This is a genomic window from Kitasatospora xanthocidica (assembly GCF_014656195.1).
Classification (GTDB): Bacteria; Actinomycetota; Actinomycetes; order Streptomycetales; family Streptomycetaceae; genus Kitasatospora; species Kitasatospora xanthocidica.
Genome location: NZ_BNBY01000036.1, coordinates 1 through 57,241, shown reverse-complemented (window position 1 = coordinate 57,241; position 57,241 = coordinate 1). Strand labels below are relative to the sequence as shown.

Genomic DNA, 57,241 nt, shown 5'->3' with positions numbered 1-57,241 from the left:
CGGCTTCACCCCAAGCCGTGGGGACGGCAACAAACCTGGGTCCCCCGCCCCTGCCCAGGGTTCTGGTCGGTTTCCCGTGACGCGGCGGGCAGGATTCGGCGTTCCGCGCACGAGGTCCGCAGCTGCGAACTCCAGGGAGAGTAGACAGATCCTCAGACCAATCACAAGCTCATATCACCGATATCACACAGAAATTACGGCGCGTGTCCGATCGCCTACCAACGGCGGCGTTATGTCCGGATTGATGGTCCTTCACACCCTGATTCAAAGGCTCCGGGCGACGCTCCGTCAGCGCGTCACCCGGCCCACCGTCACTTCGTGTCAATTTGTCAGGGGCGCGGAAGGAGCGTGCGCGGGGGCCTGGGGAAGCGTATGCGGGGAGCGGCTCTCCGGACTGAATTCGACCGGGAGTTCCCGCAGGCCACGCATGATGAGACCACCTCGCCAGCGCAGATTCTCCGGACTTTCCGCGAGCCGCAGATCCGGCAGCCGGGAAAGCAGCGTGGCCAGCGCCGCCCGCCCCTCCAGCCGGGCCAGCGGGGCTCCGATGCAGTAGTGGATGCCGTGCCCGAAGCCCAGGTGCGGATTGTCCGTTCTGGCCAGGTCCAGGGTGTTCTCGTCCGCGAACCGGGCCGGATCGCGGTCCGCCGCGGCGAGCACCACCAGCACCGGATCGCCCACCGGGATCTCCACCCCGCCGATGGTCAGCGGCTGCGTCGCGAACCGCCAGGTCGCCAGCTCCACCGGCCCGTCGTAGCGCAGGAGTTCCTCGATCCCCGTCTCCAGCAGCGCGCTCTCCCCGCGCGCCACCGACTCCTGCAGCAACCGGCGCTGCCCCGGATCGCGCAGCAGCGCGTACGTCCCGTTGCCGATGAGGTTCACCGTCGTCTCGAAACCGGCGAAGAGGAGGATGAAGGCCATCGCCGCGGCCTCGTTCTCGGTCAGGTGCTCGCCGTGGTCGCTCGCCCTGATCAGACCCGAGATCAGGTCGTCCCCGAGGTCCGCCCGCTTGCGGTGGATCAGCTCCAGCAGGTACGCCCGCATCCGCTTCACCGCCCGGCCCACGCCACCGCGTTGACCGCCGCCGTGCCGGATCATCATCCCCGCCCAGTCGCGGAAGTCGTCCTGGTCCTCGGCCGGCACGCCCAGCATGTCGCAGATCGCGTAGATGGGCAGCGGGAAGGCGAACTCGTGGATCAGGTCCGCCGAACCGCGCTGCGCGAAACCGTCGATCAGCCGGTCCGTGAGCTGCTGCACCCGCGGCTCGAACTCCGCCACCCGGCGCGGGGTGAACGCCTTCGACACCAGCCGGCGCAGCCGGGTGTGGTCCGGCGGGTCGATGTTCAACAGGTGGGTCATCAGATCCGCCTGCCGCTCCCCCGGGATGCCCACCCGGCCGGTGCGGTGCGCCTGCTCGCTGTGGTGCGCCGGGTTCTTCGACAGCCGGCTGTCCGCGAGCGCCTGCCGGGCGTCCGCGTACCTGGTCACCAGCCAGGCCTCGACACCGCTGGGCAGCTTGGTGCGGTGCACCGGGGCGTGCTCGCGCAGCCAGGCGTAGGCGGGGTACGGGTCGGCGGCGAACTCCCAGGTGAACAGCTGCGGCGCGGCGGGCGGCGAGGCGGGGGCCGCCGGCTCCGGGGCCGGGGCGTCGGGCTGCTGGGCGGCGGGCTCCGCGAAGGGGGCGTCGGGCTGAGCTGGCATGGGTCGACCGTATCCGGTGGGTGTCCGCACCCCCTCCCGCAGGACGCGCGCCACCCCGCGTCAACGGCGTGCGGCCTCCGCGCCGACGGCATGCGACCGGTGTGCCGACGACATGCGACCGGTGCGCCAACACTCCGTGGACGACCCGTGGACGGGCCGTGGACGGCTCTTGGACAGCTCTTGGCCGGACGGCAGGCGTGAGCCTGGTCACCTGAGGGGTAATCCCTGTTGCGGAGGATCAGGACCTGCCTACGATCCTCCGCAGTGCGCGTGGGCGCCGGTGCGGTGTCGCCCACAGGGAGGAGCAGACCATGCGGGTCAGCGGGTCAGTCGTCGTCATCGCAGTACTCGACGGCGGGTCGGGCTCCGGCCTCGCCCGCCGGTTCTCCGCCGCCGGCGCCGCCGGAATGCTGATCGCCGACCAGCACGTCGGCATCGCCGAGGACCTCGCCGCCGAACTCGACCGGCCGGGCTGCCCCGTCGTGGGCGTCTCCGGCGACATCCGCCGCCCCAGCGACGTCGCCGCCCTCGTCGACACCGCGGAGAAGCACCTCGGGCCGATCGACCTCTTCGCCGTCGCCGGCCCGGACGGCGAGCGGATCATCTCCCTCGCCGACCTGCCCGACCACCTCGACCTGGAACGCCTCGCCGAACTCGTCGTCCTCGTCGGCGAGGCCATCGGCGAACTCGTCCCGCCGCAGCGGCACCCCGTCCGGGCCACCGCCACGGCGGCCTGAGGCCCTACGCCTCGTCCGGCCTGAGTCCGTAACTCCTCCTCCGGCCTGAGGCCCTACTCCTCGTCCGGCTTAAGGCCCTCGGCCGCGCGCACCGCGTCCCGGTAACCGCGCGCGGCCGAGCGCAGCGCCGCGTCCACGTCCACCCCGGCGTCGTGCGCCCGCTGCGCCACCGCCAGCAGCAGCCGGCCCGCCGACTCCGCGGTCACCTCCGCCGGCAGCTCGTACGGCTCGTCCGGCACCCCCGTGAAGCCCGCCCGGCGCACCCGCGACACCAGCTTCGCCGCGTACGCCAACGCGGGCAGCCCGGCCGGCACACCGTCCAGCACCGACTCGCGGTCCGCCTTCTCCGTGGCCTTCAGCTGCTCCCAGTTCGCCTCCACCTCGGCGGCGCCCCCGGCCTCCACGTCCCCGAACACGTGCGGATGCCGGTACATCAGCTTCTCGACGATGTCACCGGCCACGTCGTCCACGGTGAACGGCTCGGTCGGGTGCTCCTCGGCGATCCGGGAGTGGAAGAACACCTGCAGCAGCACGTCGCCCAGCTCCTCGCGCAGCGTCTCCCGGTCCCCCTCCTCGATCGCCTCGACCAGCTCGTACGCCTCCTCGACCAGGTACTTCACCAGGCTCTCGTGCGTCTGCTCGGCGTCCCACGGGCAGCCGCCCGGCGAGCGCAGCCGGTCCATCACCGTCACCAGGTCCAGCAGCCGCGACCCCGGCAGGTCGTACGAGCCCGGCAGCACCTCGATCTCCGGCACCTCACCCGCCCGCTCCACCGCGAGCCGCGCCAGCGCGTCCGTCAGCCCCGGATCCCCGTCCGGACTGCCCAGCCACACCGTCGCCCCCTCCGCGGCGGGCCGCTCGGTCAGCAGGCGCGCCAGCCCGGGCACCGACCCGGCGGCCGCCACCTCCACCGCCACCCCGGCCTGCCGCACCGCGGCCACCTGCGGATGCCCCTCGTCCCCCACCAGCACCCGCCCCGCCGACCGCAACGCCTCCCACGCCGGCCACGCCAACAACCCGGGCGCGACCCGGTGGGTCGTGGTCAGCAGGATCAACTTGGCACCGGGAACATTCGTCGTCACACCCCCGAACCTACCCGCCCCACCCCACCCCCCGCCGACACACCGCCAACACCGAGACAGGTACATGCCACCACCCGGCCCGGGCCCCCACCCCGCCACACAGGAAGTCGACCCGCCCGACTTCCCGCGCAGGAAGTCGGGCCCTTCGACGAACCAGTGGGGGCCCTGTTCACAGCCGACGCCGCACAACCGCCACCGTCGGCACCCGGACACGGAAACGGCGGCCCCGGGCCGAAGCCCGAGACCGCCGTGAAACACCGCCGTGAACCGCCCCCGCGAACGACCGGCCGAGGGGTGCTACTTCTTCGAACCCGCCAGGTCGTCGAACATGGCCGACAGGAACTCGCTGCACCAGCCCAGCAGTTCCCGGCCGACCAGCGGCTTGCCGCCGATCCGCCCGGTGCTGGGACGCGGCACCAGGAGCTGCTGGGCGGCGGCCTTGACCTGGCTGCGCGGGTAGAGCCGGTTCAGCCGCAGCTGCTGCGACTCCCGCAGCTCCACCGGCCCGAAGCGGACGTTGGAGCCCTGCAGGGTGATGTCCGCGATGCCGCACCGCCGGGCGTACAGCCGCAGCGCGGCGACCATCAGCAGGTTCTCCACCGGCTCGGGCAGCTTGCCGTAGCGGTCCACGAGTTCGTCCCGGACCTGCGTGATGTCGTCCTCCGAGTTGACCGCCGCGATCGAGCGGTAGGCCTGCAGCCGCAGCCGCTCGCCGGGCGCGTAGTCGTGCGGCACGTGCGCGTCGACCGGCAGCTCGATCTTCACCTCCAGCGGCTCCTCCTCCGGTTCCCCGCCGCTCGCCAGCGACTCGCGGAACTCGGCCACCGCCTCGCCGACCATCCGCATGTAGAGGTCGAAGCCGACGCCCGCGATGTGCCCGGACTGCTCGCCGCCGAGCAGGTTGCCGGCGCCGCGGATCTCCAGGTCCTTCATCGCGACGTACATGCCGGCGCCCATCTCGGTGTGCTGGGCGATGGTGGCCAGGCGCTCGTGCGCGGTCTCGGTGAGCGGCTTCTCCGGCGGGTACAGCATGTACGCGTAGCCGCGCTCGCGGCCGCGCCCGACCCGGCCGCGCAGCTGGTGCAGCTGGGAGAGGCCGAAGGTGTCGCCGCGCTCGACGATCAGGGTGTTGGCGTTGGAGATGTCGATGCCGGACTCCACGATCGTGGTCGACACCAGGACGTCGAACTCCTTCTCCCAGAAGTCGACGACGACCTTCTCCAGCTGGGTCTCCCCCATCTGTCCGTGCGCGGTGGCGATCCGCGCCTCGGGCACCAGGTCCTTCAGCCGGGCGGCCGCCTTGTCGATCGACTCCACCCGGTTGTGGATGTAGAACACCTGGCCCTCGCGCAGGAGTTCACGCCGGATCGCGGCCGAGATCTGCTTCTCGTCGTACGGTCCGACGAAGGTCAGCACCGGGTGCCGCTCCTCCGGCGGGGTGGTGATGGTGGACATCTCGCGGATGCCGGTGACCGCCATCTCCAGGGTGCGCGGGATCGGGGTCGCGGACATGGTCAGCACGTCCACGTTGGCCCGCAGCTTCTTCAGCTGCTCCTTGTGCTCGACGCCGAACCGCTGCTCCTCGTCCACGATGACCAGGCCGAGGTCCTTGAACTTCGTCTCGGAGGAGAACAGCCGGTGGGTGCCGATGACGACGTCCACCGAGCCCTCGAACAGCCCCTCCAGCACGGCCTTGGCCTCGCTGTCGGTCTGGAACCGGGACAGCGCCTTCACCGTCACCGGGAAGTTGGCGTACCGCTCGGCGAAGGTCGAGAAGTGCTGCTGCACCAGCAGCGTGGTCGGCACCAGCACCGCCACCTGCTTGCCGTCCTGCACGGCCTTGAACGCGGCCCGCACCGCGATCTCGGTCTTGCCGTAACCGACGTCGCCGCAGATCAGCCGGTCCATCGGGACGGACTTCTCCATGTCGGACTTGACCTCGGCGATGGTGGTCAGCTGGTCCGGGGTCTCCGCGTACGGGAAGGCGTCCTCCAGCTCGCGCTGCCACGGGGTGTCCGGGCCGAAGGTGTGGCCGGGGGCGGCCATCCGCGCCGAGTACAGCTTGATCAGGTCGGCGGCGATCTCCTTGACCGCCTTCTTGGCCCGCTGCTTGGTCTTCGCCCAGTCCGCGCCGCCCAGCCGGTGCAGGGTCGGGGCCTCGCCGCCGACGTACTTGGTGACCTGGTCGAGCTGGTCGGTCGGCACGAACAGCCGGTCGCCGGGGTGGCCGCGCTTGGCCGGGGCGTACTCCAGCACCAGGTACTCGCGGGTGGCGCCCTGGACGGTGCGCTGCACCATCTCGACGTACTTGCCGACGCCGTGCGCCTCGTGGACGACGTAGTCGCCGGCGACGAGCGCCAGCGGGTCGATCGCGTTGCGGCGGCGCGACGGCATCCGGCGCATGTCCTTGGTGGAGGACTTCTGGCCGGACAGGTCGGTCTCGGTGATGACCGTGAGCTTCAGGGCCTCGTCCACGAAGCCGTGCTCGATCGAGCCGCAGGAGACGTAGACGACGTCCCGGGTGGGCGCCTCGGCGAGGTCGGCGACCAGACGGGCCGGGATGCCCTCGTTGCCCAGCACCTCGGCGAGCCGGGACGCCGGCCCGTGCCCCTCGGTCACCATGACGACCCGCCAGTCGGCGGCCAGCCGCTCCTTGGCGTCGGCGATCGCCCGGGCGGTGTCGCCGCGGTAGGCCTCGACGGCGTGCATGCCGAGGGTCAGGGTGTTGGTGTCGATCTCCAGGATGCCGTCGATGGTCGACTCGCTGGTCGCGAACGGACTGACGGACCACCAGGGCAGCCCGATCTCGGCGGCGTGCTCGCGCACCTCGGCGAGCGAGCGCAGCGAGGCGGCGGAGACGTCGATCGCCTCCAGGTCGATCGGCCGGTCCCCGCCGGACGCGGCCGCGACCCAGGAGGCGTGCAGGAACTCCTGACTGGTCGCCACCAGGTCGGCGGCCCGGGTGCGGACCCGCTCCGGGTCGCAGACCACCGCGACCGAGCCGAGCGGCAGCACGTCGACCAGCAGCTCCATGTCGTCCACCAGCACCGGCGCCAGCGACTCCATGCCCTCGACCGCGATGCCCTCGGCGATCTTGTCCAGGATCTCGGCCAGCCCCGGGTGCTCGGCGGCCAGCTCGGCGGCCCGCGCCCGCACCTCGTCGGTGAGCAGCAGCTCGCGACAGGGCGGCGCCCACAGGCCGTGCTCGGCGATCTCCAGCGAGCGCTGGTCGGCGACCTTGAAGTACCGGATCTCCTCGACCTCGTCGCCCCAGAACTCCACCCGCAGCGGGTGCTCCTCGGTCGGCGGGAAGACGTCCAGGATGCCGCCGCGGACGGCGAACTCACCGCGCTTCTCGACCAGTTCGACGCGCGCGTAGGCAGCCGCGGCGAGCCGGCGGGCCACCTCCTCCAGGTCGTGCGACTCCCCGCGCAGGACGGCCACCGGCTCCAGCTCGGCCAGCCCCTTGACCTGCGGCTGCAGCACCGAGCGGACCGGGGCGACGATCACCTGCACCGGCCCGGCCGCCGGGTCGTCCGCCCGCGGGTGCACGATCCGGCGCAGCACGGCGAGCCGGCGGCCGACGGTGTCCGAGCGGGGCGACAGTCGCTCGTGCGGCAGGGTCTCCCAGGCCGGGTACTCGGCGACGGCGTCGGGGGGCAGCAGCGAGCGCAGCGAGGCGGCCAGGTCCTCGGCCTCCCGGCCGGTCGCGGTGACGGCGAGCACCGGACGGCCGTGCTCCCCGGCGGACTGCCCGGCGAGCGCCCGGGCCAGTGCGGCGATGGCGAAGGGCCGGGCGGCGGGCGGTCCGACCAGGTCCAGGTGGCGGCGTCCGCCGGCCGCGGCGCCGGTGGCGGTGGCCGCCCCGATCGCCTCGGCGAGCGCCGCGTCCCGCGCGACGACATCGAGCAGTCCGGTCAGGCTCATCTGGGGTCTCTTCTTCGTCCCGTGGCGGAAGCTGCCCCCGGGCGACGAGGGCCCGCCAGGGCAACGCGAACGGCCCGGCACGCCGAGCGGCCGGGGGTCTCCAGCCTACGCCGCGGCACGGACACGCACGCGGCGTACGGCCCCGGCGAGGCCGCGCGGGAACGAACCACAGACCGACCGCAGGACGAACCGCAGGCCGGAACACCGGGCGGAGCACCGGACCGACGGGTGGACGAACCGAGCGGAAGCCGCGCCGAACAGGGCACGGTGATCCGCCACGAACTGGACATACTCCTGTCACTGGCCGTCCATGGAGATCGCGCACCATGGTGAACGTGCCCGCCGCACCCAACCGTGGGGGATGGCTGCGGCGGCACTGTCGCACCCCCGATGGGGGTCGGAGGTGCGAGGCCGGGCGACCCTGGGTGGGGGCGCCCGCCCAAGCGCCGGGAACCGTGGCGCCCTTTCCTGGAGGGCGCCACGGGTCTCGGCCTACTTCTTTTCCCGCCCCGTGCACCCGCACCCCGGCTCGCGCCCGCACCACGCCCGCGCCACGCCCGGACCCACGCCCCGGACGCGCCCGCACCCCGGACGCAAGAGTTCCGCTGAAACCGCGCCGGCCCGGCGCACCGGCCTACGAGGGGCCGGGGCCGGGCCGGGTCCGCCCTCAGCGGCGGCGGTAGCTGACCGTGTTGGGGGTCGCGTAGCCGGTGCCGTCGTCCACGATGATGATCTTCGGGATGATCCGGGTCTCGTCCTCCGGCTCCTGCTCGGCGCCGACGCCCGCACCCGCACCGGCACCGGCACCGGCCGCAGCGCCCCCGGCGTCCCCGTCGGGCACCGCAGGGGGCGGCGAGGCCGGCTTCGGCGGCACCGCCACCGGAACCACCGGCGCGACCGGGCCGGTCACCACGGACTCGGCGGTCGCCTTGCCGGCACTCCCGCCCACCACCGGCGCGCGCAGCACCGCCGTCGCCTTCTCCCGCGTCCCGGCCGAGCCGGAGGCCGGGGCGGCGTCCGCGACCGGCGTCCGCGCGGGGCCCGCGACCCGCGCCGAGGCCTTCCGCAGGTTGGTGACCGGGATCTCCCCGGTGTCCGCCTCCGAGTCCGCCGGGGCCACCGGGTCCGACGGGTCCACCGCGTCCACCGGCGCCGCGTCGGCCACCGCGTCCGCCGGGGCCGGAGCGGCCGCACCCGCCGCGGAAGCAGGAGCCGCGTCCGCCGGAGCGGAGGCCGCGACGGCCGCCGCCAGCCCCTGGGGCTCGATCTGGCCGACCGCCGCTCCGGTGAGCGAGGCCAGCGTGGCCTTGATGTGGTCAAGGTGCTGCTGCACCGTGTCCAGCCGGGTGTCGAACTCGCGCTGCTCGCGCTCGCTCGCCGCGTTGACCTTCTCGGCCTCCCGGCGGGCCTGCTCGATCAGCTGGTCGGCCTTGGCCTGGGCGTCGGTCTCCAGCTGCTTGATCCGGTTCAGCACGGTCTCCCGCTGCTGTTCCGCCTCCTTGACCCGGCGCTCGGCGGTCGCGGAGACCTCCGTCTCCTCGGCGTCGGCCGCGGCCTGGGCCTCGGCGAAGGTCTCGTCGGCCTTGCGGCGCCGGGTGGCCAGCTCGGCCTCGGCCTGCTCGCTGGCCTCGGCCGCGGCCACCCGCACCTTGGCGGCGTAGGCGGTGGCGGCGTCCCGGGCGGCGCGGCTGTCCCGGTCGGCGTCGGCGCGGATGCCCTCGGCCTCGGCGCGGGTGCGCTCCTCGGTGCGGCGGGCGGCCGCGTCGGCCTCGGCGCGGGTGGTGGTCGCGTACTCCTTGGCGGCCCGGTCGGCCGCCTGGCCTGCCTCGTAGACCTCGTCGCGGAGGTCCTCGGCGAAGCGCTCGGCCTTCTCCCGGACGGCGCGGCCCTCGTTCGCGGCCATCACGGCCAGTCCGGCGGCCTCTTCGCTGAGCACCTGGTAGTCGGGTTCCGGGGCCTCCTCGGCGGCCCTGCGGATGTCGGCCAGCCGGGCCTCCATCTGCCGGATCCCGGCACCCAGGACACTCAGCCGTTCCCACGCCTCGTCGCGCTGCGCGGTGAGCGCGGCGAGGGCTCGCTCGACCTGATCGGGCGCGTAGCCGCGCCGGGCCTGGGTGAAGCCGTTCTGGGGGACGGCGTCGCTCATGGGCTCTTCCCCTCGTTCGCGGGCTGCGGAGCCCATGATCGGACGGAACGCCCGGATCCGGAACCGGTTCGGACACCGGGGCCGGATTCGGTCGTCCTGCGGACCTGAATACGTCGAGGACCGGACGAGTAGACCCATCCTCTTGACCTATTTTGCGCAGATCCGGGCAAAACCCCAACGAGGCACAGCCACGGCGGCATGCCGGAGGGGCCGTCCCGGACACCGGAACGACCCCTCCCCACCTGCGAGGATCCGTAACGGTCCGCTACAGCAGACCGTCCCAGAACTGCTCCAGCAGCACGGCCCACCAGGTGTCCGCGTTCTGCAGGGCCGCCGGGTCGATCGCGGCGAGCTGGGCCTGGAAGTCGGTCGTCCAGCGACCGGCCTGGTCCGGCGTCAGCCCGTACCGGAGCCGCCACATCCGGCCCAGCAGGGCCAGCGCGCGGACGAACTCCGGTACACCGCTGTTGACGAACCGGGGCGGCTGGCCGGTTCCATCGACGTCCACGGCGACCACGTTCGCGGTGCCGTACTGGACGCACAGCTGGCGGCCGTAGTCGTTGCCGAGCACCAGGTAGCCGCCGAAGTCCGGGCCGGCGGGCAGGCCGCGCTCGGCGGCCAGCTCGGCGAGCGTCGGGATCGGACGGCCCTCCTGCGCCTGCGCCCAGAAGAACGGCCCGAAGTCGCGCGGCAGCCCGGCCCACATCAGGCTCTGGGACACCGGCTCGGGCACGCCCTGCCGGGAGACGGCCCGCTGCTCGTAGCGGAACACGTTCTGCCCGAAGGCGGTGCCGACCTCCTGGGCCAGCTGCTGCGGCGGGAGCGGCGGCAGCGCCTGGACCGTCCCCGGCGCGGGCAGCGGCACCCGGAACGGGCGGACCCGCTGGGCACCGGAGGCCAGCTGGTGCAGCTCGTCCAGGTGGTCGAGCAGCTCGGCCATCCCGGCCTGCCGGGACGCGTGGTCACGGCCGTACGGGGCGGTGTGGGTGAGCCGGACGTTCGGCCAGGACGCGGCGATCATGCGGTTGCAGTAGCCGCCCGGCAGGTCGCAGGACTCCAGCTCGGTGTAGAGCTCCAGCACCTGCTCCGGCGGCACGTTGAGCCGGCGCAGGTCCTGCAGGATCTTCCACTCCGGGTGCGGGGTGCCGGGCTCGCTGCGGTGCAGCAGCTTCTGCTCCGAGCCGTCCGGGCCCCGGTAGCTGAGCGCGGCGAAGTAGCCCGGACCCACCGCGGGCACCCCCGGGGGCACCGGCGCGGGCTGCGGCGAACCGGGCACCGCGGCCGGGGGCACGACCCCGGCCGCGCCGCCCGCGTTCGGATAGCCGTAGCCGGCCACGGGCGCGGCCGGGGCCGCCGGACCGCCGGGCGGCGGCGGGACGGCGGGGCCGCCCGACGGCGGGGTGCCCGGGTCCGCCGGGCCACCCAGCAGCGCCGGGTCGATCGCGCCGGCCAGCTGGGTCGCCTCGTACGCCACCCCGGCCGAGAACGTGCCGCCGGCCGGAGTGCCCTGCGGGGCCGGGGCGTCACCGGCCCGCAGGCCCGCCGGGGGCGGGGGCGGCGGGGTCGAACCGGCCGACCGGCCGCCGGGGGCGCCGCCCGGCGTGCCGGAACCCGGGGTGTGCTTCAGCCCTGCGGGCGGGGGCGGCGGCGGGGCCGAGCCGGAGTTGCGGCCCAGCCCGCCGGCGGCGGCACCCGCGCCGGGCGAACCGGCGGAACCGCGCAGCCCGGCCGGCGCGGGCGGCGGCGGGGCCGAGCCCGGGGCCCGGCCGGGCCCGCCCTGCGGCGCCCCGCCGGAGGGCGCCCCGGCGGCCGGGGCGCCGGGCAGACCGGCCAGCCCGGGGGCACCGCCGGGCGGGGCCAGCATGGTCGGTGCGTGCTCCACCGGGGCGCCGGGCGGCGGCGGACCGGCCGGAGCACCGGGCAGACCGCCGAGGCCGGGCACGCCACCGGGCGGGGCGAGCATCGTCGGTGCCTGCTCCACCGGGGCACCGGGCGGGGTGGCCGGGGCCCCCGGCAGACCCATCAGCCCGGGCATCGAGTCCGGCGGGGCGAGCAGCGTCGGCGCCGGCTCGGCGGCCGGGGCGGGCGCGGGGGGCCCGACCGGCGGCGCGGCCGGGGGCTGCTCGGCGGACGGCGGGACCGGCGGCATGCCGTAGCCCCCGCTCGCCGGCGGCATCAGCATGGTCGCGGCCTCGGCGCCGGCCGGAGCGGGCGCGTCGGGCAGGTCCGAGCCGGTGGTGCGCAGCCCGTCGGGCATCAGGACGGTCGCCGCCTCGGCACCGACCGGCGGCGCGGCGGTCGGCGGCACCGGCGAGGCGGCCTGCGGGTGCGGGTGCGGCTGCGGCTGCGGCTGCGGCTGCGGCTGCGGCTGCGGCTGCGGCTGCGGTACGACGAACGGCTCGTCGTGGCCGGGCGGCGGGGCGAGCATGGTCGGCGCGTCGCCGGCGGGCCGGTCGGAGACCGGCGGCTCGGTCAGCACGGCGGGCGCGTGCGGCGCCATCGGAGCGAACGGCTCCTCGACCGGCGCGGGCGCAGGCGTCGGCGCCGGAGCAGGAACCGGTGCAGGCGCAGGAGCCGGCGCGGCCGCACCGCCCCCCAGCCGCTCCGCCTCCGCCGCGATCGCCGCGGCCCCGGCCTCCTGCAGCCACTGCGGCGGGCTGAGCAGGAAGGAGGTCGCCTCCACCGGTCCGGGCGCGGGCTTCGCCGCCCCGGCCGGGTTGGCCGCGACCGGCCGCCCGTAGATCTCCTCGTACTGCCGGACCACCTCGTTGACGGGCAGGGCCGGCCAGAGCGTGCTGGCACCCGAGTCCCGGGCGATCACCAGCCGCGCCTCACCCGAACCCGAGCCCGAAGCCGAGCCAGAGCCAGAGCCAGAGCCCGAGCCCGGACCACCGGAGCCCGACCCCGGGCCGTCCGGACCGGCGTCCCCGCCCCCGGGCGGCATCGCCCAGCAGACGAAGCCCAGGTCGAACTCCCGGACCCGCACCTCGCGCTGCTGCGAGCGCGGCACCCCGCCGTTGATCCACTCCTCGGCGAGCTCCTGCGCCTGCGCGTACGTCACCACGCCCGGTTCACCCCTGTCCGCATCCTCGTCGTCCCCCGCTCCACCAGCACCACCGCGTTCCCCGCGGCCACCGCGGCCCCGCGCATCAGCCCACCGGGACGGCCCGGGCGAACCCGCCGTCCACCATCAGCTCCGCGACCGTCTCCAGCTCCGGCGGGCTGCCGGCCAGCCGCAGCAGGAAGTCGTCGAAGTCCTCGCCGCAGGGCAGCAGCAGCCGGGCGCAGCGGTCCTCCGGGGCCTCGGAGGCGCCGGAGTCGCGGGCGTCGTCGTACAGGTGGAACCAGACCGAGCCGGTCCGCTCGCCGCGGACCTTGAGCGCGACGAGCCCGCCCTGCGCGTAGGCGATGCCCAGGTAGTCCTTGGTGAGGTGGTCGCGCAGGCACTTGTTGGCGTACACGACGTCCTCGGTGCCGTACTCCTCGGTGAGGGTCAGGAACGGCTGGTCGAGCAGCAGCCCGAGCTCGGTGTCCAGCGCGACCCCGACCGGGCCGCGGCCGCCGCCCAGCTTGAGGAAGGTGCGGTAGGCGCCCGGCAGCCGGTAGCCGAGGCGCTCCTCGGCGCGCTGCACCAGGTCCTCGGGGACGCCAATCGGGTCGCCGCCGTCCAGGGCCAGCGCGAAGTGGACGGGCCGGCGCTCCTGCAGCGGGCGGGTGCCGCGGCGGGTGTGGTCGGCGGAGGAGGTGGCCAGGCCGCCGTGGTGCCGCAGCAGCGCCTTGACCTCGACCGGGACGAGCTCCATCCGGCGCCAGCCGGGGGCGGCCCGGCCGACGGCGTGGTGCCAGGTCCAGCCGGGCGGGGTGGCCACGGCGGTCTCCAGGTCGGCCCAGAGCGGGTGGCCCTGGGTGTACAGCGCGGCATTGGCCGAGACGTAGTCGGTCAGCCGCAGTTCGTCCACGCCGAAGCCCTCCGGCGGGTCGGCGACCTCGGCCGCGGCGGCCGCGTACGGGCCGAAGTCCGGGTAGCCGTACTCGTCCATGCTGACCCCGGCGGGGTGCCGCTCCGCGCGGACCGGATCCGGGAACTGCACCACCTGACCTGCGTACGCCGCGTTCGGTGCGGCGGCGACGCCGGGCCGACCTGTCGTCATCTGGGAGCCCCCACTGGCTGCTGCAATTACTCGGTGCTTGCTGGGCACCAGCCTAGAGCCTGTCCTCAACCCCCGGCCCGGCGGACCGCCCCGGCGGACCGGGGCACCGCCGGGTCACCACCGGGTCACCGCCGGGCGTGCAGGGCCCGCGCCAGCACCCGTGCCACCCGCTCCTGCTGCGCGCCGGTGAGGTGCGGGTGCAGCGGCAGGCTGAGCAGTTCGCGGGCGGCCCGTTCGGCGACCGGGAACGACCCGGCGCGGTGGCCGAGGTGACGGAACGCGGGCTGCAGGTGGACCGGCACGGGGTAGTGCACCCCGGCGCCGATCCCGGCGGCGTGCAGTGCGGCCAGCACCGCGTCGCGGTCCCGGCCCGGGCCGATCCGCACCGCGTACAGGTGCCAGACGTGCTCGTTGCCGGGCGCGGTCCGCGGCAGGGTGAGCCCGTCCAGCCCGCCCAGCAGCGTGTCGTAGCGGGCGGCGGCGGCCCGGCGGGCGGCGTTCCAGGCGGGCAGCCGGCGCAGCTTGGCGCGCAGCACGACGGCTTGCAGGGCGTCCATCCGGGAGTTGCAGCCGAACCGTTCGTGCCGGTACTTGTCGCGCGCGCCGTGGTCCCCGGTCAGCCGTACGGCGTCGGCGAGTTCGTCGTCGTCGGTCAGCACCGCGCCGGCGTCGCCGTAGGCGCCGAGGTTCTTGCCCGGGTAGAAGCTGGTGGCCGCGATCCGGCCGTACCCGGTGCGCCCGTGCTGCCGGGCGCCCTGGGACTGCGCGGCGTCCTCCACCACCGGCCGCCCGTCGGCCGCCTCCAGCAGCGGCCCCATCGGGGCGAGTTGGCCGAAGAGGTGGACGGGCAGCAGCGCGACCGCGCCGCCCAGCGCGGCGGCGGCCCGCTCCGGGTCCATCAGGAGGTGCGCCGGGTCGGCGTCCACCAGCACCGGCCGGAGCCCGGCCCGCAGCACCGCCTCGGCGGTGGCGACGAAGGTGTTGGCGGGCAGCACCACCCCGCCGCCGGGCGGCAGGTCCAGGGCGCGCAGGGCCAGTTCGAGCGCATCGGTGCCGTTGCCGGCGCCCACGCAGTGCCGGGCGCCGGCGAAGGCCGCGTACTCCCGCTCGAACCCGGCCACCTCGGGCCCCTTGACGAAGCCGCCGGAGGCGAGCACCCGGTCGAAGCCGGCCCGGACCTCGGCCTCGACCTCGGCGTGCGCCGCCGCCAGGTCGACCAGCGGTACGCCTTCCGCCGCCTCGCCCCCCTTCACCCCGTCGCCGCTCACCGGGCCTCCGCCCCGGCCCGGGCCGCCGTGCCCACCGGGACGGTCGCGCCGCCGAGTTCCAGGCTGAGCGAGGCGGCCTCCAGCAGCTGGAGCACCCGCACCCCGGCCCGGCCGTCGGTCAGCGGGGCCCGGCCCTCGGTGATGGCGGCGGCGAACTCGGTCATGACGTTGCGCAGCGCCTCCTGCTCGACCAGGGCCGGCGCGACCATCTCGCCGACCCGGTAGGAGATCAGCGCCCGGTGCCGGATCGCGTCGGTGAGCTGGTCGGGCGGGGTGAGGTCCACCCCGCGGTCGTGCACCGCCAGCCGGGCCTGCGGGTTGAGGTCGTCCCAGACCAGGGTGCGCCGCGAGCCGCCGATCAGCGTGGTGCGGACCTTGGTCGGGGAGAGCCAGTTGACGTGGCAGTGCGCCAGCGCGCCGTTGCTGAGCCGGACCGTCAGGTAGGCGACGCAGGCGCGGCCGGCGCCGATCGGGTCGGCGCCCTGGGCGGACACCCCGACCGGTTCGACCCCGGGCGGCAGGACGAAGTCCAGGATCGACAGGTCGTGCGGGGCGAGGTCCCACAGCACGTCCACGTCCGGCTGCACCAGGCCGAGGTTGATCCGCACCGAGTCGAAGAACTGGACGTCCCCGATCTCCCCGCCGTGCACCAGCTCGCGGATCCGGCGCACCACCGGGGTGTAGCAGAAGGTGTGGTCGCACATCAGCGCCAGTCCGCGCCGCTCGGCCAGGTCGACCAGTTCCTCGGCCTCGGCGGAGGAGGTGGTGATCGGCTTCTCCACCAGCACGTGCTTGCCGGCCTCCAGCGCCGCCCGGACCAGCGCGTAGTGCGCCCCCGCCGGCGTGGCCACCGCGACCGCCCCGACCCGCTCGTCCGCCAGCACCCGCCGGAAGCTGCCGGTCACCCCGACGGTGCTGTACTCCCCCAGCACCGCGCGGGCCTTGGCCTCGTCCAGGTCGCAGAGCCAGTGCAGCCGCAGCGCCGGGGTGTGCTGCGCGTTGCGGACCAGCTTCGGGCCCCAGTAGCCGGCCCCGACCACGGCCAGCCCGACCGGGTGCTCCGGCACCGGCCCGGGCGGCTCCCCCGGGGTGGGGACGTGGCCGCCGGGCGCCTGGTTGGCGGCCTGTTCGGCCCCGGTCCGCCAGGGCTCGGCCCCGGCCCGCCCGGCCGGGACCCTCCCGGCGCGCCCGTGCCCGGCCTGTGGTGTCGACGTCATCGCGCGAGCCCCCCGGGGGGTGTCTCCCTGATGGGGCCGGGCGACCGCCGCCGGGGCACGCCCCTAGGCGCCTTCTCGTCAGTCGCCGATGCTCCGCATGGACTCCATCCTCGGCGGCGCCGATGCACGCACCCCGACGACGCCCGCTGATCCGACCCCACCAAGGAGACACCCCCTTGCTCCGCGCCGGGCGGGCACGGGCCCTCCCCGGCGGCCTCAACGTCCGGCGCGGGCACCGGAGTCGGCCCCGCCGGCGGCCGCCCGGACGGCCGGCCTCGCCCCGGCCCGCTGCCGGAACGGTACCGGCCGCCGCCCGGGCCCCGGGGCGTTTTCGGTAAATCGGTGGACAAGTCATGACGAGGGGGTGTGCATTCGGCCAGCATCGGGTGACCACCCGTCCGGTCCGACCGGTATCCGTCACCCCCGCACCCCGGTTGTACGGATGTCGGTGTCGTTTGACAGGCTTGCCCACGACCGGCCGGGCCACTCCGGCCGACGCCGGGTAACGAGGAGGAGGACGACGGATGACCACCGGTGAGCCGGCGGACCCGCCCGTGCTGCGCCACCACCGCGACAGCCTGCTGCCCGCCGTCGCCGCCGCGCTGTCCCTCAAGGGCGGCGAGGTGCACACCCTGGCGGGTGACAAGGCCGACCGGCGCCCGGTCCTGCACCACCTGGTCACCGGCTTCCTGGACACCCTGCCGCTGGAGGACCGCGAGCGGTTCACCGGCCGCTGCCCGGAGGCCGTCCTGCTCTCCCAGTACCTGGCGGCGGTCGACGGCCGGCGCTCCAAGCGCGCCGCCCGCAAGCCGATGACCCTGCACGAGGCCCGCAAGGCACTCAAGGGCGCCCGGATGACGACCGTCCGGATCCGCGAGGAGGGCGACCCGGCGCACGGCACCCACGCCCCGCCGTGCCGCTCCTGCGTCCCGATGCTGGAGCACTTCACCGTGCAGAGCGTCGCCGTCGGGCCGCCCGCGCGCTGACCGGCCGAATGCCCGCCCGGTCCGTCCCCCCGTCCCCGAGCCCTGGAGTCCGTCCTGAATCCGCCCAGCCCGCCCCCGCCCCCGCCGGCCACCCTGTCCGCCACCGGCAGCGCCGCCGCCGGCACCCTCGCGCGGACCCGCCCCCGTTTCCCCGCCGACGTCGCCGCCGAGCTCAAGGCGGCCGGCTGGCACCCCGGCCGCTGGCAGATCCGGCAGGCCGAGGAGTGGGCCGACACCCTGGTCGGGCACGGCGAGCCCACCGGCGCCCGGCACGCGGTGTTCCCGGCGGCGGTGGAGGCCTGGGCCGAGTTCGGCGGCCTCGCCTTCGACCTGTCCGGCCCGGGCCGCCAGCTGGCCCGCACCCCGTTCCTGATCGACCCGCTGTGCGGCCTGCACCAGCCGCGCACCCTGCTCGACCTCGGCCGGGCCCTGGGCACCCAGGTCGCCCCGCTCGGCGAGGAGGCGTACGGGCAGGCGCTGCTGGCGGTCGACGAGGAGGGCCGGGTCTACAGCCTCGACCACACCGGCGAGTGGTTCCTCGGCCACGGCATCGACCAGGCGATCACCGCCCTGGTCCTGGGCACCGCCCCGGAACGGCTGCGCACCGCGGACGACCGCTGACGGACGGGCGGGTGGCAGCACCCGCACAGCGCGGCGACGGCCGGCGGCTACCGCAGCCGCTCGGCCCGGACCGCCAGCCGGGACGGCAGCACCGCCTCGACCCGGAACCCGCCGTCCGCCTCCGGCCCGGAGGAGAAGGTGCCGCCCAGCGCGATCACCCGCTCCCGCATCCCGACCAGCCCGTTGCCCCCGCTGGGCAGCTGCGCCGCGCCGCGCTCCCCGCCCGGGCAGGCGTTCACCACGCTCACCCGCACCCCGTTCGGCGCGTACGCCAGCAGGACGGACACCTGTGCGCCGCCCGCGTGCTTGTGCGCGTTGGTCAGCCCCTCCTGGACGACCCGGTAGGCGGTCTGCTCGGCCTCGCCGGTGAACTCCTGCCGGCTGCCGCTGACCGTCAGGGTCACCGCCATCCCGGCCGCCCGGGACTGGTCCACCAGCCGGGGCAGCCCGGCCAGCGAGTCCGGCTCCGGCTGCCGCTCGTCGTCCATCCGCAGCACGCCGAGGATCTCGCGCAGCTCGTTCAGCGCCTGCCGGCCCACCTCGCCCATCAGCTTGGCGCTCTGCGCGGCCTTCTCCGGGTCCTTGGCGGCGATCCGCTCCAGCGCCCCGGCGTGCACCACCATCAGCGACACCCGGTGCGCCACCACGTCGTGCATCTCCCGGGCGATCCGGGTGCGCTCCTCCAGCCGGGCGCGGCGGGCGCGCTCCTGCGCCTGTTCGGCCAGCAGGTCCAGTTCGGTCTCCAGGCCGTGCGCGCGGTCCTTGAGCGACTCGATCAGCCGTCGCCGCGCGCCCACGTACAGGCCGGTCACCACCGGGGGGACGGTCAGTCCGACCGCCACCAGCACCGAGATCAGGACCTGGCCCCACAGCGGCGGCTGCTCCACCGTCGGGTCGCCGGGGGTCAGCATCGACACCATCATCACGGCGACCGCCTCGGCGAGGGCCAGCGCGGACAGCGCCACCACCCGCCAGCGCCGGGTGGGCCACTCCCAGGTCTCCGCCAGCGTGTACAGCGCGACCACCAGCAGCACCACACCGAGCATCCCGGGCATCGCGATCAGCGTGACCAGGACCGGGACGGCCGGCCAGCGCCGGCGCAGCACCAGCGAACCGCCGGCCAGCGTGCCGAGCACGGCGATCCCGACCAGGCCGGCGGTGGTCAGCTCGACCCGGTCGGAGAGGAAGGCGATCGTGCTGAGCGCGCACTCCAGCGCGGCGAGCACGGCCAGCCCGATGTCCAGGAAGGCGCTCCGCGGCCGCTTCCACCACCAGAACGACCGAACCGGCACGCGCTCCCCAGGCGACTTGCTCATGTCCGACAGCGTATGCGCCAACCCCCACCCCTCCCCACCGGGATTGTCCGGCACACGTCCCGAGTCCGCCAAGTGGTCCAGACCACATCCGCTGCTCGGCGGCACTGTCCGCCATCCGGCCACCTCGCGGACAGCGCACCTCCCGACACCTATGCTGGTCGCGTCGGACAGCGCGGTCCGCACGCGTCACAACCGCCACACGGGTGTGGAGCTGTGACGATGAGCCGTTGCCGAACCCCCACCACCACAGGGAGCCAGCCGTGACCGCTCCGGTCCCCGCCCCGGCGGACAGCCTCACCCCGGCCGTCGCCGACAACGCAGCCCTGCGCGCGGACATCCGCCGCCTCGGCGACCTGCTCGGCGAAACGCTGGTACGCCAGGAGGGCCCCCAGCTGCTGGGCCTGGTCGAACAGGTCCGCCTGCTCAGCCGCACCGACGGCGAGGCCACCGCCGAGCTGCTCTCCGACATCGACCTGGACACCGCCGCCAAGCTCGTCCGGGCCTTCTCCACCTACTTCCACCTCGCGAACGTCACCGAGCAGGTGCACCGCGGCCGCGAGTTCGCCACCCGCCGCGCCCGGGAGGGCTCGCTGCTCGCGCAGACCGCCGACCAGCTCGCCGAGGCCGACCCCAAGCACCTCGAGGACACCCTGGCCCACCTCGCGGTCCGCCCGGTCTTCACCGCGCACCCCACCGAGGCCGCCCGCCGCAGCGTCCTCAACAAGCTGCGCCGGATCGGCGAGCTCCTCGACCGCATCCACCGCGAGGAGCTCGCCTCCGGCCTGGTCGCCGCCGACCCGGCCCGTACCAGCAGCGCCAAGCGCTCCGCCGACCGCCGCCTCGCCGAGGTCATCGACCTGCTCTGGCAGACCGACGAACTGCGCATCGCCCGTCCCGAGCCCACCGACGAGGCCCGCAACGCCGTCTACTACCTGGACGAGCTCTACCGCGAGGCCGTCCCCGAGGTCCTGGAGGAGCTGCACGAGGAGCTCGCCCGGGTCGGCCTCACGCTCCCCGACGGCGTCCGCCCGCTGACCTTCGGCACCTGGATCGGCGGCGACCGCGACGGCAACCCCAACGTCACCCCGCAGGTCACCTGGGACGTCCTCAACCTCCAGCACGAGTACGGCATCAAGGACGCGCTGGCCGCCATCGACGACCTGCGCAACACCCTCTCCACCTCCGAGCGGCTGGCCGGCGCCTCGGTCGAACTGCTCGCCTCACTCAACACCGACCTGCACCTGCTCCCCGAACTCAGCCCGCGCTACCGGCGGATGAACGCCGAGGAGCCCTACCGCCTCAAGGCCACCTGCATCCGGCTCAAGCTGGAGAACACCCGCGAGCGCCTGGCCGGCGGCACCCCGCACGTCGCGGGCCGCGACTACCTCGGCACCCGCGAGCTCGTCGCCGACCTGCGGCTCATCCAGGAGTCGCTGCGCGCCCACCGCGGCGAGCTGATCGCCGACGGCCGCCTCGCCCGCGCCATCCGCACCATCGAGGCCTTCGGCCTCCAGCTCGCCACCATGGACGTGCGCGAGCACGCCGAGGCCCACCACCACGCCCTCGGCCAGCTCTTCGACCGCCTCGGCGAGGAGGCCTGGCGCTACGCCGACATGCCCCGCGAGTACCGGCAGCGGCTGCTCGCCAAGGAGCTCCGCTCGCGCCGCCCGCTCGCCCCCACCCCGGCCCCGCTGGACGAGGCCGGCACCAAGACCCTGGGCGTCTTCAACACCATCCGCGAGGGCTTCGAGCGCTTCGGCGACGAGATCGTCGAGAGCTACATCATCTCGATGTGCCAGGGCGCCGACGACGTCTTCGCCGCCACCGTCCTGGCCCGCGAGGCCGGCCTGATCGACCTGCACGCCGGCATCGCCACGATCGGCATCGTGCCGCTGCTGGAGACCACCGACGAGCTCCAGCAGGCCGACCGCATCCTCGACGAGATGCTCTCCGACCCCTCCTACCGGCTGCTCGTCTCGCTGCGCGGCGACGTCCAGGAGGTCATGCTCGGCTACTCCGACTCCTCCAAGTTCGGCGGCATCACCACCTCCCAGTGGGAGATCCACCGCGCCCAGCGCCGGCTGCGCGACGTCGCCCACCGCTACGGCATCCGGCTGCGCCTCTTCCACGGCCGCGGCGGCACCGTCGGCCGCGGCGGCGGCCCCTCGCACGAGGCCATCCTGGCCCAGCCGTGGGGCACCCTGGAGGGCGAGATCAAGGTCACCGAGCAGGGCGAGGTCATCTCCGACAAGTACCTGCTCCCCTCCCTCGCCCGGGAGAACCTGGAGCTGACCATCTCCGCCACCCTCTCCGCCTCCGCGCTGCACACCGCCCCGCGCCAGGCCCCCGAGGAGCTGGCCCGCTGGGACGCCGCGATGGACCGGGTCTCCGAGGCCGCCCACACCGCCTACCGCGGCCTGGTCGAGCAGGAGGACCTGCCGAAGTACTTCTTCGCCTCGACCCCGGTCGACCAGCTCGCCTCGCTGCACCTGGGCTCCCGCCCGTCCCGCCGCCCCGACTCCGGCGCCGGCCTGGACGGCCTGCGGGCCATCCCGTGGGTCTTCGGCTGGACCCAGTCCCGCCAGATCGTCCCCGGCTGGTACGGCGTCGGCTCCGGCCTCGCCGCCGCCCGCGCGGCCGGCCTGGGCGACGTGCTGGACGAGATGTACGGCGAGTGGCACTTCTTCCGCAACTTCCTGTCCAACGTCGCCATGACGCTGGCCAAGACCGACCTGCGGATCGCCCGCCACTACGTCGAGCAGCTGGTCCCCGGCGAGCTGCGCCACGTCTTCGACCAGATCAAGGACGAGCACGCCCTCACCCTGCGCGAGGTGCTCCGGCTCACCGGCGAGGGCGAACTGCTGGAGCACAACCCGGTGCTGAAGCAGACCTTCGCCGTCCGCGACGCCTACCTCGACCCGATCTCCTACCTCCAGGTCGCGCTGCTGCGCCGCCAGCGCGAGGAGACCTCGGCCGGCCGCCACGACGACCCGCTGCGCGCCCGCGCGCTGCTGCTCACCGTCAACGGCATCGCCGCCGGCCTGCGCAACACCGGCTGACGGCGGGCACGTCGAAGGGCCGGTGCCTCCCCCCGGAGGCACCGGCCCTTCGCGTCCGTCTCAGAGGCCGACCGAGACCAGGTGCCCGTACTGCTTGATCAGCTGCTCACGGGCGGTCTCCGCCTGCGGGGTGTGGATGATCACCCCCGTGCCGTCCACGGCGATCTCCACGTTCACGATCTTCACCTTGTACGTCGCCGACCAGTCCCCGGCCTCCGCCCGGATCTCCCGGGCGAGCGTCAGCAGCGAGGGGTACGAGGGCGTGTCGACGAACTTCACCTTCACGGCCGGCCACGGGGCCAGGGCCTGCGCCACGGCGGCGTCCAGGCCTGTCGGGCCCGGGTTCCGCCTGACGATCAGCGTGTTCGTCTCCGTGTCCCGGCAGGTCGAGAAGTAGTGGTCGTCGTACCCGTCCCGCACGATGTGCTCGACCGTCTGGCCCGCCGCCGACAGCTCCGGCTGCGGCGTCTCGAGCCCGATCGGTACGGCCGACGCGAACGACCCGCCCGGGCAGCTCAGGACCCGCGTCACCAGGATGTCGTTCTCCGCCCCCCGCTGCACCAGCCGCCCGTCGCTCGGGGTCGGGCTCGGCGTCCTGCTCGGCGCCGCCGCCGGCCCGAGGGCCGCGCTCCCCCCGCCGCCCAGCTGGGTCAGCACCCCCGCGCCGAGCGCCAGCACCGCCACCGCGGCTGCTCCCCGCACGGCCACCGTGCGCCGCAGCCGCCGCCGCCCGGCCACCCTCAGCTCGGCCACCGGCGCGCCGGCGCCGACCCGCGCCGCGCGCGCCCCGAGCCGCACCGCCAGCTCCTCCTCGAACCCGTCCTCAGTGGTCACGACCCACCAACTCCCTCACCGGTTCCAGTTCCTGTCGAAGCGCCTTGATCCCGCGCGCCAGATGGGTCTTCGCCGTGGCCACCGAACAGCCCAGTTCCTGGGCCACCTGCGCGACCGGCAGGTCGAGGTAGTAGCGCAGCACCACCGCAGCCCGCTGCCGCCGCGGCAGCCCGGCCAGTGCGACCGCCAATTGCCCGTCCGGCTCGGCCGCCTGGGCCGCCGGCGAGTCCGGCGGGGCGGAGGTCAGCACCTCGCGCCTGGTCCGGCGCCACCGCGAGACGTGGGTGCGGACCATCGTCGTGCGGACGTAGCCCTCGGCCGCCCCGAGGTCCCGGATCGTCCTGCGTTTCGGGTACACCCGGGCGAGGGCGTCGTGGAGCAGGTCACGGGCGTCGTGCAGGTCCCCCGTGATCAGGTAGGCACCGCGTAGCAGGGCCTGGTACCGCGCCGAGACGAACTCGTCGAAAGGGTCACCCCCGCCGCCGTCCCCCTGGCGTATGTCTTCGCGCTTCATACCCCCAGGACGCCCCGCCCCCGCGAAACGGATGACAGCCGATGACGAAGGGCCGGCGCCCACGTTCGTGGACACCGGCCCCTCGCCGCACGTTCCTACTCCGCGGACTCACCCGCGCGCCGGCGCTTCAACCACAGCGCCGCGCCGCCGGCCACCACCACCAGGCCGCCGCCGACCGCCAGCAGGCCCGCGTCGGGCCCCATCGACTCGCCGAGCACCGGCGCGAACTGCGCCGCCGCCGGATCCGGGGAGGCCGCCGAGTCGGGCTCGGCCACCGGGTCCGCGTGCGCCACCGCACCGCCCGACAACAGCACCCCGGCCGCCCCCAGCGCACCGGCCGTACCGACCCGCCGTCCGAACTGCTTCAGCCGGACCACCCGGATCCGCCGGATTCGGCGGACCGGACGCAATCTCCGCATCGAGAACTCCCCAGGACCCGTTCGCGTACCCGGCCGACGCTATCCGATCCCGCAGGGGCTTCTCACACGGATTCAGGCCCGGCCGGGCAAGCGTTGTACGACTGTTGCGTACCCGGCGCGCCGTGTTGACGGGCGTTCAGGAGTTGTACGTGCCCTGCGCCCGCTCCAGCCCCTCGGACAGCAGCGCCTCCACCGCGTCGGCCGAACGGTCCACGAACCAGTCCAGCTCCTTGCGCTCGGTCGAGGAGAAGTCCTTCAGCACGAAGTCCGCGACCTCCATCCGGCCCGGCGGGCGGCCGATCCCGCAGCGCACCCGGTGGTAGTCCGGGCCCAGCGACTTGGTGATGGACTTCAGCCCGTTGTGGCCGTTGTCCCCGCCGCCCAGCTTCAGCCGCAGGGCCGCGTAGTCGATGTCCAGCTCGTCGTGGACCGCGATCAGCGCGGCGGCCGGCGCCTTGTAGAAGTCGCGCAGCGCCGTCACCGGACCGCCGGAGAGGTTCATGAAGGACATCGGCTTGGCCAGCACCACCCGCCTGCCCGCCAGCCGTCCCTCGGCCACCTGCGCCCGGCTCTTGTGCGCCTTGAACTTGGCGCCCATCCGCTGCGCCAGCAGGTCCACCACCATGAACCCGATGTTGTGCCGGTTCCGGGCGTACTGCTCGCCCGGGTTGCCCAGCCCGACCACCAGCCAGGGGCCCTCGTACTCGTCCGCCATCGTGCCCTCACTCCTCGCCTTCACCGCTCGACGCCATCATCCCCTCAGGCGCCGTGTCCCGGACGCACCGCTGCCCCGGACGCTCCAGCGGGAGCGACCGGGGCAGCGGTCTCAGCTACACAGCGTTCTCAGCTGCCGGTGCGCGAGGCTCAGGCCTCGGCGCCCTCGGCCTCGGCGGCCTCAGCGTCGGCGTCGGCCTGCGAGGCCTGGGCGCCGATGACCTGCAGCACGACGGCGTCGGCCTCGACGGCCAGGGTGACGCCGGCCGGCAGGGCGATGTCCTTGGCGTGGATGGAGGCGCCGGCCTCCAGGCCCTCGACCGAGACGGTGACGGACTCGGGCAGGTGGGTGGCCTCGGCCTCGATCGGCAGGGCGTTCAGCACGTGCTCGAGCAGGTTGCCGCCGGGGGCCAGCTCGCCCTCGGTGTGGACCGGGATCTCGACGGTGACCTTCTCGCCGCGCTTGACCAGCAGCAGGTCGACGTGCTCGATGGAGCGCTTGATGGCCTCGCGCTGGACGGCCTTCGGCAGGACGTACTCGTCCTTGCCCTCGATCGGGACGACCAGCAGGGCGTTCGGGGTCTTCAGGGCCATCATCAGGTCGTGGCCGGGCAGGTTCAGGTGAACCGGGGCGTGGCCGTGGCCGTAGACGACACCCGGGACGAAGCCGGCGCGGCGGGCGCGACGGGCGGCACCCTTGCCGAACTCGGTGCGGGTCTCAGCGGCAATACGGATCTCGGACACGACTGCACTCCTCGTGGAAGATGGCGCGGGGGTGCAGGCAACGCGAAAAACCGCCGGGACCACACCCTCAGTACGTTCGGGGGTCACTCGGCGGCAACGGCCTGCCGGCGGACGGGGATCCGGCACCGGCAGCGCGTCGATCACGGACGCGGGCGCCCGTCGAGCAGGCGCACGGCATCCCTCGCCGAGCAGTTTCACGAGTCTAACCGCATGCGCGGCCTCCCGCGAAATCGGCGGCGGCCCCGGCCCCATCGGGGACCGGGGCCGCCTGCGCGGGCTTCGTCAGTGCACGCCCTCGAAGAGGCTCGTGACCGAGCCCTCCTCGAACACCTCGCGGATCGCGGCGGCGATCGACGGGGCGATGGACAGCGTGGTGATCTTGTCCAGCTGGAGCGAGGCCGGGGTGGGCAGCGTGTTGGTGAACACGAACTCGCTGACCCGGGAGTTCTTCAGCCGGTCCGCGGCCGGGCCGGAGAGCACCCCGTGGGTGGCCGCCACCAGGACGTCCGCGGCGCCGTTGTCGAACAGCGCGTCGGCCGCGGCGCAGATGGTGCCGGCGGTGTCGATCATGTCGTCGACCAGGACGCAGACCCGGCCCTTGACGTCACCGACGACGTCGGCCGACAGGATGGTGTTGGCCTGCGTCATGTCACGGCGCTTGTGGATGATCGCCAGCGGGGCGTCCAGGCGGTCGCACCACTGGTCGGCCACCTTGACCCGGCCGGCGTCCGGCGAGACGACGGTCAGCTTGCTGCGGTCCACCTTCTCGCCGATGTAGTCGGCCAGCAGCGGCAGCGCGAAGAGGTGGTCCACCGGGCCGTCGAAGAAGCCCTGGATCTGCGCGGTGTGCAGGTCCACGGCCATCAGCCGGTCGGCGCCGGCCTGGCGCAGCAGGTCGGCGACCAGGCGGGCCGAGATGGGCTCGCGGCCGAGGTGCTTCTTGTCCTGGCGGGCGTACCCGTAGAACGGCAGGATCGCGGTGATGCTCCGGGCGGAGGCCCGCTTCAGAGCATCGATCATGATCAGCTGCTCCATGATCCACTGGTTGATGGGAGCCGTGTGGCTCTGCATCACGAAGCAGTCCGCACCACGGGCGGAGTCCAGGAAGCGGACGTAGATCTCGCCGTTGGCGAAGTCCAGGGCCTTGGTCGGGACGAGCTCGGTCCCGAGGGCCTCGGCCACCTCCTTCGCCAGCTCCGGGTGGGCACGGCCGGAGAAGAGCTTCAGCTTCTTCTCGCCCGACGTCGTGATCCCGCTCACTGCACCGTCTCCTCGCGTTGCGGACGCTGAACCCTCGACCCTGTGCGGGCAGGCGAGGCCCACGCGCGGTACGGGGTCGGGGGAATGTCGGTACGCCTGGACACGGGCGGTAAGCCCAGTGGCGCACGTATGTCCCCAAGGTTACGCGCCCGCGCAGAAACCGTCCGCCCCGGGACCGGCCCTCGGTCCGCCGTCCGGCGCGTCAGGCCTCCGGGGCGCCCTCGGCCGCGGCCTTCGCGGCCTGCGCCGACACCGTGCCGGGGCGCTTGCGCTCCACCCAGCCCTCGATGTTGCGCTGCTGCGCGCGGTTCACGCCGAGCGCGCCCGCCGGGACGTCGGTGGTGATGACCGAGCCCGCGCCGGTGTAGGCGCCGTCACCGATGGTGACCGGGGCGATGAACATGTTGTCCGAACCGGTGCGGCAGTGCGCGCCGATGACCGTGCGGTGCTTGTTCACACCGTCGTAGTTCACGGTGACCGAGGCCGCGCCGACGTTGGTGCCCTCGCCGATCGTGGCGTCACCGATGTAGGAGAGGTGCGGCACCTTGGCGCCCTCGCCCAGCTCGGAGTTCTTGACCTCGACATAGGTGCCGACCTTCGCCTTGCGGGCCAGCTTCGCGCCCGGCCGCAGGTAGGCGTACGGGCCCACGGAGGCCAGCTCGCCCACCTCGGCGCGGTCGGCCGTGGTGTTGCTCACACGGGCACCGGCGCCGACCGAGCTGTCCTTCAGGGTCGAGTTCGGGCCGACCTCGCAGCCCTCGCCCAGGTGGGTGGTGCCCTGCAGCTGGGTGTTGGGCAGTACCACGGCGTCCGGCTCGAAGGTCACCTGCACGTCGAACCAGGTGGTCGCCGGGTCCACCACGGTGACGCCGCCGCGCATCGCGCGCTCCAGCAGGCGGTCGTTCAGCAGCCGGCGGGCCTGCGACAGCTGGACCCGGTCGTTGATGCCCAGGATGTCCCGGTGGTCATCGGCGACCACGGCGCCGACCCGGTGACCCGCCTTGCGCAGGATCGCCAGGGTGTCGGTCAGGTACTCCTCGCCCTGCGAGTTGTCCGTGGTGAGCTCGGACAGCGCCTCGGCCAGCAGCTCGGCGTCGAAGGCGAAGACGCCCGAGTTGATCTCGGCGATCGCGCGCTGGGTGTCGTCGGCGTCCCGCTCCTCGACGATCGAGGCGACGGTGCCGTCCTCGTCGCGCACGATCCGGCCGTAGCCGAAGGGCTCCGGCACGACGGCGGTCAGCACGGTGACGCCGTTGCGCTGGGCCGCGTGGGCATCCGCCAGCCGGTTCAGGGTCGCCCCGGTCAGCAGCGGCGAGTCGCCGGCGGTGACGATGACCGTGCCGGCCAGCCGCACGCCGTCCGCGGCCAGCGCCTCCAGCGCCGTCCGCACCGCGTGCCCGGTGCCGTTCTGCTCCTCCTGCACGGCCGTGCGCACCGCGGGGTAGTGCGCCGCGAGGTGCTCCTGCACCTGCTCGCGCTGGTGCCCGACGACCACCACGAGCTGCTCCGGCGTCAGCTCCCCGGCCGCGGCCACCGCGTGGCCGACCAGCGACCGCCCGCACACCTCGTGCAGCACCTTGGGCAGCTTGTTCGACTTCATCCGGGTCCCGCCACCGGCGGCGAGCACGACAACGGCGGCAAGCGAATTGGCACCCATGCGGGGAGGCTCCTCGGTAGGTTCACAGAGAGGGCAGAGCGGACCCGGCCGGGACCCAGGCCGGTCGCCATACGCACAGTCCGCCGAGCAGCACCGACAATACCGGCGCGGGGGAAGACGCCCGAACCGGAGGCGTGCAGAGGCTCCGCCGCTAGGATTCGAACCCAGACAAAGGCCTCCAAAGGGCCCTGTGCTGCCATTACACCACGGCGGACAGTCGTGTCAGACCCTACCCGAGCGGACCCCGCCGTGGGTATCGACTTGCACCGATCCGCAGGGCTCCGATCCGCCGCCGGACGGCCGAACCACCCGGTCCCGGGTTCATCCATCCAGTCGGGTGAATTCACTCAAGCGCCGCGCTGCGATGTGTTCCCCTCGACGCGGAGCGCAACCTACGATGCCGTAGGTTACGCCGACGTAGGCTCCGCTTCTCCCGTTCCGGGACGCCGCAGAGGACACTCCCATGACCATCCAGGCCGGCGAGGCGAACGCGGGGACCACCGCGTCCGGCACCTCGTCCCCCGACCCCGACCCCGACACCGCAGCCACCCAGCTGTCCGCCACCCGTGGCGGGGAGAAGCAGGGCCTGGCCGAGCGGATCGCGCTCGGCCTGTTCATCCTCGTGCCGTTCGCCGCGCTGCTGGCCGCCGTGCCGGTGGCCTGGGGCTGGGGCCTGGGATGGACGGACCTCGCGATCGCCGTCGGCATGTACTTCCTCACCTGTCACGGCATCACCATCGGCTACCACCGCTACTTCACCCACGGCGCGTTCAAGACCTCCCGCCCGATGCACCTCGCCCTGGCCGTCGTCGGCAGCCTCGCGGTCGAGGGCCCGCTGGTGCGCTGGGTGGCCGACCACCGCAAGCACCACCGGTTCAGCGACAAGGACGGCGACCCGCACTCGCCCTGGCGCTACGGGGAGAGCCTCCCGGCGCTGATGAAGGGCCTGTGGTGGGCGCACATGGGCTGGATGTTCGACGAGGAGCAGACCCCGCAGCTCAAGTACGCCCCGGACCTCGTCCGCGACCCGGCCATAAGGCGGATCTCCCGGCTGTTCTGGCTCTGGACCCTGATCTCGCTGCTGATCCCGCCGCTGGTCGGCGGCCTGGTGACGCTCTCCTGGACGGGTGCGCTCTCCGCCTTCTTCTGGGGTTCGCTGGTCCGGGTGGCACTGCTGCACCACGTCACCTGGTCGATCAACTCGATCTGCCACGCCGTCGGCCGCCGCCCGTTCCGCTCCCGGGACCGCTCCGGCAACGTCTGGTGGCTCGCGGTGCTCTCCTGCGGCGAGTCCTGGCACAACCTGCACCACGCCGACCCGACCGCGGCCCGGCACGGGGTGCTCCGCGGACAGATCGACTCCTCCGCCCGGCTGATCCGCTGGTTCGAGCTGGCCGGCTGGGTCCGGGACGTCCGCTGGCCGGACGCGCAGCGGATCGCCGCCCGCCGCGCCGCATGAGGCGTCGCTTCCAGCATGATGTAGGGGTGAACGGGAGCAGCGCAGACAGCACAGGCGGTCACCAGAGCACGCGGACGGACGCGGCCCCCGCCAAGGCGCCGGCCCGTCCGCGGGCCGCTGCACCGACGGGCGGGGCCGCCGAGGGGGCCGCGGAGCGGGGTGCCGCCGCCCCGCGCCGCCGGGGCGGCCGGGTCCGGATGACCGGCAAGCAGCGGCGCGAGCAGCTGCTGGAGATCGGCCGGACGGTCTTCGCCGAGCGCGGCTACGACGGCACCTCGGTGGAGGAGATCGCCGAGCGCGCCGGGGTGTCGAAGCCCGTCGTGTACGAGCACTTCGGCGGCAAGGAGGGGCTCTACGCGGTGGTGGTGGACCGCGAGATGCAGCTGCTGCTGGACATGGTGACGGGGGCGCTGACCGGCGGGCACTCGCGCGAGCTGCTGGAGCAGGCGGCCTTCGCGCTGATGGACTACATCGACACCTCGACGGACGGCTTCCGGATCCTGGTGCGGGACTCCCCGGTGGCCCAGTCGACCGGCACCTTCGCCTCGCTGATCAGCGACATCGCGACGCAGGTGGAGGACATCCTGGGCCTGGAGTTCAAGTCCCGCGGCTTCGACGCGCGGCTGGCCCCGATGTACTCGCAGATGCTGGTCGGGATGGTCGCGCTGACCGGCCAGTGGTGGCTGGAGGTCCGCAAGCCGGACAAGGCGACGGTGGCGGCGCACCTGGTGAACCTCGCCTGGCACGGGCTGGAGGGCCTGGAGCGGCACCCGCGGCTGGTCGGCGACCGCACGGGCTGAGGCCCGGCCCAACTGCCTGGCCCCCGCGTACCGCTCGCCCCCTACTACCTACCGCTCGATCCCGCCTACCGCTTGACCCCCACCGCGAAGATCCGCCGGAACGGGAAGACCGTCCCGGACGGCCCGGCCGGGTAGGCCTCGCGCAGCAGCCGCCCGTACTCGGCGAGGAAGGCGGCCCGGTCCTCCGGGTCGGCGAGCCGGGTCAGGACGGGGCGCAGCGCGGTGCCCTTGACCCACTCCAGAACCGGGTCCGGTCCCGGCAGCGGGGTGAGGTAGGTGGTCTCCCAGACGTCCGGCTCGCAGCCGGCGGCGCCCAGGGCGTCGAGGTAGCGCTCGGGCGGGTGGACGCCGGCGCGGACCGGGTCCTCGCCGAGCAGGGCGCGCCAGCGCGGGCCGCGGCGCAGGTCGGCGAGCAGGGTGTGGCTGGGGGCGTCGAAGTTGCCGGGGACCTGGAAGGCGACGGCACCACCGGGGCGCAGGGCGGCGGCCCAGCGCGGCAGGAGACCGAGGTGGCCGTCGATCCACTGCAGGGTGGCGTTGGAGACGACGAGGTCCGGCCGGGCCGGCGCGGGGTCGTAGTCGCGGGCGTCGGCGAGCAGGTAGTCGGCGGTGGGTTCGCCCTCGGTACGGGCGGTGGCGAGCATCGGGGCGGAGTTGTCGACGCCGGTGAGGCGGGCGTGCGGCCAGCGTTCGCGGAGGACGGCGGTGGAGTTCCCGGGGCCGCAGCCGATGTCGAGGATCGACTCCTCGCCGGGGTGCGGGAGGGAGGGGACGCGGGCGAGCAGGTCGCGCAGCGGGCGGGTGCGTTCGTCGGCGAAGCGCAGGTACTGCTCCGGGTCCCAGACGGGGGTGGTCATGGTTCACCTCGCAGGTATCTCGACATCAAGATATCTCGATGTAGCCTCGCTGGCACATTTCTCGATGTCAAGAGACTTCACATCGACACATCCACCGATACACTGATCGTCATGGAGGACGAGGTCGACAGGCTGGTCGCAGCGTGGCGCCGGGAGCGCCCCGACCTCGACGTGGAGCCGCTCGAGGTGCTCAGCCGGGTCAGCCGGCTCGCCCGGCACCTGGACCGCGCCCGCCGCACCGCCTTCGCCGAGCACGGCCTGGAGCCCTGGGAGTTCGACGTCCTGACCGCCCTGCGGCGGGCCGGCTCCCCGTACCAGCTCTCCCCCGGCCAGCTGCTCACCCAGACCCTGGTCACCTCCGGCACCATGACCAACCGGATCGACCGGCTGACCGGCAAGGGCCTGGTCAAGCGGCTGCCCGACCCGGACGACCGGCGCGGCGTGCTGGTCCGGCTCACCGACGACGGCCGCGACCGCGCCGACCAGGCGCTCGCCGGACTGCTCGCGCACGAGCGCGAACTGCTCGCCCAGCTCACCTCCGGCCAGCAGACCGAACTCGCCGCGCTGCTGCGGCAGCTGGTCGCCCCGTTCGACAACATCCCGGGCTGACCCGCGACCACAGCCGGCCCGAGCCCTTCGTCACGGCCTTTCGACGGTGGCCGCCACGGACGGCGGCGGTGGCACGGACGGCTCGGCGGGGCTGACCCCGGCCCGGCGGGCGACCGCGACGGCGGCCAGCGTGGAGTGCACCCCGAGCTTGCCGAGCACGTTCTGCATGTGCGTCCGGACGGTGTGCGGCGACAGGTAGAGCCGCTCCGCGACGGCCTGGCGCCCCAGGCCCGCGACCATGCAGCGCAGGATCTGCTTCTCCCGCGGCGTGAGGGTGTCCACCAGCCGCTCGCTCTCGGTGCGGTCCCGGCGGGCGGTGGTGAGTTCGCGGATCACCCCGGTGAGCAGCGCGGGCGGCAGGTGCGTCTCGTCCCGCAGCACCCCCCGGACCACCGCGAGCAGCCGGGCCAGTGAACTCTCCTTCGCCACCCAGCCGGTGGCACCCGCGTGCAGGGCGCGGGCGGCGCGGTGCGGATCGTCGGCGGTGGCCAGGACGACGGCGCGGAGCCCGGGGTGCGCCCGGCGGAGCCGGGCCAACAGGGTGATGCCGTCGGGCGGCGGGGCGGTGGTTCTGAGCTGATCGACCCGGACCGGGTCCGGGCGGGCGCCGACCGGCGGCACACCCGGCACAGCGGACGACAGCGGGGACGGCACCCCGGGCGGTACGGCCGGCCGGCGCGGCGGCGGCAGGGGCGGGACCGCCCGGCGCCGGACCTCCTCGACGGACTCCGTACCGGGCCGTCTGCGCACCGTCGGCGGAGCCGCCCCCGGCGGACCGAGGGCGCCGCCGGCCCCGAGGTCGGCGTCGATCAGCGCCACGTCGTAGGGCCGGCCCTCGGTGGCGGCGCGCTCCATCGCCCGCTCGGCCGCCGCCGCGCTGCCGGCCGCGCCCACCTCCACGTCGGGCTCGGCGGCGAGCGCCGCGGCCAGTGCCTCGGCGAAGATCCGGTGGTCGTCGACCACCAGGACGCGAATCCGCCCCATCGTCCCTCCCCCTGCTCAGACCGCCCGAGCCCGGGAGCGGGGACCGGTCCGGCGTCCGCGTTCCGGCCTGCCGATCCGCCCGCCCACCGGTGGCCGGTGAGGTCGAAAGGGCGCCGGCCCCCCAACCGGTACCGATCTCAGCGTACGGGGTCGGGAAAGGCCCTCGTGGCGATTTGGTGAAGTTTCGTCAGAAGGTGCGTGAGTGGCGGGGTTTGCCCACCGGCCGGTGCTCCGATGGTCCGGACGCCGGACGCGGGCGCCGGGCCCGGACGCCGCTCCCGGGGCGTACGGGAGCGGCGTCCACGGCGGTCTGCGGTGTCCGGCCGCCGTGGCCTGCGGGCCTAGCGGCCGTTCTTCTCCAGGGTGAACTTCCAGGCGTCGGCGACGATGTCGTCCAGGTTCGGACGGCGCGGGGTCCAGCCGAGCGCCTCGTGGGCACGGGCGGCCGAGGCCACCAGCACCGCCGGGTCGCCGGCCCGGCGGCCCTCCACCCGCACCGGGATCTCCTTGCCGGTGACGCGCTTGACCGACTCGATCACCTCGCGCACCGAGAAGCCGCTGCCGTTGCCCAGGTTGCAGATCAGGTGCTCGCCCGGCTTGGCGGCGTCCAGCGCCAGCAGGTGGGCGTCGGCCAGGTCCGCGACGTGGATGTAGTCGCGGATGCAGGTGCCGTCCGGGGTCGGGTAGTCGTCGCCGTACACCGCGATGTGCGGGCGCTGCCCGAGCGCGGCCTGGAAGACCAGCGGGATCAGGTGCGACTCGGGGTCGTGCCGCTCGCCGTACGCGCCGTACGCGCCGGCCACGTTGAAGTAGCGCAGCGAGACGGCGGCCAGGCCGTGCGCGACGGCCTCGCTGGTGATCAGGTGGTCCACCGCGAGCTTGGTGGCGCCGTAGGTGTTGGTCGGCGCGGTGCGGGCGGTCTCGGCGATCGGCACGGCCTCCGGCTCGCCGTAGGTGGCGGCGGTCGAGGAGAACACGAGCTTGCGCACGCCCGCCTCGCGCATCGCGCTGATCAGCTCCAGCGAGCCGGCCACGTTGTTGCGCCAGTACTTCTCCGGGTCCACGACCGACTCGCCGACCTGCGAGGAGGCGGCGAAGTGCAGCACGCCGTCGAAGGAGCCGTCCAGCACCCGGCCGGCCTCCTGGATCCGGCCCTCGACGAACTCGGCGCCGGCCGGCACGCCCTCGCGGAAGCCCGTCGAGAGGTCGTCCAGGACGGTCACCTGGTGCCCCGCCTCCAGCAGGTGGGCGGCCACCACGCTGCCGACGTAGCCGGCGCCACCCGTGACCAGGTACTTACTCATGTTGAGACCTCCAGCGGGCGATGGTCCGCGCGGTCGGCGGGTGCCATCGACGGAATGCGTACGACTGCGGCCATTCTCCCAATCCGCCGGAGTGCTCCGGACCACACGGGGGCCGTGCGCGGGCTTTTCACCAACTCCTCAGCCCCCGGAACATCCCGGCCCGCGTGCCGTTCCGCCGAGCGGCCGCACCGGGCCGCTCCGCCGACGGCCCGCCGACGGCCTGGGTCGCGGGCGCCCTCAGCCGCCGGCCATCCGCTCCAGCAGACCGGTGCGCGCCGCCACCGCGGCCGCCTCCAACCGGGTCCGCGCGCCGAGCTTCATCAGCACCCGCTGGACGTGCGTCCGGGCGGTGCTGGCCGCGATCCGCATCCCGGCGGCGATCGCGGCGGTGTCCTCGCCGTCCGCGATCCGGGCCAGTACCTGCACCTCACGGCGGGTCAGCAGCCGCAGCAGCCGCACCGCCTCGTCGTCCGGTTCGGGTGCCGGGCGCAGCAGTTGGTCGAAGGCGCCGCGCAGGATGTCCACCGCGACCGCGGCCTCGCCCGCCCGGGCCCGCCCGATGGCCCGCTCGACCACCTCGATGCGCTCGTCGCTGGGCACGTAACCCGCCGCCCCGGCCGCGAACGCCCCGGCCACACCGCGCAGTTCACCCACCGGCCCGAGCACGATCACGGCCACCTCGGGACGTTCGCGGCGGATCCGGCGAAGCCCGTCGAAGGCCCCCGACTCCCCCGGTGCGGCCACGCCCAGCAGACACACCTCGGGCCGGCGCCCGGCCACCAGATCGGCGGCGACGGCCGCCGGGGAGCCGACCGCGAGCACCCGGTGGCCGCGCAGCTGGAGCGCGGTGGCCAGGGCCTCGGCCAACAGCCGGTGGTCGTCCACCACCACGAGTCGAACGCCCATGACGCCCTCCCGGTCGGGGTCCGGCTCGCGCCCGCACCCCTAGGGCGGTCGGCCGGTGACGCACCATCACAGCGCATTCCGTACCCGACCCGCCAGCCCGTGCCGGCGGTGATCGGCGGAAACGCGAAAGACCCCCGCCACGAGGCGGGGGTCTTCCAGTTGAGCCCCCATGCGGAATCGAACCGCAGACCTTCTCCTTACCATGGAGACGCTCTACCGACTGAGCTATAGGGGCTTGCCGGGTTTTCACCGGGCCGGTCGAACAAGGAAGACATTACACGGCCGTCGGCCCGGAAGGGAAATCGGCTCCGCACCGGGCCGTCCGCGCCTCTCCCGGGAGCTCACTCCCCGGCGTGCGCGGCGTGCGCGGCGTCGAACTCCCCGCGGGCCGCCAGCATCCGGTCGGCCCGGTGCTCGGTCCACCGGCCGAGCGGCGTGACCAACTCGGCCAGCTCGCGGCCGAGCGGCAGCAGGTCGTAGACCACCCGCGGCGGCGTCTCCGGGTAGACCGTGCGGAGCAGCAGGCCGCTGCGCTCCAGGTTGCGCAGCGACTGGGTGAGCATCTTGCGGCTGACCCCGCCGATCCCGCGCTGGAGCTCGGAGAAGCGCTGCGGCCCGCAGGCCGCCAGGCTCATCAGGATCAGCAGCGACCACTTGTCCGCCAGCTCGGCGAACACCGCGCGGCTGGGGCAGACCTGGGCGAAGACGTCGTACCCCTGCTCCGCCGCTCCGCCGCCCGTCGGTCGGTCCTCGCACTGCCCGGCCCGGGCGGGGGCAGCTTCCTCGGTCGTCATGCCGTCCAGGGTAGCCCCTGGTCTCCAATCCATCCTTGGTAACCAATAGAGACCTGGTCTATATTGGAGACCGTAGACGGACCGGGGCCGCCACCGCGCGTCCTGCCCCCGGTCCGTCCACTACGTCCTGGTGCGTGCCCTCGTGCCGGCTCCCGCCCGTCCCCCTTCCCCAGGAGTGCCCCGATGACCGCCACCCGCCCCACCGTCGCCCTCGCCTACCACTCCGGCTACGGCCACACCGCCGTGATCGCCGAGGCCGTCGCCCGCGGGGCCGCCGCCGCGGGTGCCGAGGTCGTCACCATCGCCGTCGACACCATCACCGAGGAGCAGTGGGCCCAGCTGGACGCCGCCGACGCGATCGTCTTCGGCTCCCCCACCTACATGGGCACCGCCTCCGGCGCCTTCCACGTCTTCGCCGAGGCCAGCAGCAAGCGCTGGTTCACCGACGCCTGGAAGGACAAGGTCGCGGCCGGCTTCACCAACTCCGCCTCCAAGAGCGGCGACAAGGCCGGCACCCTCGGCTACTTCCAGACCCTCGCCGCCCAGCACGGCATGAACTGGGTCAACCTCGGCCTCAAGCCCGGCTGGAACGCCACCACCGCCTCCGAGGACGACCTCAACCGCCTCGGCTTCTTCAGCGGCGCCGCCGCCTCCTCCCCCTCCGACGCCGGCCCGGACGCCGTCCACAAGGCCGACATCGCGACCGCCGAGCACCTCGGCGGGCGCGTCGCCCGGCACACCGCCGTCGTGCTGGCCGGCCGCGCCGCCCTGGCCGGCTGACCGGCCTGCCTCTGCGCCCTGCCCGCGCCCTGTCGCCTGCTTCCCTTCCCGCCCGCGCGCCCTACGCCGCCGGATCCGCCCCCAGCAGGGGCGCCCGGCGGCGTCCGCCGTCAACCGCCCCGAGCTCCGCGCCGGTCGTCTCCGGCAGCAGCCGCAGACACCCCAGGGCCAGCACACCCAGCCCCGCCAGGTACCAGCCCACCGGCTGCGCCGTCCCGTACGCCTCGGTCAGCCGCGTCGCCACCAACGGCGTCGTCGCACCGCCGATCACCCCGCCCAGGTTGTACGTCAACGCGGCACCCGTGTACCGCACCCGGGTCGGGAACAGCTCCGGCAGGAACGCCGCCACCGGCCCGAACATGCAGCCCAGCACCACCATCGCCCCCGCCAGCGCGACGAACATCAGCGCCCGGCTCACCGTCTCCAGCAACGGGAACAGCACCAGCGACCAGCCCGCCGCCAGACCCGTCGCCCACCGCAGCGTCCGCCGCCGCCCCCACCGGTCGCTGTACGAGGCGCTCAGCCACACCGTCACGGCCATGCCCACCGCGCCGACCAGCAGCATCGACAGCACCACCGTGCTCGCCGCCCCGAGCCCCGACGTCGCGTACGCCAGCGCGTACGTCGTCGTCAGATAGAACAGCGCGTACCCCACCGTGATCGCCCCGCCGCCCGCCAGCACCGGACGCCAGTGCTCACGCAGCACCTCCACCACCGGCGGCCGCCCCGCCCGCCCGGCCGACCGGAACAGCGGCGACTCCTCGACCCGCAACCGCACGACCAGCCCCACCACCACCAGCACGAACGAGGCCACGAACGGCACCCGCCACCCCCACGCGCGGAACGCCCGCTCGTCCAGCCCGAGTTGCAGCGCCAGGAACACCCCGTTCGCCAGCACGAAGCCGATCGTCGGCCCCAACTGCAGGAAACCCCCGTACCGCCCCCGCCGCCCGGCCGGCGCGTTCTCCGCGATCAGCAGCGCCGCGCCACCCCACTCCCCGCCCAACCCGACGCCCTGGCACACCCGCAACGCCACCAGCACCGCCGGCGCCCACCACCCCCAGGCCGCGAACCCCGGCAACACCCCCACCGCCGCCGTCGCCGACCCCATCAGCAACAGCGACACCACCAGCGTCGCCTTCCGCCCCACCCGGTCCCCGAAATGCCCGAACACCACCGCCCCCAACGGCCGGGCCAGGAACGCCACCGCGTACACCGAGAACGCCGCCAGCAACGCCCCCACCGCACCCAGCCCCGGGAAGAACACCGGCCCGAACACCAACGCGGCCGCCGTGCCGTAAATGAAGAAGTCGTAGAACTCGATCGCCGTCCCGACCAGCGCCGCAACCGCCGCCCGCCGCAACTGCCCTACCCGCCAGGCACCCTCCGCATCCATACCACCACCCTCACCGCGCCGCCCCCACCCCACCAGCCCCCACCCGGGTGACCCCAGCGCACACCCGCCACCCCACGCCCCACCTACCGCCCGCCCGCCACCCTCCGCCGCCGCACCACCACGAACACCACCCCGGCCACCACCACCAGCCCGGCCACCACACCACCCACGACCGGCAGCGCGCCGCTCGACCCCGAAGCCCCCTCCGCCTTCGGCTGCACAGACGGCGCCCCGGACGGGCTCGGCACCACCGACGCCCCGGAAGCGGACGCGCTCGCCGAAGCCGTGGGCGCCACGGACGGAGCCGTCGACGGCGCAGCCGCATCGGCCGGGAGCGGCGACACGTTCGCCGGCCCGGGATCACCGGGCTCCGTCAGCGCGACCCGCGGCCGGACCGCACCCCACCCCGCGTCGTTCGTCCGGCTGTCGCCACCGTTGGGCCTGCCGGCCGTGTTGATGAGCACCCGCAGGACCTGGTTCGCAGTCCACTCCTTGTGGACCGACCAGATCAGCGCGGCTGAAGCAGAAGTGAGTGCGGTCGCATCAGACGTTCCGTGGCCCGTGCAGTAACCGGAAGGCGCCGTACAAGCCGCGATCGTGTCCTGGCCGGGAGCGACGAGCGCGACCTGGGGCCCGGTTTCGGACTCCTCCGTCACCGTGCCGTTCCGGTCGATCGCCCCGACGCCGACGACATTGGGAAGCGCCCCCGGATACTCGGCCAGGTTTCCCGACTTCGCCGAATTCCCGACGCTGGACACCACCAGAGCGCCCTTCGCCCTGGCGGTCGCCAGAACCCGGTTCAGCTTGGCCACATCGGCAGGAAGCGCAGTCACCGACGAGACGCCCTGCGAAATGCTGACGACCTTGGCACCTTGATCGACCGCAAAGGTGACGGCCTGACCGATCTGATCGAGGAAGTCCGCCGTGACGGCGGACCCGGACCCGTTGTCAATCTTCAACGGAAGGATCTTGACGCCCGGAGCGAGCCCGTATGCCCCGTTCCCCCCGCGGTTCTTCCCCGTCCCCCCGATGAGGCTGGACATCATCGTGCCGTGTCCGTCGACGAAGGATCCCACGCCTCCCGGACTACCACTGAAGTCCTTGCCCGGCAGGAACTGCCCCACCAGATCCGGATGGTCCAGCTTGAAGCCGCCGTCGATCACCGCAACGGTGATGCCCTCGCCCTTCGAGACCTTCCACATCTCCGGGGCATGCATGGCATCCAGGTGCCATTGAGCCGCACGGATCGATTCGTCCGCGACCGCCGGTGCCGCGACCGGGCCGACCACGACTCCCGCTGCCAGAAGCGCCGCAGCGGCCGCTCGCCAGCGCATGCGCGTGTTCGTCCGCCCCATCACAACTCCTCGTCAATCTTTCCACCGACCGGGAAACGTGCCCCGAACAAGCCTGCCCGGCCACCGGGAGAGCCCAGTGGCCGGGCAGTCGTTTGCCGTCCTACTCAACCACGTCCGGGTTGCTCTGCGGCGTACCGTTGGTCCAGGTCTCCTCGTCCTCGTGCAGGTAGTCGGCCCGCTTGCGACGGTCGCGCTCGTTGCGGCCGCCGTGGCCGCCCATGCCGGCCGCCATCATGCCGTTCTGCCCTGACCGGGCACCCCCCTCGGCGGCTCCGGCTGCGGCCGCGCGGTTGCGCAGGCCGGTACCACCGGGCGTGAACTCCCCGCCGGCGGTCGGTCCCTTGCGGCCGCCGACCGTGCCGCCGGTGGTCGAGGCCAGGCCCCGGCCGCGCGAGCTGCCGCCCGCACCGACACCGCCGCCGTGGCCGCCGCCCATGCCGGGGTGCATCCCCATGCTGTTGCCGCTGTTCGGCCCGCCGCCGACCCGGCCGCCGCCCGGCCCCGCCTCACGGGGGCCGAAGACCGTTCCGGTGGGGATGCCCGGGGTGCCGTTCTTCCCGGGAGTCTGGCCGCCGAACGGCGTGCGGGAGTTGACGCTGCCGCCCTTGCCCGGGAAGTAGCCGCTGCCACCGCCCTTGCTCTGGACCGAGCCGCCACCGGGCCCGACCGGGAAGCCGGGCATCGGGCCGCCAGGACCGTTGGGTCCGCCACCGGGCCCGTTGGGACCGCTCGGGTAGACGGGGCCGGTCGGTCCGGTCGTCGGCCCGGGGCCGCCGCCGGGACCGTTCGGGCCGGTCTGAGTCGGCGCCGTCGGCAGGCTGTCCAGGCCGGTGCCCGGACGGGTCACCGGGTCCGACGGGTGGGACGGCGGGATCGAGGAGCCCGGATCCTGCGGGGCGGACGGCAACTGGCCACCGCTGTACGGCGGCGTGGGAGTGGTGTGGTCCGTACCGGACGGCCCGGTGGAGCCCGATCCGGGGTGGTACGTCGCCGTCGACCCACCGCCGTAGCTGCCGCCCCCGGACGGGCTGTAGCTGCCACCGCCGCTTCCGACGTTCGAGCGCGGGCTCCGGAGGGAGCCGCCGGAGCCGCCGCCGTAGCTACCGCCACCCGCGTATTCCGACTCCCCGCCCCGGTTCCGCTCCGTCTCCGGCGTCCCCGGCAGCGTCACGTCGTCGGGGATCCCGTTCAGGGTCGCCGTCGCCGCGGAGTACGCCTGAGCCAGGTTCTCCACCTGGTGGACGGCTTCCTGCCGCTCCTTCTCGACCGTGGCCTTGGCCGCCTTGTAGTCCGCCTCGCTCACCCATTGCGACCCGGGGAGCCCCTTCATGTAGCTGTCGACCGACTGGCCGACGGACAGCTTGGCCTCCACTCCAGCGGGCGGGGTCTGGCCCTCGTACGTGGCGACGACCTTCATCGCGTCCGTCGGCAGCGGAGGCATCGCGACCTTGGCGGTGCTGAGCGCCTCACCGGCCTGGTTCATCGCACCGCCGGCGGTCGTCGAGTGCTGGCCGATGATGTCCGCGGACTTGTAGAGGTTTCCGACCCAGGTCTTGAAGTTCTCGGCCGCCGGCCCCTCCCAGTGGACCTGGCCGAGGTGCGCCTGGAGCGCGGTGCTGAGTTCCCCCAGGACGCGGCCGGCGTCCTGGAGTTGTGCCGCCCGCTTCAGCACCACATCGGGCATGCTCTTGTCCACTACCGCCCTGAGGGCGGGATGCTTCATGTCGTTGTACTTGGATTCGCCTGCCATGGCCCTCTTCCCCGTCTCCCCGTGTGTGGCCCTGCGTGCCCCGGTCAGAGGCCCGCGTTGGACCTCGGTGCCGACCCGCTCGATCCCGCCGTCGGTGAGGTGACACCCGCGTTCTTCGCGACCGCGTTCTGGTCGGCGGTCGTGTTGTCCTCGTTCGTCGTGTAGTTGCCCTGCGTCTTCGCGACTGCCGTCTGCATCGCCTGGATCTGCTTGACGAAGTCCTTGTGGAACTTGACGAGCTGGGTGTGGACCTTGCCGTAGGCGGTCGTCAGGGCCGTCGCCTCGTCGAACTTCGCGCTGGCGAAGTGCGAGGTCTCCACCTTTTGCTCTTCGAGCTTGTACGGCGCGGCCGCAGAGCCCTCCATCGCGGCGAGCAGCGCCTCGATCTTCGAGGCGAAGGCGGTGAGCGTCTGCAGCTCCACCTTGACGTCCTGCTTGCCGAAGGCGGAGACCAGGTCGTTGGCGCTGAAGTTCGTCTGCACGGTGCTGACGATCCGGTTGATCCCGAAGCCGAACGGGCCGAACGGGTCACCGAGCATGAACGGCGTGTCGTCCGGACCGGCCGGGGTGTTCGGGTCGGTGCCCGAGGTGCTCGGCTGGGGGCTCGACGAAGGGTTCGACGACGGGCTCGGCGACGAGCTGGGCGCGGGTGTCGACGCCGGGCCGGGCGACGGGCTCGGCGACGGGCTGGGCGAGGGACTCGCCGTAGGGCTCGGAGACGGACTGGGACTAGGACTAGGACTAGGAGACGGACTCGCTGAAGGAGTCGGTGTCCCCGAACCCGATGCACCCTTTTCTGCCACAGCAGTTCACCTCTCCCCCGTACGGTCGGTGGCTCACCCGGTGTCCGGGGTGGCTCCGTGCCGCAACGCACCGTCAACTTCTCGGTCGTACCGTCCTGGTCGGCGGACCGCCCGCGCCGGGGTGGTCTTCGCCTCCGTCATGGTAGCCACCGCCTCTGTCGGGCGGGCAGGGACCTTGGCGCGCCCGTACGCGATCGGTACGAACTTGACACGTACAAGCGCGGGTTCGGGCCGCTGGGTAGACTGTCCCGGTACGCCCCATCTGCCGCGCAGCGTCGCACAGCAGCGACCCACGGCCGCAGAACGGACGTGTCCGCATGAGTCACCCGAAGGCCACCTCGTGGTGGGCCCGTGCCGCGCGGCCGGCGCGGCCGCCGTTGCCGCTGGCGTTGATGGTGCGGGCGGCGGTGGGGATGGTGGTGCCGCTGGCGGTGGGGCTGGTGGCGGGCCGGGTGGACCTGGGGGTGTTCGCCGGGCTGGGGGCGATGCACGCGACGATGAACGACCGGGTCGAGCCGGGGCGGTTGCGGGTGGCGCGGATCGGCTCGGCGGTGTTCGCCTCGGCGCTCGGCATGCTGGTCGGTTCGGCTCTCCAGCACGCGGATGTGGACGGCTTCGGGCTGGGTGCGGCGCTGACGGTGACGGCGTTCGTGTCGGGTGCCCTGAGTGCGACGGGTCCGCGTGGTTCGGCGGCGGGGATGCTGTTGTTGGTGTCGGCCGCGCTGGGGAGCGGGATGCCGTTGCCGCGGCCGTGGTGGGCGGCGGCGCCGATGGTGGTGGCGGGTGCCGGGTTCGTGGTGCTGCTGGGGTTGCCGGCGGGGGTGTCGGGCCGGCCGGCCGCGGATCCGCGCAACCGGGCGCTGGCGGCGGTGTTCGAGGCCTTGGGCCGTACGCTCGCCGATCTGGGGACGGCGCGGGCGGCGGATTCGCGCCAGGTGCTGACGGCCCGCCTGAACCAGCTCCAGGACCTGCTGCCGGGCCGGGGTACGGCGGCTTCCACCGGGTTCGAGGCCGCGTTGGCGGCCACGGAGGCGGCGACCGGTCTGTTGTGGGCCCGGCGGGCCGTGCCGCCGGAGGTGGCGGAGGTGCCGGTACGGCTGGCGGCGGCGGTGCGGCGGGGCGGTGGGGAGGTCGGGGTCCCGGACTGGCGGCCGGACACGCCGTCCCGGCAGGCTCTGGACGTGGCGTTGCGCGCGGCCGCGGACACCGTGGCCGGCCGTGCGGTGCGGCTGGGGACGGCGCCGGTTCCGCCGCCGGATCCGTGGCGGCTGCGGGCGCGGCTGTGGTCGCGGCCTTCGGTGCGGTACGGGCTGCGGGTGGCGTTGTGCATCGCGGTGGGTGCGGCGGTGACCGCCAACTATCCGCTGAGCAGGAGCTACTGGGTGCCGATGACGATCGCGTTCGTGCTCAAGCCGGATCTCGGTTCGGTGTTCCTGCGCGCGGTGAGCCGTTCGGTGGGCACGGTGCTCGGGGTGGCGGTCACGGCGGCGTTGTTGCTGCTGACCACGGACCGGTGGGCGTTGACGGTGATGGCCGCGCTCTGCGTGGCGTCGTTGCCGTACGCGACGGCGGCGCACTACGGGCTGAACACGGTGGTGATGACGCCGATGGCGCTGGTCCTGCTGCAGCTCGGCGGTCAGAGCGGTGCGGCGGAGTTCTGGCCGCGGGTGCTGGATTCGGTGCTGGCGAGCGCGGTCGTGCTGCTCTTCGGCTGTCTGCTGTGGCCGGAGCGTCCGCGGCACCGGATCGAGCCCCGGCTGGTGGACGCGGCGTCGGCGTTGCGGGCCTACCTGGACGCGGTGACGGCGGGGCGGGCCGACCGGGCCGAGGTGTGGCTGCGTCGTACGGCGTACCGGGCGCTGGCGGATGCCCGCCAGGAGGTGCGGCAGGGGCTGGCCGAGCCGCCGCCGACGGGCCGGCTGGCGGAGCGGTGGCTGCCGGCGACGGCGGCGCTGGAACGGCTGGGTGGTGCGGTGGCGGCGTTCGCGGCGCAGATCCGGTTCGGCGGCCGGGTGCCGGATCCGGCCGAGGTGGACCGGGTGCGCCGGGCGCTGGACGAGTTGACGGCGGCCGCCCGGGCGCACCGTCCGCCGACGACCGCGGCGGATCGTCCGACCGGGCCGCACGACCCGGCGCGCAGTGCGCTGGGCCGTGCGGCGGACGAGCTCGAAACGCTCCTCGCGGGCGGCTAGCCAGGCGGAGAAGCTAGGAGAGAAGCCAGGGAGAAGCCGGGGGCCCGGGCGGGCTCAGACCTGCTCGGCCAGCTCCAGCCAGCTCATCTCCAGCTCCTCCTTCTCCTCCCGGACGGCGCGCAGCTTCGCGTCCAGGTCGGCGACCTTGGAGAAGTCGTTGGCGTGCTCGGCGAGTTGGGCGTGCAGCTTGGACTCCTTCTCGTCCAGCTTGGCGATCTGCCGCTCCAGCTTCTGCATCTCCTTCTTGGCCGCCCGCAGGTCGCCACCGGACAGTCCGGTGTCGGAGCCGGCCGCGGCGGGGGCGGCGGCCGGGGCGGCGACGGCGGCGGCCTCGGCGGCCATCCGGGCGCGCCGCTCCAGGTACTCGTCCACGCCGTTGGGCAGCATCCGCAGCTTCTTGTCGCCGAGCAGCGCGTGGACGACGTCGGTCGTCCGCTCGATGAAGAAGCGGTCGTGGCTGATGACGACCATCGAGCCGGGCCAGCCGTCGAGCAGGTCCTCCAGCTGGTTGAGCGTCTCGATGTCGAGGTCGTTGGTGGGCTCGTCGAGGAAGAGCACGTTGGGCTCGTCCATCAGCAGCCGGAGCAGCTGGAGGCGGCGGCGCTCGCCACCGGACAGGTCACCGACCGGGGTCCACTGCTTGTCCTTGCCGAAGCCGAACTGCTCGCACAGCTGGCCGGCGCTCATCTCCCGGCCCTTGCCGAGGTCGACGCGGGAGCGGACCTGCTCGACGGCCTGGAGCACCCGGGTGGTCGGCTCCAGTTCGGCGACCTCCTGCGACAGGTAGGCGAGCCGCACGGTCTTGCCGACCTTGATGACGCCGGACGTGGGCTGGACGTCGCCCTCGGAGGCCCAGGCGTCGCGCATGGCGCGCAGCAGCGAGGTCTTGCCGGCGCCGTTGACGCCCAGCAGGCCGATCCGGTCGCCGGGGCCGAGCTGCCAGGTGAGGTTCTCCAGCAGCAGCTTCGGGCCGGCCTTGACGGTCACGCCCTCCAGGTCGAAGACGGTCTTGCCGAGCCGCGCGTTGGCGAACTTCATCAGCTCGGACTTGTCGCGCGGGTCCGGGACGTCGGCGATCAGCGCGTTGGCGGCCTCGATGCGGTAGCGCGGCTTGGAGGTGCGGGCGGGGGCGCCGCGGCGCAGCCAGGCGAGCTCCTTGCGGGCCATGTTCTGGCGCTTCTGCTCCTCGACGGCTTCGATCCGGGAGCGTTCGGCGCGGGCGAAGACGTAGTCGGAGTAGCCGCCCTCGTACTCGTGCACCTCGCCGTGCTGGACGTCCCACATCCGGGTGCAGACCTGGTCGAGGAACCAGCGGTCGTGGGTGACGCAGACGAGCGCGGAGCGGCGCTTCTGCAGGTGTTCGGCGAGCCAGTTGATGCCCTCGACGTCGAGGTGGTTGGTGGGCTCGTCGAGGACGACCAGGTCGGGCGAGCCGAGCAGCAGCTTGGCGAGGGCGATCCGGCGGCGCTCGCCACCGGAGAGCGGGCCGATGACGGTGTCCAGGCCGTCGGCGAAGCCGGGCAGGTCGAGGCCGCCGAAGAGGCCTTCGATGATGTCGCGGATCCGGGCGTCGCCGAGCCACTCGTGGTCGGCCCGGTCGGCGATCACCTCGTGCCGGATGGTGGCCTTCGGGTCGAGCGAGTCGTGCTGGGTGAGGACGGCCATCTGCAGTCCGCCGGAGTGGGTGATCCGCCCGCCGTCGGGCTCCTCCAGCTTGGCGAGCATCCGGATCAGGGTGGTCTTGCCGTCGCCGTTGCGGCCGACGACGCCGATCCGGTCGCCCTCGCTGACGCCCAGGCTGACCCCGTCCAGCAGGGCGCGGGTGCCGTAGACCTTCGTGACGGACTCGATGGTGGCGAGGTTGACGGCCACGTGTATTGCGCTCCTGGATTCGGCGGTCGCGGGGCGGTCCACCGCCCCTGCTCGGGCAGACCCCGATCTCCCCAGCCTAATGGGCCAGCGGCGACGGCCTCGCCGCGCTGCTCCGACGGCCTCGCCGCACGGCTCCGACAACGGACGGCAGCGCGGCCCCGCACCGGGACCGGGGCCCTGCGCGACGCCCGCCGCCCTACGCCACGGCCGCGGCCCTACCCGACGACCACGGGCCCTACCCGACGACCGCCGCCCCCGGGACCGGCCCGTACGTGGCGTGCGCCGTCCGGCAGGTGCCGGAGGCCCGGAGGGCCCGGGCGACGGCGGCGGCCGCGTCGGCGTCCTTGGCGAGGAAGGCGCAGGTCGGCCCCGAGCCGGAGACCAGCGCCCCGAGCGCGCCCGCCTCGGTGCCGGCCCGCAGGGTGTCGGCGAGCGAGGGGCGCAGCGAGAGGGCGGCGGGCTGGAGGTCGTTGGCGAGGGCGGTGGCGAGCGCGACGGGGTCGCCACCGGCGAGGGCGGCGAGCAGGGCCGGGTCGGCGTCGGGGGTGGGGACGTCGGTGTCGCTGGAGCCGGTGCCGGCCTCCTCGCGCAGCCGGTCGCACTCGCGGAAGACGGCGGGGGTGGAGAGGCCGCCGTCGGCGACCGCGAAGACCCAGTGGAAGGTGCCCTCGACGGCGAGCGGCTCCAGGATCTCGCCGCGGCCGCGGCCCAGCGCGACGCCGCCGTACAGGGCGAACGGCACGTCCGAGCCGAGCTCCGCGGCCAGTTCCAGCAGCGTCTCGGTCGGGGTGTCCAGCTGCCACAGCGCGTCGCAGGCGAGCAGGGCGGCGGCGCCGTCGGCGCTGCCGCCGGCCATGCCGCCGGCGACCGGGATGGCCTTGTCGATGTGCAGGTGCACGCCCGGGTCGGCGATGCCGTGGTGGGCGGCGAGGAGCCGGGCGGCGCGGGCGGCGAGGTTGCTGTCGTCGAGCGGGACGACGGCGGCGTCCGGCCCCGAGCAGGTCAGGGTGACGCCCTCGCCGGGGGTGGCGGTGACCTCGTCGCCGAGGGCGACGGCGAAGAACACGTTGGCCAGGTCGTGGAAGCCGTCGGCGCGCAGGCCGCCGACCCCCAGCTGGACGTTGACCTTGGCGGGCACCCGTACGGTGATCACTCGCTGCCCTCGGCGGACTCGGCGGACTCGGCGGCCTCGACGGCCTCGACGGCCTCGACGGACGCAACAGACTCGGCAGACGCGACAGGCTCGACAGGCTTGTGCTCGGCGATCGCGGCGAACTGCTCCACCGTCAGCATCTCGCCGCGCAGCTTGTGGTCGATCCCGGCGGCCGCGAGCGCCTGCTCGGCGGCGGCGGCGGAACCGGCCCAGCCGGCCAGGGCGGCGCGCAGGGTCTTGCGCCGCTGGGCGAACGCGGCGTCGACGACCGCGAACACCTCCTCGCGGCTGGCGGTGGTCTTCGGCGGTTCGCGGCGGATCAGCGAGACCAGGCCGGAGTCGACGTTGGGCGCGGGCCAGAACACGTTCCGCCCGATGGCGCCGGCCCGCTTCACGTCGGCGTACCAGTTGGCCTTGACGGAGGGGACGCCGTACACCTTGTTGCCGGGCTTGGCGGCGAGCCGGTCGGCGACCTCGCTCTGCACCATCACGAGGGTCCGCTCGATGCTGGGGAAGTGCGCCAGCATGTGCAGCAGGACGGGCACGGCCACGTTGTACGGGAGGTTGGCGACGAGCGCGGTGGGCGCCGGCCCGGGCAGCTCGGTGACCTCCATGGCGTCGCTGAACACCAGGTCGAAGGAGTCCGTCTTGCCGGGCATCCGGGCCGCGACGGTGGCGGGCAGGTGCTGCGCCAGCACCGGGTCGATCTCGACCGCCGTGACGTGCCGCGCCACCTCCAGCAGGGCGAGCGTCAGCGAGCCGAGGCCCGGGCCGACCTCCACCACCGCGTCCTCGGCCGTCACCCCACCCGCCCGGACGATCCGCCGCACGGTGTTGCCGTCGATGACGAAGTTCTGCCCGCGCTGCTTGGTCGGCTTCACGCCGAACGCGGCCGCCAGTTCCCGGATGTCGGCGGCGCCCAGCAGGTGGCTGTCAGGGGTGGGGTCGGTGCTGCTCACGCGCCAAGGATACGGGCGCGGGAGGGGCTCAGAGTTCGACCAGCGCCGCGAGGTCGATCTCCACGGGGTACGGGAGCGAGGTGCGGAGCACGCCCTCGTGCTGCGCGACGGGCAGGTAGACGCCCTTCTCGTCGTCCCGGTGGAACTCGTGGACGATCGGCAGGTCGTCGATGCCGCGCTCGACCCGCCAGTAGTGGGGGATGCCCTTCTCGGCGAACTGCCCGGGCTTGCCGAAGCGGTCCCTGGCCCGGGTCCCGGGCGACACGACCTCGACGGCCAGAACCACGGACTCGACCGGCAGACAGTCCAGCTCGAAAACGTCGAGACCGGTCTTGTCGAACACCACCACATCGGGCTTGGCCGTGTTGCTCTCGTCCAGCAGCATGCACCGCTCCGGCAGGACCGCATAGGGCTCGACGCGCGCAGCGAACAGCCCTCGCTCCAGCCCTGAGCGCACCAGGTCATGCCAGAAGTTCGTCTGCCCCCGGACCACAATGACTCCGTCCACCAGATCCCACTCGAACGGCAGGTCGAAATCCTGAGCCTGCTCGTACGTCCAGCCCTGGGCTGGCGGAAGGAACCATTCGACGCGATCGTCCACGGGTTCGCTGATCGGCTCGGCGGTCATTGCCACCTCCCTCACTGCACTCATGCTAACCAGCCCAGGAAGAAGCCGGGAGTGCCGAATCGTTCCTTCGAAACCCGAAATCCGTTCGACCGGCTCAGTACCCGAAGGCCCGCGCCGTGTTCGCCGCGATGGCCGTCGACAGCTCGTCCTCGTGGAGTCCCAGCGTGGCGGCCATCGAGCGGACCGTGACCGGGATCAGGTACGGGGCGTTGGGCCGGCCGCGGTAGGGGTGCGGGGTGAGGAAGGGGGCGTCGGTCTCGACCAGGATCCGGTCGAGCGGGGTGGCGAGCAGCGCGTCCCGCAGCGGCTGGTTGGCCTTGAAGGTGACCGGGCCGGCGAAGGACAGGTACCAGCCGTGCTCGGCGCAGGTCTTGGCCATCTCGGCGTCGCCGGAGTAGCAGTGGAAGACGGTCCGCTCCGGGGCGCCCTCCGCGAGCAGGACGGCGATGACGTCCTCGTGGGCGTCCCGGTCGTGGATGACCAGGGCCTTGTCGTGCCGCTTGGCCATCTCGATGTGGCGGCGGAACGACTCCTTCTGGATCTCCACGCCCTCCGGTCCGGTGCGGAAGTAGTCCAGGCCGGTCTCGCCGACGGCCCGCACCTGCGGGAGGGCGGCGAGCCGGTCGATCTCGGCGAGCGCCTCGTCCAGGGCGGCGGCGCCGCCGGCCTCGCGCTGCTGGCCGGACCAGCCGTCCGCGTCGCCGAGGAAGATCCGCGGCGCCTCGTTCGGGTGGAGGGCGACGGCCGCGTGGACCTGCTCGTACTGGGCCGCCAGTTCGGCGGCCCAGCGCGAGCCGGGGACGTCGCAGCCCACCTGGACCACCGTGGTGACCCCGACCGAGGCGGCCCGGGCCAGGCCTTCGGCCGGGGTGCCGGACTGCATGTCGAGGTGGGTGTGCGAGTCGGCCACCGCCACGGCCAGGGGTTCCGGCAGCGGCGGCGGGGTCGACCGGTCGACGTCCTTGGCGGCCATGGTCAGGCGGCCGGCTTCTCTTCGAGGCGCGGGAAGAGGATCTCGCCCTTGGTGACGGTGGCACCGGCGGGCAGCCGGCCCCAGTCGGCCACGGTGGCGACGGTCTGGGCGGAGAGCGCGCCCAGCCCGGCCGCCTCGGCGCCCAGCGAGGTCCACAGCTTCTCGGCGGTGGACGGCATCACCGGGTTGAGCAGGACGGCGGTGGCGCGCAGCGACTCGGCGGCGGTGTAGAGGATGGTCGCGAGGCGGGCCCGGCCCTCCTCGGAGTCGTCCTTGGCGACCTTCCAGGGTTCCTGCTCGGTGATGTAGCCGTTGACCTGCTTGACGAACTCGAAGATCGCCGCGAGGCCGCCGGCGAAGTCCAGCTCCTCGCCGATCTTGCGGTCGGCGGTCTCGACGGCCTTGGCGAGCCCGCCCTGCACGGCCAGTTCGGCCTCGCCGTCGGCGGCGGAGGCCGGCAGCACCCCGTCGAAGTACTTGCCGACCATCGCGGCGACCCGGGAGGCCAGGTTGCCGAAGTCGTTGGCGAGCTCGGAGGTGTAGCGGGCGGTGAAGTCCTCCCAGGAGAACGAGCCGTCCGTGCCGAACGGGATCGCCCGCAGGAAGTAGTAGCGGTACGCGTCCACGCCGAAGTGCGAGGTCAGGTCGGTGGGCGCGATGCCGGTCAGGTTGGACTTGGACATCTTCTCGCCGCCGACCATCAGCCAGCCGTTGGCCACGACGCGCTTGGGCAGCGGCAGTCCGGCGGCCATCAGCATGGCGGGCCAGATGACGGCGTGGAACCGCAGGATGTCCTTGCCGACCAGGTGGACGGAGGCCGGCCACAGCTCGGCGAAGCGCTCCGGGTCGCTGCCGTAGCCGGCCGCGGTGATGTAGTTCTGCAGCGCGTCGACCCACACGTAGAGGACGTGCTTCTCGTCCCAGGGCAGCGGCACGCCCCAGTTGAAGGTGGAGCGGGAGATCGAGAGGTCCTTCAGGTCCTGCTCGACGAAGCGCAGCACCTCGTTGCGGGCCGTGGCCGGCTGGATGAAGTCCGGGTTCGCGGCGTAGAACTCGAGCAGCTTCGGGCCGTAGGCGGAGAGGCGGAAGAAGTAGTTCTCCTCCTCCAGCCACTCGACCGGCTTCTTGTGGACGGAGCAGAGCTTCTCGTCCGCGGTGGCGCCGTCGAGCAGCTCGGCCGGGAGCTTGAACTCCTCGCAGCCGACGCAGTACGGGCCGGAGTAGCCGCCCTTGTAGATCTCGCCCTTGTCGTACAGGTCCTGGACGAACTCCTGCACGCGGTCGGTGTGGCGCTGCTGGGTGGTGCGGATGAAGTCGTCGTTGGCGATCTCCAGGTGCTCCCAGAGCGGCTTCCAGGCCTCCTCGACCAGCTTGTCGCACCACTCCTGCGGGCTGACGCCGTTCGCCTCGGCGGTCCGCATGATCTTCTGACCGTGCTCGTCGGTGCCGGTCAGGTACCACACCTTCTCGCCGCGCTGGCGGTGCCAGCGGGTGAGGACGTCGCCCGCCACGGTGGTGTACGCGTGGCCCAGGTGGGGGCGATCGTTGACGTAGTAGATCGGGGTGGAAACGTAGTACGCCGGGGCGCTCGCCCCGGTGGTGCTGTGGTCTGCAGTGGCCGCCATGGTCGGAAAGCTTAGTCGGGCACGCGGGCCGCCCTCGACCGAGTTCCTTCCCGGTCGGGGGCGGTCCCTCCCGTGTCCCGCGGTGTCAGCCCAGCAGCCGCGACCAGAACCGGGCCCAGCGTCCGCGCGGCTTGGCGGGCCCGGGCACCGGGGGCGGCCCGGCCGGTTCGGCGTGCGCCGGGTAGCCGGGGGCGTGCTGCCAGGGCTGGTCGGCGGAGGCCACCCGGCCCTCGCGCATGATCCGGACGGTGTGGCCACCGCACCCGGGGCAGGTCGGCTTGAGCAGCGGGGACGGCACCCGGACACCGTTGGCGTGGTACTCGAAGACGACGTGCCCGTCCTTGGCCACGTGGTGCTCGATGTCGTACGCCTGCTCCCAGCCGTACCCGCAGCGCAGGCACGCGAAGGAGTAGGCCTCCCGTACGGTCTCGACGGGAGTGTGCCCGCGGCCTTCCAGGCCCGCGGTGCTCAGTGCGCTTCCACTGCCGGGGCTACCGATCGTGTCGCTCATGCGCCCACCTCGCTCCGCTCGGCGGCCGCTTCGCGGAACGCGCACCTCTTGTCGGGTCGCTCGCTGCGCTCGCTCATGCCGTCTCCCAGCGCCCGCCGGGCGCTCGCCCGGCTGGGTCTTTCCACTCCAGGAAATGCCCGGACCGCCCTGGCCGACGCCCCACTTGTGAAGACTTGGATGCGGATTGGGAAGCCCTATACGAAGGGCCTCCCTGGAGCCGGAAACCGCGACCGAAACTTCAGCTCAGCGGGTGTTTACCAGGGCCTTCCCTCAAAGGTACGACGCCCCGGCCGCAACGCAAGCCCCGGGAATTCACCCCTTTCCCGGGCCGCCGTCGAGGGCTTCCTTCTTGGCCGCGACGACCGCGTCGAAGACCTCCCGCTTGGGCAGCGAGAGCTCGGCCGCGACGGCCGCGATGGCCTCCTTGCGCCGCTCCCCGGCTTCCTCGCGCACGGCCACCAGCCGGGCCAGCTCGGCCGGGGTCAGTTCCTGGGGCGCGGCCGGCGGGGCGCCCGCGACCACGACGGTGATCTCGCCCTTGACGCCGTCGGCGGCCCAGGCGGCGAGTTCGCCGATCGGCCCGCGCTTGACCTCCTCGTAGGTCTTGGTGAGCTCGCGGCAGACGGCGGCCGGGCGCTCGGGCCCGAAGGCCTCGGCCATCGCGGCCAGGGCCTCGGCGATCCGGTGCGGCGCCTCGAAGAAGACCATGGTGCGCGGTTCGGCGGCGATCGAGGCGAGCTGCCGGGCCCGGTCGCCGGCCTTGCGCGGCAGGAAGCCCTCGAAGGTGAAGCGGTCGACGGGCAGGCCGGACAGCGCGAGCGCGGTGAGCACCGCGGACGGCCCGGGCACCGCGGTGACCTTGAGGTCGGCCTCGACGGCCGCGGCGACCAGCCGGTAGCCGGGGTCGGAGACCGAGGGCATGCCGGCGTCGGTGACCAGCAGCACCCGGGCGCCGCCGAGCAGCGCTTCGACGAGTTCGGGGGTGCGGCCGACCTCGTTGCCCTCGAAGTACGAGACGACCCGGCCGGCCGGGGTCACCCCGAGCGCCTGGGTGAGCCGGCGCAGCCGGCGGGTGTCCTCGGCCGCGATCACGTCCGCCGTGGCCAGTTCGTGGACGAGTCGGGGCGGGGCGTCCGAGACGTCGCCGATGGGGGTGCCTGCGAGAACGAGTACTCCTGTCACGGACCCCATCCTTCCAGCTGCGGCCGCCCGGAGCTTTTGGTGACGATTCGGTCAGCTTCCGAGGGAGCGGACACGCGTACGAAGAGCGCCCCTACGATGTGGCGGATGAACGGCGACACGGCGGCCCAGACGCCCACTGGTACGGACCACTCCGCGCGGGGCGTCGACCTGCCGTCCCCCCGTCCACCGGAATCCGCCGCCCCAGCCGCCCTGACCACCCCCGCGGCGCCCACTGCGCCCACCGCGCCCGCGGCCCCCACCTGGCGCGAACGCCTGGCCGGCCACGGCTACCGGCCGCGCCCGACCGTCCCCCTGGCCGAGCGCCTGGTGCCGCCGATGCCGGACGGCCCGCGGGTGACCCGGCGGGACGTGCCGCAGTCGCCGCTGCTGCTGGGCCTGGGCATCTCGCTGCCGCAGGGCCTCTGGTACTTCCTGTGCCGCTGGGCCGGCTGGCTGGGCCCGGTCGCGGTGGCGGTGTTCGCCGGGCTCCTGCGGTTCACCGACCTCGGCCGGCCGAACGCGATCATCTTCGACGAGACGTACTACGCCAAGGACGCCTACGCGCTCTGGCACGGCGGCTACGAGATCAGCTGGCCGGAGGACGCCAACAAGACGATCATGACGCCGGGCGCGTCCGTCCCGTACCGGGAGACGGCCTCGTACGTGGTCCATCCGCCGGTGGGCAAGTGGATCATCGGCTTCGGCGAGCAGCTGTTCGGCATGAACCCCTTCGGCTGGCGCTTCGCGGTGGCGCTGCTCGGCACCCTGTCGGTGCTGATGCTGGCCCGGATCGCCCGCCGGATGTTCCGCTCGACCCTGCTGGGCTGCGTGGCCGGCCTGCTGCTCTCGGTGGACGGCCTGCACCTGGTGCTCAGCCGGGCCGCCCTGCTCGACCTCGTGGTGATGTTCTGGATCGTCGCCGCCTTCGGCTTCCTGCTGCTGGACCGCGACCGCACCCGGGGGCTGCTGGCCGTGAGGCTCGGCGGGGTCGAGGACCCGGGGCTCGCCCAGCGGGTGAACCTGGGCTGGCGCCCGTACCGGATCGCGGCCGGCGTCTGCATCGGCCTGACCTGCGCCACCAAGTGGAGCGGCCTGTACGTGATGGCGGCGTTCGGCCTGATGACGGTCCTCTGGGACGTCGGCGCCCGCCGTCTGGCCGGCGCCCCGCGCCCGTTCACGGCGGTGCTCGCCCGGGACGTGCTGCCGGGCTTCCTGTCGGTCGTCGTGGTCCCGATCGTGGTCTACGTCGGGTCCTGGTGGGGCTGGTTCGCCAGCAGCAACGCCCCGGGGCGGGGCGGCTGGGGCCGGGACTGGGCGGTGGGCCGCTCCACCGACTTCCCGTGGATACCGGAGGGCCTGCGCGCCCTGTGGCACTACCACTCGACGGTCTACGAGTTCCACACCCACCTGAGCGACCCGCACACCTACCAGTCCAACCCGTGGTCCTGGCTGGTGCTGGGCCGGCCGGTCTCCTTCTTCTACGAGTCCCCCAAGCTGGGCCAGGACGGCTGCACGGCCGCCGACTGCGCCCGCGAGGTGCTGGGCATCGGCACCCCGCTGCTGTGGTGGACGGCCCTGGTCGCCCTGGTCTACTGCCTGTGGCGCTGGGCGTTCCGGCGGGACTGGCGGGCCGGCGCGCTGCTCTGCGGCCTGGCCGCCGGCTACCTGCCGTGGTTCGCCTACCAGCAGCGGACGATCTTCCTCTTCTACGCGGTGGTCTTCGTCCCGTTCCTGGTGCTCGCGGTGACGATGCTGGTCGGCGCCCTGATCGGCCCGCCCGGCGCCTCCCGGGACCGCCGGATCATCGGCTCCGCGACGGCCGGCCTGCTGGTGCTGCTGATCGTCTGGAACTTCCTGTTCTTCTACCCGCTCTTCACCGGCCAGACCATCCCGCTGGACGACTGGCGCCGCCGGATGTGGTTCAACAGCTGGATCTGACCGATCCGACGGCCACCCCCGGCTCCGGCCCACACCGAGTCCCCCCGTTTCGTCCGTATGCGGTGCACGACACGTACCAGATCCGTCACAAGTGGCGGGCCTTTCGTCGGCGCACCGATTCCGCCTGCCTAGGGTGGGGTCGTACCGCGTTTCCGGCCCCGCCGGTTGCGCCCGGCCGCGAGACCCCTGGGGGACCTGCACCATGCGCAGTGGCGCGAAGATCGGCATCATCACCGGCGTGTCCATCGCCGTCCTCGCGGGCGGCGGCTACGGCGCGTACAGCCTGATGAACGGCTCGGACTCCGACTCCGGCGGCAAGAAGGCCCGTACGGTCGTCGCCGAGCCGCCGTCGGCCGAGCAGGCCACGGCCGGCGCGAAGGACTTCCTGGCGGCCTGGGCGTCCGGCGACATCGCCAAGGCGGCCTCGCTGACCGACGACCCGGCCGCGGCCACCACCGCGCTGACCGCCTTCCGGGACCAGGTGAAGCCGAGCGCGCTGACGCTCACCCCGACCGGTCCGACCACCCAGCAGGTCTTCTCCTCCGCCACCGGCACCCCCAGCCCGGCCAAGCCCGGCGCCGGGGCCTCCGCGACGCCGTCGGCGGGCACCCCGGGCGCCACCGACTCGCCGTCCCCCACCGCCACCCCCGGGCCCACCGGCACGCTGATGAGTTTCAAGGCGCGCGCCGAGTTCGAGGGCACCAACCGGGCCTGGGACTACCAGGGCTTCCTGGGCGTGGTGAAGATGAGCGACGACACCCCGGCCGTGCACTGGGCGCCGACGGTGATCCACCCCCACCTGTCCGGCAACGAGACCATCGCCACCCAGCAGGTCTTCGCCCCGCCGTCCACCGTGGTGGACCGCAACGGCAAGCCGCTGCAGGGCGCCTCGCTCACCGCGGCCCTGATGAACACCCTGCAGGACAACGCCCAGAAGCTGCTCCCGCCGGACCCGGCCAAGGACCAGGACTCGGGCAAGGCCGTGGTGATCAACGACCCGGCCGGCAAGGCCGCCGCCGACAAGCTGTTCACCATCGTCGAGCCGAAGCCCGGCAAGCCGTTCAAGGTGACCATCGACAACACCGTCCAGGCCGCCGCCGAGAAGGCGATGACCGACCTGGGCGGCAAGCCCGGCTCCGTCGTGGCGATCGAGCCGAGCACCGGCCAGGTGCTGGCCTTCGCCAACTCTCCGGCCAACGGCCAGAACCGGGCCTTCACCGGGCTGCTCGCACCGGGCTCGACGATGAAGATCGTCACCTCCGCGGCGCTGCTGGAGAACGGGATCAACCCGGACTCCGTGGTGGCCTGCCCGGAGAAGAGCAGCAACGCGGTCGCGATCCCGAACGACTTCCCGGGCGCCTTCCCGAACAACACCCTCCAGCAGGACTTCATGGTGTCCTGCAACACGGCCTTCATCAACCAGGGCCTGACCAGCCTCAAGCCGGAGACGCTGTCCTCCACCGCCAAGGACGTGTTCGGCATCGGCCTGGAGTGGAAGACCGGCCTGCCGAACGCCGACGGCAAGATCCCGGCGACGCCGGGCAGCAAGGACGAGCAGGCCATGAACTACATCGGCCAGGGCAAGGTCCAGATGAACCCGCTGGCCATCGCCTCGATCACCGCCACCGTCCAGAGCGGGGCGTTCAAGCAGCCCGTCCTGGTGGCCGGTCTGCCCCAGCAGGCGGCCGCCCGGCAGATCTCGCCGGACGTCGCCGGCAAGCTGCGCACGATGATGAACGCCACCGCCGTCAGCGGCACGGCCAGCCAGGTGATGGCCGGGATCACCGACAACGCGGGCGCCAAGACCGGCTCCGCCGAGGTCCAGGGCGCCTCCACCACCAACAGCTGGTTCACCGCCTACCGCGGCAACATCGCGGTCGCCGCCGAGGTCCAGGGCGGCGGCCACGGCGTCGACGCGGCCGGCCCCGCGGTGGCCTCCATCCTGAAGGCCGCCGCCGGCCGCTGACCCGGGCGCCCCGGAGGCGAGCGGGCGAGCCCCCGCCCCGTGCCACGTCACGCACGGGACGGGGAAACCGCCCCGAGCCGAAGGGGCGCGCC

General features: G+C 73.6%; 44 protein-coding genes, 2 tRNA genes and 1 riboswitch (1 of these 47 cut by a window edge). Of the genes, 11 read left to right on the top strand and 35 right to left on the bottom strand.

The features are described from left to right. Positions 1-78: riboswitch (cyclic di-AMP (ydaO/yuaA leader) on the bottom strand; it reaches 89 nt to the left of the window's first position. A 243-nt stretch (positions 79-321) separates the two neighbouring features. After that, positions 322-1,701: a cytochrome P450 family protein gene (locus tag IE332_RS35995; RefSeq protein ID WP_189924995.1), complete on the bottom strand. Its 1,380-nt coding sequence runs from the start codon at positions 1,699-1,701 to the stop codon at positions 322-324. 311 nt (positions 1,702-2,012) lie between these two features. Between IE332_RS35995 and IE332_RS35990 the strand changes: the two genes are divergently transcribed. After that, entirely contained in the window at positions 2,013-2,438 is a 426-nt protein-coding gene (locus IE332_RS35990; RefSeq protein WP_189924993.1) for an SDR family NAD(P)-dependent oxidoreductase, read from the top strand. A gap of 53 nt (positions 2,439-2,491) precedes the next feature. On the opposite strand, the gene IE332_RS35985 is transcribed toward IE332_RS35990, so the two are convergent. The 7 genes from IE332_RS35985 to IE332_RS35955 all read right to left on the bottom strand — a co-directional run bounded on the left by IE332_RS35985 (position 2,492) and on the right by IE332_RS35955 (position 16,229). After that, complete coding sequence (locus IE332_RS35985; protein ID WP_229929183.1) at positions 2,492-3,520, bottom strand: nucleoside triphosphate pyrophosphohydrolase; 1,029 nt, start codon at positions 3,518-3,520, stop codon at positions 2,492-2,494. 297 nt (positions 3,521-3,817) lie between these two features. Next, positions 3,818-7,447, bottom strand: a complete 3,630-nt coding sequence (gene mfd / locus IE332_RS35980; protein ID WP_189924989.1) for a transcription-repair coupling factor — start codon at positions 7,445-7,447, stop codon at positions 3,818-3,820. Positions 7,448-8,114: 667 nt separating this feature from the next. Further along, positions 8,115-9,593: a hypothetical protein gene (locus IE332_RS35975; RefSeq protein ID WP_189924987.1), complete on the bottom strand. Its 1,479-nt coding sequence runs from the start codon at positions 9,591-9,593 to the stop codon at positions 8,115-8,117. Between the two features lie 265 nt (positions 9,594-9,858). Beyond that, entirely contained in the window at positions 9,859-12,657 is a 2,799-nt protein-coding gene (locus tag IE332_RS35970; RefSeq protein ID WP_189924986.1) for an SUKH-4 family immunity protein, read from the bottom strand. A gap of 85 nt (positions 12,658-12,742) precedes the next feature. Further along, complete coding sequence (locus tag IE332_RS35965; RefSeq protein WP_189924985.1) at positions 12,743-13,744, bottom strand: HNH endonuclease; 1,002 nt, start codon at positions 13,742-13,744, stop codon at positions 12,743-12,745. Positions 13,745-13,869: 125 nt separating this feature from the next. Then, positions 13,870-15,012: a DegT/DnrJ/EryC1/StrS family aminotransferase gene (locus IE332_RS35960; protein ID WP_229929182.1), complete on the bottom strand. Its 1,143-nt coding sequence runs from the start codon at positions 15,010-15,012 to the stop codon at positions 13,870-13,872. After that, on the bottom strand, positions 15,009-16,229 hold the full coding sequence (locus IE332_RS35955; RefSeq protein ID WP_189924984.1) for a Gfo/Idh/MocA family protein: 1,221 nt from the start codon (positions 16,227-16,229) through the stop codon (positions 15,009-15,011). Before IE332_RS35955 ends, IE332_RS35960 begins: the two co-directional genes overlap by 4 nt. Positions 16,230-16,753: 524 nt before the next feature. On the opposite strand from IE332_RS35955, the gene IE332_RS35950 reads away from it, so the two are divergent. Then, positions 16,754-17,215, top strand: a complete 462-nt coding sequence (locus IE332_RS35950) for a YwqJ-related putative deaminase (RefSeq protein ID WP_189924983.1) — start codon at positions 16,754-16,756, stop codon at positions 17,213-17,215. A 93-nt stretch (positions 17,216-17,308) separates the two neighbouring features. Further along, complete coding sequence (locus IE332_RS35945; protein ID WP_189925009.1) at positions 17,309-17,836, top strand: SUKH-3 domain-containing protein; 528 nt, start codon at positions 17,309-17,311, stop codon at positions 17,834-17,836. 47 nt (positions 17,837-17,883) lie between these two features. On the opposite strand, the gene IE332_RS35940 is transcribed toward IE332_RS35945, so the two are convergent. After that, positions 17,884-19,152, bottom strand: a complete 1,269-nt coding sequence (locus IE332_RS35940) for a sensor histidine kinase (protein WP_189924982.1) — start codon at positions 19,150-19,152, stop codon at positions 17,884-17,886. Positions 19,153-19,412: 260 nt separating this feature from the next. On the opposite strand from IE332_RS35940, the gene ppc reads away from it, so the two are divergent. Beyond that, a complete protein-coding gene (ppc, locus tag IE332_RS35935) occupies positions 19,413-22,211 on the top strand; it encodes a phosphoenolpyruvate carboxylase (RefSeq protein ID WP_189924980.1) in 2,799 nt (932 codons plus the stop codon). Positions 22,212-22,271: 60 nt separating this feature from the next. Here the strand turns inward: ppc and IE332_RS35930 are convergent, their stop codons facing one another. The 8 genes from IE332_RS35930 to IE332_RS35895 form a co-directional block, all read right to left on the bottom strand. Beyond that, entirely contained in the window at positions 22,272-23,045 is a 774-nt protein-coding gene (locus IE332_RS35930) for a hypothetical protein (RefSeq protein WP_189924978.1), read from the bottom strand. Next, positions 23,035-23,559, bottom strand: a complete 525-nt coding sequence (locus IE332_RS35925) for a SigE family RNA polymerase sigma factor (RefSeq protein ID WP_189924976.1) — start codon at positions 23,557-23,559, stop codon at positions 23,035-23,037. The genes IE332_RS35930 and IE332_RS35925 overlap by 11 nt, the downstream gene beginning before the upstream one ends. A gap of 95 nt (positions 23,560-23,654) precedes the next feature. Then, the gene (locus IE332_RS35920) at positions 23,655-23,978 is read right to left on the bottom strand and encodes a hypothetical protein (protein WP_189924974.1); all 324 of its coding nucleotides are present in this window, start codon (positions 23,976-23,978) and stop codon (positions 23,655-23,657) included. A gap of 136 nt (positions 23,979-24,114) precedes the next feature. Next, complete coding sequence (gene pth / locus IE332_RS35915; protein WP_189924972.1) at positions 24,115-24,693, bottom strand: aminoacyl-tRNA hydrolase; 579 nt, start codon at positions 24,691-24,693, stop codon at positions 24,115-24,117. A 149-nt stretch (positions 24,694-24,842) separates the two neighbouring features. After that, positions 24,843-25,436 carry a 50S ribosomal protein L25/general stress protein Ctc gene (locus tag IE332_RS35910; RefSeq protein WP_189924970.1) on the bottom strand — a complete coding sequence of 198 codons (594 nt, stop codon included), beginning with the start codon at positions 25,434-25,436 and terminating at the stop codon, positions 24,843-24,845. 282 nt (positions 25,437-25,718) lie between these two features. Beyond that, positions 25,719-26,696: a ribose-phosphate diphosphokinase gene (locus IE332_RS35905; protein ID WP_189924968.1), complete on the bottom strand. Its 978-nt coding sequence runs from the start codon at positions 26,694-26,696 to the stop codon at positions 25,719-25,721. A 202-nt stretch (positions 26,697-26,898) separates the two neighbouring features. After that, complete coding sequence (glmU, locus tag IE332_RS35900) at positions 26,899-28,353, bottom strand: bifunctional UDP-N-acetylglucosamine diphosphorylase/glucosamine-1-phosphate N-acetyltransferase GlmU (protein WP_189924966.1); 1,455 nt, start codon at positions 28,351-28,353, stop codon at positions 26,899-26,901. A 143-nt stretch (positions 28,354-28,496) separates the two neighbouring features. Then, positions 28,497-28,567 (bottom strand) — tRNA-Gln (locus tag IE332_RS35895). A gap of 249 nt (positions 28,568-28,816) precedes the next feature. On the opposite strand from IE332_RS35895, the gene IE332_RS35890 reads away from it, so the two are divergent. Both IE332_RS35890 and IE332_RS35885 read left to right on the top strand, forming a co-directional pair. After that, on the top strand, positions 28,817-29,812 hold the full coding sequence (locus IE332_RS35890) for an acyl-CoA desaturase (protein ID WP_189924964.1): 996 nt from the start codon (positions 28,817-28,819) through the stop codon (positions 29,810-29,812). Positions 29,813-30,009: 197 nt separating this feature from the next. Then, a complete protein-coding gene (locus IE332_RS35885) occupies positions 30,010-30,612 on the top strand; it encodes a TetR/AcrR family transcriptional regulator (protein WP_045710789.1) in 603 nt (200 codons plus the stop codon). Positions 30,613-30,677: 65 nt separating this feature from the next. Here the strand turns inward: IE332_RS35885 and IE332_RS35880 are convergent, their stop codons facing one another. Continuing rightward, a complete protein-coding gene (locus IE332_RS35880; RefSeq protein ID WP_189924960.1) occupies positions 30,678-31,469 on the bottom strand; it encodes a methyltransferase domain-containing protein in 792 nt (263 codons plus the stop codon). A 111-nt stretch (positions 31,470-31,580) separates the two neighbouring features. On the opposite strand from IE332_RS35880, the gene IE332_RS35875 reads away from it, so the two are divergent. Further along, positions 31,581-32,078 (top strand): MarR family winged helix-turn-helix transcriptional regulator, encoded by a 498-nt coding sequence (locus IE332_RS35875; RefSeq protein ID WP_189924958.1) that lies wholly within the window; start codon positions 31,581-31,583, stop codon positions 32,076-32,078. Positions 32,079-32,108: 30 nt separating this feature from the next. Here IE332_RS35875 and IE332_RS35870 read toward each other — a convergent pair whose 3' ends face one another. The 5 genes from IE332_RS35870 to IE332_RS35850 form a co-directional block, all read right to left on the bottom strand. Beyond that, complete coding sequence (locus IE332_RS35870) at positions 32,109-33,062, bottom strand: LuxR C-terminal-related transcriptional regulator (protein WP_189924956.1); 954 nt, start codon at positions 33,060-33,062, stop codon at positions 32,109-32,111. Positions 33,063-33,403: 341 nt separating this feature from the next. Continuing rightward, positions 33,404-34,366, bottom strand: coding sequence for a UDP-glucose 4-epimerase GalE (galE, locus tag IE332_RS35865; protein WP_189924954.1), 963 nt, complete (start codon positions 34,364-34,366; stop codon positions 33,404-33,406). A 237-nt stretch (positions 34,367-34,603) separates the two neighbouring features. Beyond that, on the bottom strand, positions 34,604-35,272 hold the full coding sequence (locus tag IE332_RS35860) for a response regulator transcription factor (RefSeq protein WP_189924952.1): 669 nt from the start codon (positions 35,270-35,272) through the stop codon (positions 34,604-34,606). A gap of 162 nt (positions 35,273-35,434) precedes the next feature. Next, positions 35,435-35,507, bottom strand: a tRNA-Thr gene (locus IE332_RS35855). Positions 35,508-35,613: 106 nt separating this feature from the next. Further along, complete coding sequence (locus tag IE332_RS35850; RefSeq protein WP_189924950.1) at positions 35,614-36,066, bottom strand: winged helix-turn-helix transcriptional regulator; 453 nt, start codon at positions 36,064-36,066, stop codon at positions 35,614-35,616. A gap of 183 nt (positions 36,067-36,249) precedes the next feature. On the opposite strand from IE332_RS35850, the gene IE332_RS35845 reads away from it, so the two are divergent. After that, positions 36,250-36,846 carry a flavodoxin family protein gene (locus tag IE332_RS35845; protein WP_189924947.1) on the top strand — a complete coding sequence of 199 codons (597 nt, stop codon included), beginning with the start codon at positions 36,250-36,252 and terminating at the stop codon, positions 36,844-36,846. 61 nt (positions 36,847-36,907) lie between these two features. On the opposite strand, the gene IE332_RS35840 is transcribed toward IE332_RS35845, so the two are convergent. The 4 genes from IE332_RS35840 to IE332_RS35825 form a co-directional block, all read right to left on the bottom strand. Then, entirely contained in the window at positions 36,908-38,242 is a 1,335-nt protein-coding gene (locus IE332_RS35840; protein WP_189924945.1) for an MFS transporter, read from the bottom strand. An 83-nt stretch (positions 38,243-38,325) separates the two neighbouring features. After that, positions 38,326-39,597 carry a S8 family serine peptidase gene (locus IE332_RS35835; protein WP_189924944.1) on the bottom strand — a complete coding sequence of 424 codons (1,272 nt, stop codon included), beginning with the start codon at positions 39,595-39,597 and terminating at the stop codon, positions 38,326-38,328. A 100-nt stretch (positions 39,598-39,697) separates the two neighbouring features. After that, positions 39,698-41,347: a WXG100 family type VII secretion target gene (locus tag IE332_RS42095; RefSeq protein ID WP_189924942.1), complete on the bottom strand. Its 1,650-nt coding sequence runs from the start codon at positions 41,345-41,347 to the stop codon at positions 39,698-39,700. 44 nt (positions 41,348-41,391) lie between these two features. Continuing rightward, entirely contained in the window at positions 41,392-41,886 is a 495-nt protein-coding gene (locus tag IE332_RS35825) for a DUF2563 family protein (RefSeq protein ID WP_189924940.1), read from the bottom strand. Positions 41,887-42,467: 581 nt separating this feature from the next. Here IE332_RS35825 and IE332_RS35820 point away from each other — a divergent pair. Further along, positions 42,468-44,342: an FUSC family protein gene (locus IE332_RS35820; RefSeq protein WP_189924938.1), complete on the top strand. Its 1,875-nt coding sequence runs from the start codon at positions 42,468-42,470 to the stop codon at positions 44,340-44,342. Between the two features lie 54 nt (positions 44,343-44,396). Here the strand turns inward: IE332_RS35820 and IE332_RS35815 are convergent, their stop codons facing one another. From IE332_RS35815 to rsmI, 8 genes are all read right to left on the bottom strand, one after another. Beyond that, positions 44,397-46,214 carry an ABC-F family ATP-binding cassette domain-containing protein gene (locus IE332_RS35815; protein ID WP_189924936.1) on the bottom strand — a complete coding sequence of 606 codons (1,818 nt, stop codon included), beginning with the start codon at positions 46,212-46,214 and terminating at the stop codon, positions 44,397-44,399. Between the two features lie 235 nt (positions 46,215-46,449). After that, the gene (locus IE332_RS35810; RefSeq protein WP_189924934.1) at positions 46,450-47,367 is read right to left on the bottom strand and encodes a 4-(cytidine 5'-diphospho)-2-C-methyl-D-erythritol kinase; all 918 of its coding nucleotides are present in this window, start codon (positions 47,365-47,367) and stop codon (positions 46,450-46,452) included. Further along, positions 47,364-48,326, bottom strand: coding sequence for a 16S rRNA (adenine(1518)-N(6)/adenine(1519)-N(6))-dimethyltransferase RsmA (rsmA, locus tag IE332_RS35805; RefSeq protein WP_189924932.1), 963 nt, complete (start codon positions 48,324-48,326; stop codon positions 47,364-47,366). The genes IE332_RS35810 and rsmA overlap by 4 nt, the downstream gene beginning before the upstream one ends. A gap of 28 nt (positions 48,327-48,354) precedes the next feature. Further along, complete coding sequence (locus tag IE332_RS35800; RefSeq protein WP_189924929.1) at positions 48,355-48,954, bottom strand: Uma2 family endonuclease; 600 nt, start codon at positions 48,952-48,954, stop codon at positions 48,355-48,357. A gap of 94 nt (positions 48,955-49,048) precedes the next feature. Beyond that, positions 49,049-49,927 carry a TatD family hydrolase gene (locus tag IE332_RS35795; protein ID WP_189924927.1) on the bottom strand — a complete coding sequence of 293 codons (879 nt, stop codon included), beginning with the start codon at positions 49,925-49,927 and terminating at the stop codon, positions 49,049-49,051. Positions 49,928-49,929: 2 nt separating this feature from the next. Continuing rightward, positions 49,930-51,552: a methionine--tRNA ligase gene (gene metG, locus IE332_RS35790; protein WP_189924925.1), complete on the bottom strand. Its 1,623-nt coding sequence runs from the start codon at positions 51,550-51,552 to the stop codon at positions 49,930-49,932. 85 nt (positions 51,553-51,637) lie between these two features. Next, positions 51,638-52,063, bottom strand: a complete 426-nt coding sequence (locus IE332_RS35785; protein ID WP_189924923.1) for a hypothetical protein — start codon at positions 52,061-52,063, stop codon at positions 51,638-51,640. Between the two features lie 312 nt (positions 52,064-52,375). Further along, positions 52,376-53,245, bottom strand: a complete 870-nt coding sequence (rsmI, locus tag IE332_RS35780) for a 16S rRNA (cytidine(1402)-2'-O)-methyltransferase (protein WP_189924921.1) — start codon at positions 53,243-53,245, stop codon at positions 52,376-52,378. Between the two features lie 105 nt (positions 53,246-53,350). Between rsmI and IE332_RS35775 the strand changes: the two genes are divergently transcribed. Continuing rightward, positions 53,351-55,183: a dolichyl-phosphate-mannose--protein mannosyltransferase gene (locus IE332_RS35775; RefSeq protein ID WP_189924919.1), complete on the top strand. Its 1,833-nt coding sequence runs from the start codon at positions 53,351-53,353 to the stop codon at positions 55,181-55,183. 202 nt (positions 55,184-55,385) lie between these two features. Further along, entirely contained in the window at positions 55,386-57,149 is a 1,764-nt protein-coding gene (locus IE332_RS35770) for a penicillin-binding transpeptidase domain-containing protein (protein ID WP_189924913.1), read from the top strand. Positions 57,150-57,241 lie beyond the last annotated feature (92 nt).

What these genes read in the sequence shown, in the direction of transcription:
- metG (WP_189924925.1), bottom strand. Translation starts at nt 51,552, where the DNA reads ATGGCGGCCACTGCAGACCACAGCACCACCGGGGCGAGCGCCCCGGCG.
- IE332_RS35850 (WP_189924950.1), bottom strand. Translation starts at nt 36,066, where the DNA reads ATGACGACCGAGGAAGCTGCCCCCGCCCGGGCCGGGCAGTGCGAGGAC.
- IE332_RS35770 (WP_189924913.1), top strand. Translation starts at nt 55,386, where the DNA reads ATGCGCAGTGGCGCGAAGATCGGCATCATCACCGGCGTGTCCATCGCC.
- mfd (WP_189924989.1), bottom strand. Translation starts at nt 7,447, where the DNA reads ATGAGCCTGACCGGACTGCTCGATGTCGTCGCGCGGGACGCGGCGCTC.
- IE332_RS35785 (WP_189924923.1), bottom strand. Translation starts at nt 52,063, where the DNA reads ATGAGCGACACGATCGGTAGCCCCGGCAGTGGAAGCGCACTGAGCACC.
- IE332_RS35825 (WP_189924940.1), bottom strand. Translation starts at nt 41,886, where the DNA reads ATGCTCGGTGACCCGTTCGGCCCGTTCGGCTTCGGGATCAACCGGATC.
- IE332_RS35995 (WP_189924995.1), bottom strand. Translation starts at nt 1,701, where the DNA reads ATGCCAGCTCAGCCCGACGCCCCCTTCGCGGAGCCCGCCGCCCAGCAG.
- IE332_RS35870 (WP_189924956.1), bottom strand. Translation starts at nt 33,062, where the DNA reads ATGGGGCGGATTCGCGTCCTGGTGGTCGACGACCACCGGATCTTCGCC.
- IE332_RS35880 (WP_189924960.1), bottom strand. Translation starts at nt 31,469, where the DNA reads ATGACCACCCCCGTCTGGGACCCGGAGCAGTACCTGCGCTTCGCCGAC.
- IE332_RS35875 (WP_189924958.1), top strand. Translation starts at nt 31,581, where the DNA reads ATGGAGGACGAGGTCGACAGGCTGGTCGCAGCGTGGCGCCGGGAGCGC.
- IE332_RS35920 (WP_189924974.1), bottom strand. Translation starts at nt 23,978, where the DNA reads ATGCGGAGATTGCGTCCGGTCCGCCGAATCCGGCGGATCCGGGTGGTC.
- IE332_RS42095 (WP_189924942.1), bottom strand. Translation starts at nt 41,347, where the DNA reads ATGGCAGGCGAATCCAAGTACAACGACATGAAGCATCCCGCCCTCAGG.
- IE332_RS35795 (WP_189924927.1), bottom strand. Translation starts at nt 49,927, where the DNA reads ATGGCCGCCAAGGACGTCGACCGGTCGACCCCGCCGCCGCTGCCGGAA.
- IE332_RS35800 (WP_189924929.1), bottom strand. Translation starts at nt 48,954, where the DNA reads ATGACCGCCGAGCCGATCAGCGAACCCGTGGACGATCGCGTCGAATGG.
- IE332_RS35955 (WP_189924984.1), bottom strand. Translation starts at nt 16,229, where the DNA reads ATGACGTCGACACCACAGGCCGGGCACGGGCGCGCCGGGAGGGTCCCG.
- galE (WP_189924954.1), bottom strand. Translation starts at nt 34,366, where the DNA reads ATGAGTAAGTACCTGGTCACGGGTGGCGCCGGCTACGTCGGCAGCGTG.
- IE332_RS35775 (WP_189924919.1), top strand. Translation starts at nt 53,351, where the DNA reads ATGAACGGCGACACGGCGGCCCAGACGCCCACTGGTACGGACCACTCC.
- pth (WP_189924972.1), bottom strand. Translation starts at nt 24,693, where the DNA reads ATGGCGGACGAGTACGAGGGCCCCTGGCTGGTGGTCGGGCTGGGCAAC.
- IE332_RS35885 (WP_045710789.1), top strand. Translation starts at nt 30,010, where the DNA reads ATGACCGGCAAGCAGCGGCGCGAGCAGCTGCTGGAGATCGGCCGGACG.
- IE332_RS35940 (WP_189924982.1), bottom strand. Translation starts at nt 19,152, where the DNA reads ATGAGCAAGTCGCCTGGGGAGCGCGTGCCGGTTCGGTCGTTCTGGTGG.
- IE332_RS35890 (WP_189924964.1), top strand. Translation starts at nt 28,817, where the DNA reads ATGACCATCCAGGCCGGCGAGGCGAACGCGGGGACCACCGCGTCCGGC.
- IE332_RS35965 (WP_189924985.1), bottom strand. Translation starts at nt 13,744, where the DNA reads ATGACGACAGGTCGGCCCGGCGTCGCCGCCGCACCGAACGCGGCGTAC.
- IE332_RS35860 (WP_189924952.1), bottom strand. Translation starts at nt 35,272, where the DNA reads ATGGGCGTTCGACTCGTGGTGGTGGACGACCACCGGCTGTTGGCCGAG.
- IE332_RS35975 (WP_189924987.1), bottom strand. Translation starts at nt 9,593, where the DNA reads ATGAGCGACGCCGTCCCCCAGAACGGCTTCACCCAGGCCCGGCGCGGC.
- IE332_RS35820 (WP_189924938.1), top strand. Translation starts at nt 42,468, where the DNA reads ATGAGTCACCCGAAGGCCACCTCGTGGTGGGCCCGTGCCGCGCGGCCG.
- IE332_RS35925 (WP_189924976.1), bottom strand. Translation starts at nt 23,559, where the DNA reads ATGAAGCGCGAAGACATACGCCAGGGGGACGGCGGCGGGGGTGACCCT.
- IE332_RS35990 (WP_189924993.1), top strand. Translation starts at nt 2,013, where the DNA reads ATGCGGGTCAGCGGGTCAGTCGTCGTCATCGCAGTACTCGACGGCGGG.
- IE332_RS35835 (WP_189924944.1), bottom strand. Translation starts at nt 39,597, where the DNA reads ATGGGGCGGACGAACACGCGCATGCGCTGGCGAGCGGCCGCTGCGGCG.
- IE332_RS35950 (WP_189924983.1), top strand. Translation starts at nt 16,754, where the DNA reads ATGACCACCGGTGAGCCGGCGGACCCGCCCGTGCTGCGCCACCACCGC.
- glmU (WP_189924966.1), bottom strand. Translation starts at nt 28,353, where the DNA reads ATGGGTGCCAATTCGCTTGCCGCCGTTGTCGTGCTCGCCGCCGGTGGC.
- IE332_RS35845 (WP_189924947.1), top strand. Translation starts at nt 36,250, where the DNA reads ATGACCGCCACCCGCCCCACCGTCGCCCTCGCCTACCACTCCGGCTAC.
- IE332_RS35840 (WP_189924945.1), bottom strand. Translation starts at nt 38,242, where the DNA reads ATGGATGCGGAGGGTGCCTGGCGGGTAGGGCAGTTGCGGCGGGCGGCG.